This window comes from Arthrobacter sp. FW306-1B-G06A, from assembly GCF_058781765.1.
Window position 1 is genome coordinate 83,596 of the sequence record NZ_JBYSXB010000003.1, and the last position, 57,671, is coordinate 141,266.

Genomic DNA, 57,671 nt, shown 5'->3' on the forward strand with positions numbered 1-57,671 from the left:
CCGCGCCCGGGGCGCGGCACAACGCGTTTGCCCAATTACCAGGTGCCCACCGTCGTAGCGAGGCTGTTGAACCACGCGTTCAGGTTGGTGCCGAAGAGCCCGACGCCGACGACTATGACGAGGGCGATCAATCCGACTAGCAATGAATATTCTGTGGCAGTCGCTCCCTTTTCAGCGGGAAGTTCGCTGAAAAGGAGTTGAAATGCGCGGAATTTCTTCTTGAAATTGAACATGTTGAGACCTATCGAGTCCGGCAGCTCTCGCTACCAGGCCGCAACCTTTCCGGCCAGGCCATTGAAGAAGGCGTTCAGGTTGGTGCCGAACAGCCCGACGCCGACGACGATGACGAGGGCAATAAGGCCGACAAGCAGCGAATATTCCGTCGCCGTTGCGCCTTTCTCGGAAGTGAGCTTGTCTTTGATGCCGGTGATGAAAGCGAGTGTGGAGATCATGAGAGTTGACATTGGAAAAACCTTCCCAGATAAGTGAATTTGTCTACGAATTCCAGTTGCCTACATATCCCTTTGGCGGTTCGGATTTCGATAGGACAAGAATTGCCCCTGGGAGGGTTAACAAACAATGCGTAGTGGTACTCGTCTTTCCGACACTGGATGGCGCTGACTACTCGAAGTACGATTCACGGGTACTCGGTTTACCTGCCTAAGTACTACTTAGGCGCCCGCGCAGTTGGGGCTCTTGTGAACCGAGGGAACTGGGAAGAACGTCAGGACCTCACGCAACGAGAAGGGCCACTCCAATTGCCGCGGCGAACATGGCAGGTCCGTGTGCCACCTCAGATGGCTTGGTTCCGCGCTTCAGGCGCAACATCAGCACCGTCACCACCCCGCCCACCACGAAGCCCAGCAGTCCCCCGTAGAACACGTGGGTCCAGCCCAAGTAGCCCAAGTACATTCCGAGTGGTGCCGAGAGCTTCACGTCGCCCATTCCGAGGCCTCCCGGAGAAATTAATCCGAGAATGAAGTACCCCAGGAACAAGATGACGCCGCCGGCAGCCGCTCGCAGCAGCCCCGGCCAGTCCGGAACAAGCACAGCCGACATAGTTAACAGACCAAGCCCGGACGCAAGCAGCACCAGGACCAGCGGGTTTGGGAGCAAATGGTGAGCGATATCAACGCGTGACAGCTGCACGGCGAGCGCTGACAGGAGGAGATAGGCGGGGAGTGCCGGAGACAAGCCGAACCGCAGCGTCATGAGGGCAAACAACGCCGCGGTCGCAACCGCCGTCGTGAGCCTTATGGCGGGGGAAGGGGGCCTGCCAAGCCTCGGCATGGACCAAGTGATCAGAAGCTCTGCCAGAGGGCTCGTGAGCAGCCCCAGGAGCCCGAAGGCGGCCACAAGCAAAGGCTGGGCGGCAGTTGCTGTCATCGCATCTCCTAGGAGCTCAGGAAGGGTCTCAGTTGTTCACGCTGGTTGCCAGCCTATTTTGACCCTGAAGCTCCTTGCCGCTATTGTTGATAGTCGTTGTGCGTGTCCTTTCTCGATGACACATGCCCGCTTGGGGATCCAGTTGCAGGATCGTTAACTCGACAGGCATATCGGGACTTCGGGATGACTGGTACATAGAGCCCTCACCTCTGCTCCGGTAACGCATACCTAGTAGGCACACGCTTCAAGCGTGCCGCCTAAAACATGAACGCCAGAACAAGAACGAGGCAAAACCGTGCGTACGTACACCCCGAAGCCCGGCGATATCAACCGCCAGTGGCACGTCATCGATGCCACCGACGTTGTCCTTGGTCGTCTTGCCAGCCAGACCGCAACACTGCTGCGCGGAAAGCACAAGCCGACCTTTGCGTCCCACATGGACATGGGCGACTTCGTCATCATTATCAACGCTGAAAAGGTCGCCCTGACCGGCGCCAAGCTGGAGCAGAAGCGCGCATACCGCCACTCCGGCTACCCGGGCGGCTTGACCTCCGTCAACTACGCGGAACTGCTGGAATCCAACCCGGTCCGCGCCGTGGAGAAGGCCATCAAGGGCATGCTCCCGAAGAACTCCCTCGCTGCACAGCAGCTGGGCAAGCTGAAGGTGTACCGCGGTGCAGAGCACCCGCACGCCGCCCAGCAGCCCAAGACTTTCGAAATCACCCAGGTCGCCCAGTAGTCCTGGCCACCAAACAACTTTTAATCAAGGAGAATCGTGGCTCAGAACGAAGAACTGACCACCGAGGCCGTTGTGGCTGAGGAAAACCTGACCAGCTACACCTCGGAGAGCGGTCCTGCAGAAGCAGAAGCGCCGAAGAAGGAGCGCCCGGCACTTACCGTTGCCGGCGCCGCAGTTGGCCGTCGTAAAGAAGCTGTTGCACGTGTTCGCATCGTGCCCGGCACCGGCAAGTGGATCATCAACGGCCGCGAGCTGGCCAACTACTTCCCGAACAAGCTGCACCAGCAGGACGTCAACGAGCCCTTCAAGATCCTTGATCTTGACGGCGCCTACGACGTCTTCGCACGCATCCACGGTGGCGGCATTTCCGGCCAGGCCGGTGCACTGCGTCTCGGCATCGCCCGTTCGCTGAACGAGATCGACGCCGAGAACAACCGCGCCACCCTGAAGAAGGCCGGCTTCCTGCGTCGTGACGCCCGCGTCATCGAGCGTAAGAAGGCCGGTCTCAAGAAGGCACGCAAGGCACAGCAGTACTCCAAGCGCTAAACATGCTCCGGGACGCTCCCAGCGTCCCCACGAGGCCCGTTCCGCCATGTTCGTGGTGGAACGGGCCTTCTCGTGTTTAATGGCTACTTTCCAATGGATTTCGTAGGTCGTACACCGTGGTGCCATCAAGGACATCTGAGTGGAAAGTGGCCGCCACCCAATTCTGAATCGCCGTGAGCTCCTGGCTGTTTCCCGGGACCTTCAGTTGTTCAGGTTGCTCGACCAGGTAGCAAATTTGTCCCGCATCGACCCAGTCCCGGAACCTGTTCAGGGTGGGGCTGGGATCCACAGCCGCGAATCCACCCAGCGGCATGATTGGACGATTGGAAGCCAGCTGAAAACGTGCTGCCGTTTGGGCAGGGTAAGTGGCCGCGGCCCACGTACATCTCGATGGGGCGTTCTGCAGCTTCTCCAAGATGGCTTGGCCGGGAATATTGCCAATCGCAATTCCGTAGGCCCAGGCTGGTTCCTGTTTCTTGACTCCGTCTAGGAAGCGGCTAAGGGTGTTCGGGTTCCGGGAGATTCCGCCCGAGAGCGGATTGGACCCGGACTGAGGAGAACCCACAGTTAGCAGAGAGCAAAATACCGGTCCGATCAGCAGCGCTCCAATTGCCACGGCAACTGTTGAGCGCTCGAGCCAAATCCAGGGTGGGCGGACCGCTGAGGCTGCCGCCAAAAGCAAGCCGGCAGACAGTATGGCGGTTCCGAGCCACTCGGGAAACACATCACTAATTCGCCATATTGCGTTGGCGAAGATGAAGCTTGCAACCAAAGCAGCCGTAGTCCATATTCGGCTTAGGGCTGTCTTGGCGCCCGACAAGAGCAAACGGGCACCAATACCGACGCAAAGAGCCAGCGGAGGCGCCAGGGACGACGAATAGTAGGAATGAAAGCCCTGGCTCATGAAACTCAGCACGAGGTACGTTGTTACGAACCAGACAACTGCTGCCGACGATAGGATGGCCTCATTCCGTTCGAATCGGCGTGTGGCAACGGCCCAGGTGATGGCCATGCAACTGAGCAAGGCAGGCATGAGTAGCCAGCCGATTTCCTGTCCGTAGTTCAGATTGATCAGCCTGAAGAATCCTGCGTCCGAAGCCATACTCCTGAACTCTTGGGGTATCAGGGACAAGGACGGGTCATCTGGATGCTGGACTACGCGGTCGATTCCGTTGTACCCGAGTGTTAGTTCAATCATGCTGTTGCTTGTTGAGCCTCCGACGAAGGGACGGGATTGGACAGGTGTGAGGTCGACGGCGAGCGGCCAGGCCATGGAACCAGCGGCCATGACGCATCCGGCCAGGGCAAGCCCGAGGAACCTTTTGCGCCAGGACAGGCGGGCGAAAAGGAGAAAGACCATCGCGATTGCCGGGAGAACCAGAAATGCCTGAAGCTGTTTCGTCAGAAATCCGAGAGCCAACAATCCGCCCGCGAGGATCAGTGGCTTGAGTTTGCCAGTCTCTGAGGCCCGGATCCCGGCGTAGAGCGCGGCAATCATCAACAGGACCATGAGCGGATCCGGGTTGTTGTAGCGGGCTAGTAGAACGGTGATTGGGGTGAATGCGAACACCATTGCGGCGATGAGGGCAGCCACGGCCGGGAAGTATCTGCGGGTTAGGACAAAGATCAGCAGCGTACTGGACAACGTGATGATCACTTGTGGAACTAGGAGACCCCAGGAATTGAGTCCGAGTAGGCGGACCGAAAGCCCCATGACCCAAAGGCTGAGTGGGGGTTTATCCACGGTGACGGAGTTCCCCCAGTCCGAGGAACCGAAGAAGAATGCCGTGAAGCCATGTTCACCGGACTGAACCGCAGCTGAGTAGAACGCGTTGGCCCAACCATTTTGATCCAGTTTCCACAGGTAAAAAAATGCCGTGGAGAGCAAGAAGACCGCGATGGTGACCTTCTCCCAGCGCGCAACTGGGGTTGGGCTTCGGACAGCGAAGCCGGTCGGCTGACGCCGAGTACGGGAGGCGGTAGATTCGGACACCGTCAAAAGATTCCTCCTTGAAATTTCCCCCAGATGTTGTTCAAGTCTGGGACAACATGATCAAAGTAGCGACTCTTTTGGCTGATTGAGTGCAAAACCCGTGCGCCGTTCCTCCGACCGACGAACCCGGAAGACCCAGATCCGGAGCAGCACGAATCGGACAAGGGTCGCGAATATGTTTGCGCAGGTCAGGACGAAAAGCTCGGTGCTGGGCGACGCGTCCGGATGGATGGCATGTAGTAGTAGCAGGGAAGAGGAAGTGATTCCCCAGGCGGCCAGGAACACCACGAGGCCTTGAAACTGTTGGGTGAACTGCCGCTCGGGTCCATGAATCCTGAACGTGAAGCGGCGGTTGGCGGCCGTGTTCGCGATGGCCGTGAGCAACAGGGCCAGGAAGTTTCCCTGCTGTGGACCAAACGGGCCCTGGAACAGCAGATATAGCAAAGCAAAAGCAAGAGTGGAGAACGCGCCGACGATTCCGAAACGTATCACTTGGCCGAAGAAACTTGGACGCGTTGGCGCGGCGATAGGTCCTCGCCCCAGCTCCGCGTATATCGCTTGCAAAGGGATATTTCCCTTCATCATGGAACCCGCGACGCGCACGAGGCCCCTGATATCGTCGATGGCCGTTTGGCGGATATCCACCCTGCTGTCTGGATCGTCGATCCAGTCGACGGGAATCTCGTGGATTCGAAGCCCTGCCCGCTCCGCCAAGATCAACAGTTCGGTGTCGAAGAACCAGCAGTTGTCCTTCACATAAGGAAGCAGCCGATGCGCGACTTCTGCCCTGACGGCCTTAAAGCCGCACTGGGCGTCGGAAAACTGGACCTGCATGGTCCGTTTAAGAATCAGGTTGTAGCTCCGGGAGATGAATTCCCGTTTGGGACCTCTGACTACTCTCGAAGTCCGGCCGAGGCGGGTGCCGATGCTGACATCCGAGTGTCCGGAAAGCAGGGGAGCGATAAGCGGCGGCAACGCCGCCAAATCGGTCGAGAGGTCCACGTCGACATATGCCAGAACTTTCGCTTCAGACGAGGTCCAGGCGTCGCGGAGCGCGAAACCCCGCCCCTTTGTCTCAAGGCGCCGATAACTGACATTGGGAACCTCATCAGCGAGCTTCCGCGCAATTAAACCGGTCGCGTCCGTGCTCGCGTTATCGGCAATCGTGATTTTCCAGCTGTACAACAATTCCCGAGAAAGATAGTCGGCAAGCCGATAAATGCTTCGTTCGAGTATGGCGGACTCGTTGAATACGGGGACAATTATTTCGAGCGCCAAGCCCCCAGAGCTAGGTGTCATGCGGTAATCGTAGATACTTGTTAAGGGGCATTACTAGAGTGGAGCAAAAAGCGCAAGTCAAGTAGTTCCACTCTATCGATCGCGCGGTTGAAGGAGTATGCACGGCCCTTCCGGCACTCCTTCGCTCGGCCCCTGCAACCGTCGTCTAGACTGGGACGCGATGGCTAGATTATTTGGAACAGATGGCGTGCGTGGTCTCGCCAATGGATTGCTCACCGCGGAGCTTGCTCTTCAGTTGGCCCAAGCTGCCGCAGTGGTCCTTGGCCACGAGCGTGCGGCCAACGGAACGCGGCCCCGCGCCGTGGTCGCCCGGGATCCGCGCGCCAGCGGAGAGTTTATCGCCGCAGCGGTGGAAGCCGGACTTTCGAGTTCCGGCATCGACGTGTACGACGCCGGTGTGCTTCCCACGCCCGCAGCGGCCTACCTCATCGCCGATCTCGATGCCGATTTCGGCGTCATGATCTCGGCCTCGCACAACCCCGCGCCGGACAACGGCATCAAGTTCTTTGCCCGCGGCGGCCAGAAGCTCCCGGACGAGGTTGAGGACGCGATCGAGGCCCAGCTCGGCAAGGAACCCTCACGCCCCGTGGGCGGCGACGTCGGCCGGATCCAGCGCTTCTCGGACGCCGAGGACCGCTACATCGTCCACCTGCTCGGCACCCTGCCGCACCGTCTTGAGGGCCTCAAGGTTGTCCTGGACTGCGCCCACGGTGCAGCCAGCGGCTGTTCCCCGCAGGTCTTCTCCAGTGCCGGCGCCGAAGTTGTAGTGATCGGCGCTGAACCCGACGGCCTGAACATCAACGACGGCGTCGGTTCCACCCACCTGGGCCAGCTCAAGGAAGCAGTCGTCAAGCACGGCGCGGACTTCGGCATTGCCCACGACGGCGACGCCGACCGCTGCCTGGCCGTGGACCATGAAGGCAACGAGGTTGACGGTGACCAGATCATGGCGATCCTGGCCCTCGCCCTGAAGAAGTCCGGAAAACTGAAGGACGACGTCCTGGTAGCCACCGTGATGAGCAACCTCGGACTCAAGATCGCCTTGCGTGAAGCTGGAATCACCATCCGCGAGACCGCGGTGGGGGACCGGTACGTCCTGGAGGCAATGCGCGACGGCGGCTTCAGCCTTGGCGGAGAGCAGTCGGGCCACGTGATCTTCTCCGATTACGCCACCACCGGCGACGGCGTCCTGACCGGACTTCAGATCGCCGCCCAAGTGGCCGGCACCGGACGGACCCTCCAAGACCTTGCCCGCGCCATGACCAAGCTGCCGCAGCTCATGATCAACGTGAAGGGCGTGGACAAATCACGCGCCGCCACGGACGAAGGCGTCGCTGCCGCAGTGGCCGCCGCTGAGCTCGAACTTGGTGACACCGGCCGCGTGCTCCTCCGGCCGTCGGGCACCGAAGCACTGGTGCGCGTGATGGTGGAAGCCGCGGACATGGAAACGGCCACCCGCATATGCACCGAACTCGCCGGCGTCGTCGAAGACCGCCTCGCCATTCCACGCGAACTGGCGCTTTAGCCCCGAAAACAGCAAAACAACTGTGGCCCGTCTCCATAAGGAGGCGGGCCACAGCTAGTTCAAGTGCTTACCTTTGAGCCGTGCTTATCTTTGAGCCAGGCTGTCGCGGATCTCCGTGAGGAGCGTGACCGCGGGGTCCGCCGCCGGCTCGTCTTCCGTGATGCCCAACTTGGCGTTGCGGCGCTCGATGAGGTGGTTCATCGGAGCCACCACGACGAAATAGATTGCGGCTGCTACCAGGACGAAGTTGACGATCGCGGTCAGCAAAACGCCGAACTGCAGGTCATTTCCGTTGATGGTCACCTTCGCGAAACTGTCAAAGTTGGGGGATCCAACCAAGGCAGCGATCAGCGGCATGAGGACGTTCTTGACGAGTGCATCAACAACTGCACCGAAGGCGGCACCCATGACGACGGCTACGGCAAGGTCTACGACGTTGCCCTTCAGAATGAAATTCTTAAATCCACTCAACATGGCACCAAGCTAGTGCATGCTTGTAAATTCAAAGTGAGCGGCCGTTCAATTTTCGGGAGTGTCGGAAACTTTCCTGGTTAATCAACCGTTAGGGGTAGCCCGGCGCCGCTTCGAGTCCAAAGTACTCCTCGAGGGTGCCGATGCCCCGCTTGGCCATATCCGTCGCAGCCTCAACCCCGACGAATCGCAAATGCCAGGGCTCGTAGTAGTAGCCCGTGATCTCATTGAGCATCCACGGGTACCTGACAACAAATCCGTGCTTGTACGCATTCGCTTTGGCCCAGACGGCCGCCGGCTGATCAGCGAAGCAGGGTTCGAAGCTGCACGCCCCGCCGCCGTCGCCGATGTCGAAGGCCCAACCGGTCTGGTGTTCCGAGAAGCCGGGACGGGCGGAAGCCGTGTCCGCCGAGGCCTGGCCGCGCGTGCTCACGTAGCCGTTGTATGTGGCGGTTTGGGTCTGGAAGGAGCGGTAACCGGACGCCAAGGTCATGGTGGCGCCTTCCGAGGCGGCTGCTGCGAAGAGCTTTTCGGCCGCTGCGGCGGTGGTGCTGTTGAGGAGGGACGCCTCTCCGCTGACTGCGAGTTGCACGCGGGGCTGTACCAGGTCGGGAGGGACAAACTGCAAGGGGGTCAGCGGCCGGTGCTTGTTGACGATGACCCACTGGCTCGCCGGGTCGCTCAAGGAAAACTGCTGGGACAGGACCCCCGACGGCGGAGCCTTCGACGGCGGTGCGCTCGACGGCGGCTCGCTCGCCGCTGCGGTGGGAACCGCCGTCGTGGTCGCCACGGTCGGCGTCGCGGTTTGGAGACGCGAGGGGGACGGTGCCGACGTGGGCGAGGCGACCCGGGTATCCGGGCTGCAGGCCGCCAAGGCCGCCATTCCCGCCCCTGCGGCAAGAAGCGTCGCGAAGGACCTTCGGCTGGGGCCGCAGTTGTAGCACATCCGTGCTAGACCTTTCGGAGCAGCATGCGGCGGATGGAATGGTCGGCATCCTTGGTGAGGACAAGTTGCGCCCGGCCGCGGGTGGGGAGCACGTTTTCCTCCAGGTTGGGCTCGTTGATCCGCTTCCAAATGCCGCGTGCAGTGGCTTCGGCCTCGGCATCGGAGAGCGTCGCGTAACGGTGGAAGTAGGATTCCGGCTGGGCGAACGCGGTGCTTCGAAGCTTGCGGAAACGGTCCACGTACCAGTCTTCGATGTAGGAGGTCTTGGCGTCAACGTAAATGGAGAAATCAAAGAAGTCGCTCAGGGCCAAGCCTTGCCGGCCGTCCTGCCGGGGACGGGCGGGGGCCAACACGTTGAGGCCCTCGACGATCAGGACGTCGGGCCTCCGGACCACCACTTCCTTGTCCGGGACGATGTCGTAGGTGACGTGCGAATACCAAGGAGCCCGGACTTCTTCGGCGCCCCCCTTGATCGCACTCACGAAACGAAGCAAAGCCCGGCGGTCGTAGGACTCCGGAAAGCCCTTGCGTTCAAGCAAGTGCCGGCGCTTCAACTCGGCGAGGGGATACAGGAACCCGTCGGTGGTGATGAGTTCGACGTTCGGGGTGCCGGGCCAGCGGCGGAGCATCTCGCGCAGCACGCGGGCGATAGTGGACTTGCCAACTGCCACCGAACCCGCGACGCCGATCACGAAGGGCGTGCGCTGGGTCTGCTCGCCAAGAAAGGTGGTTGTGGCTGCATGAAGCTGTTGTGACGCCTGGACATAGAGGTGCAACAAGCGGGAGAGCGGGAGGTAGACCTCGCGGATTTCCTTCATGTCCAGGGGATCGCCAAGGCCGCGAAGCCGGATGATGTCCTCTTCGTTAAGCGGCTGCTCCATCTGCGCACCGAGCCGGGACCACGTCTGCCTGTCCAGTTCCACGAACGGAGAGGAGCTGTCGCCGTTCGCTTCGTTGCGTTGCAAAGTCACCATAGAGATTCTGCCCCTCCGTTGGCTGATCCGGAAATACAGCATGAACGGCGGGCAGATTTTGTGTGAGCATGCTCTCCCGGAAAAGGTGCATGTACCTGCATATTCCGCGGCCTGGGCTGATTGCGGGCCCGGATATCCTACGTCCATTTCGCGGGGCAACCGCTACTCTTGTAGGCATGTGTGGAATCGTAGGTTACGTTGGCAATTCATCCCGCCGGGCAGATGCCGGGCACTCGGCCCTCGACGTCGTACTTGAAGGACTCCGGAGGCTTGAATACCGGGGCTATGATTCAGCCGGAGTAGCAGTGGTGGCTGATGGAACCATCACAGCCCGGAAGAAGTCCGGGAAACTGAGCAATCTACTGAACGAGCTCGAGGGAAATCCGCTCCCGGACTCGCTGACCGGCATCGGCCACACCCGTTGGGCCACCCACGGCGGACCCACCGACCAGAACGCCCACCCGCATCTGGCCGATGGCGGACGCCTGGCGATGATCCACAACGGAATTATCGAAAACTTCGCCGAGCTCAAGCAGGAGCTCATCGCCAAGGGTGTCACTTTCGAATCGGAGACGGACACCGAGGTGGCGGCAGCACTGCTGGGCGATATTTTCCGCAACCAACTCAATGGCGACTCCTCCAACGGCAGGCTCACCAAGGCGATGCAGCTCGCGTGCCAGCGGCTCGAAGGCGCGTTCACGCTCCTCGCCGTGCACGCGGAACGGCCCGACGTCGTCGTCGCCGCGCGTCGCAATTCCCCCCTTGTCGTCGGACTGGGGGAAGGCGAGAACTTCCTTGGCTCCGACGTTTCCGGTTTCATCGACCACACGCGCCGCGCCGTCGAGCTTGGCCAGGACCAGATCGTCACCATCACCGCCGACACCGTGGAGATCACGGACTTCTTCGGCGCCCCCGCCCAGGGCAAGGAATACCACGTTGACTGGGACCCGGCTTCTGCGGAAAAGGGCGGCTTCAGCTCCTTCATGGAGAAGGAAATCCACGACCAGCCCGACGCGGTCACCCAAACCCTCCTCGGCCGCTCGGACATCAACGGTCAGCTGACTTTGAGCGAGCTCCGGATCGACCCCGAGTTGCTCAAGCAGGTCAACAAGATCATCGTCCTGGCCTGTGGCACGGCCGCATACGCCGGGATGGTCGCCAAGTACGCCATCGAGAACTGGTGCCGCATCCCCACCGAGGTGGAGCTTGCGCACGAATTCCGCTACCGCGACCCGATCGTTGACGCCAACACGCTGGTGGTGTCCATCAGCCAGTCCGGCGAGACCATGGACACCCTGATGGCGGTCCGTTACGCCCGCGAACAGGGCGCCAAGACGATCTCCATCTGCAACACCAACGGATCCACCATCCCGCGTGAATCAGACGCCGTTCTCTACACCCACGCCGGTCCGGAGATCGCCGTCGCTTCCACCAAGGCGTTCCTGGCCCAGATCACCGCCGCCTACCTCCTGGGCCTCTACCTCGCCCAGTTGCGCGGAAACATCTTCTCCGGCCAGATCAAGGACGTCCTGGCGGACCTTGGCAAGATCCCCGCCCACATCCAGAAGATCCTCGACAACGCGGGTCCCCTCCGCGAGCTCGCCCGCAGCATGAAGGACGAGAAGTCGGTCCTCTTCCTGGGCCGCCATGTGGGCTTCCCGGTAGCACTCGAGGGCGCGCTGAAGCTCAAGGAAATCGCGTATATCCACGCTGAAGGGTTCGCTGCCGGTGAGCTCAAGCACGGTCCGATCGCCCTGATCGACGAAGGGCAGCCCGTCTTTGTGGTGGTTCCCTCGCCTCGGGGCCGCGATTCCCTCCACGCGAAGGTTGTCAGCAACATCCAGGAGATCCGCGCCCGCGGTGCGCGCACGCTGGTGATCGCCGAGGAAGGCGACGAAGCCGTGCGGGCTTACGCCGAGCACGTTTTCTACGTCCCCCAGACACCTACCCTGCTGATGCCGCTTCTCACCACTGTTCCGCTGCAGATTTTTGCCGCAGAGCTCGCCAAGGCCAAGGGGTACGACGTGGACCAGCCGCGCAACCTCGCCAAGAGCGTGACCGTAGAATAACGGCATGATTGTTGGCATAGGCGTAGACGTCGTAGACATAGAGCGCTTCGGGCGCCAACTCGAGCGGACCCCGGGCCTCCGTGACCGTTTGTTCGTTCCCGCGGAACGCGAGCTCAACACGCGGTCCTTGGCCGCGCGCTTCGCGGCCAAGGAGGCCGTGGCCAAGGTCTTGGGAGCTCCCGCGGGCATGAACTGGCAGGACTGCTGGATCGGCCTGGACCAGAACGGCCCCACCATCAAGGTGAAGGGCACCGTCCTGGCAGTTGCCGATTCCATAGGCGTGAAGCGCTGGCACGTGTCCATGAGCCACGATGGCGGAATCGCCACTGCCATGGTCATCGCCGAAGCGTAGCAGCGCAAGAAACCATGATCAGCGCCTTCACCGGAACACAGATCAGGGCAGCGGAACAACCGCTTCTTGATGCCGGCGAAGGCGCTGTTCTCATGCAGCGCGCAGCCTACGGTCTGGCAAACGCCGTCGTTCGGGAACTACGTTCCGAGGGGCGTCGCCTGTACGGCTCGAGCGTCACGGTGCTGGCAGGCAAAGGGAACAACGGCGGGGACGGCCTCTTCGCCGCGGCAACGCTCGCGAGGCGCGGCATGCGCACGACGGCGGTACTCACCGCCGGTTCGGCCCATCCGGACGCCCTCGCGGCCTTCCGCGCCGCCGGTGGACGCGTTCACGTTTTGGATGAGGACAACGCCGAAGAACTAGCCGTGCTGATTGCCGGCGACGACGTAGTCATCGACGCGATCCTGGGCACTGGTGCCCGGGGCGGCCTCCGCGGTTCGGCCGCGGAATTGGTTGCCGCCTTGGAAGAACTCAGGCCCGACCTGGTGGTGGCCTGCGATACTCCCAGCGGCGTGGACGCCGACACAGGGGAGGTCCACTGGCCTGTATTGACGGCGCGGCTGACCGTGGCATTCGGGGGAATCAAAGCCGGGCTGATGGCCGATCCGGGTGAGGGCAGCGCCGGCCGCGTGATCCTGGTACCCATAGGCATCGAGGAAAATCTTCTGGCACCTGCCCTGCGCCGTTTCTCCGCCCCTGACCTGGCCGCCGTGCTTCCGGACCCGGGGCGCCGGGCCCAGAAGTACACCAGGGGAGTCCTGGGCATCGTGGCAGGTTCCGGGCGCTACACCGGGGCTGCGGCGCTCTGTGTCCAGGCCGCGTCGGCGGCCGGGACGGGCATGGTGCGGTACCTCGGCCCGGAAGTGGTCGCGCGGCAGGTCCTGGCGCGGACCCCCGAAGCCATCTGGGAGCCCGCCGAGCCCGGCCGGGTCCAGGCGTGGCTGCTCGGTCCTGGCCTGGACGGTGTCGAACAACTCCAGCGGGCCCGTGACGTACTGGCGTCGGCGTCCAGTGCCGGCCAACCCGCCGTCGTCGACGCAGGAGCCCTCGAGCTCCTGCCGGAACGCTGCCCGCCGAACTGGATTCTCACCCCGCACGCCGGTGAGCTCGTGGCCCTTCTTGGCCGAGGTGAAGTGCGTGTCACGCGTGAAGACGTGGAATCGAGGACCGTGCACTTCGCCCGGCTAGCGGCCGAACACACGGGCGCAGTCGTGCTGCTCAAAGGTGCCACAACAGTGGTTGCTTCGCCTTCCGGGACGGTCTTCAGCCAGTCGGACGGAAATCCGTGGATGTCAACGGCAGGCAGCGGGGACGTCCTTGGCGGGATCGTCGGCGCGTTGGCTGCAGCGTACGCGGAATCCGGGCTCGACGACGACGGACCCTTCGCCGCACTGGGAATCGCCCCTGACGAGCGCTGGGCTGCGGTAGCCGCCGTCGGCGCGAGCATCCACGGAATGGCTGGTAGCGCGGCCTCCAGGGGCGGCCCGTTGACCGCTTCCGGCATCGCCCGGGCGGTCCCCGACGTCTTCCGATTTCTCGGGGAACATCGCGCCGGATGATCCCGGATGTTCCGTGAAAGTCGCATAGTCTCGCTAGGCTGGCAGAAAGTTATCCGGCACATGAAGGAGAACACATGGACGTTTGGCCAGGATCCGCATACCCGTTGGGGGCCACCTTCGATGGCACGGGAACCAACTTCGCGCTGTTCAGCGAGAAAGCGGAAAAGGTGGAGTTGTGTCTCTTCGACGACGATGGGGAAGAGATTTCCTACACCGTCAGCGAGGTGGACGGCTATGTATGGCATTGCTACCTTCCGCACGTCCAGCCCGGACAGAAGTATGGCTACCGCGTGCACGGTCCGTACGACCCTGCTAGCGGCCAGCGCTTCAATCCCAACAAGCTCCTCCTGGACCCGTACGCCAAGGCCATCCACCGGCAGATCGACTGGGACCCGGCGCTTTTCTCGTACAACATGGGGGATCCGGACTCCCGCAATGACAAGGATTCCGCGCCCCACATGATGATGGGCGTAGTCATCAACCCGTTCTTCGACTGGGACGGGGACCACCTCCCGCGAATCCCGTACCACCGGTCCGTGATTTACGAGGCGCACGTCAAGGGCCTGACCCAGCTCCACCCCGAGGTTCCTGAGGAGCAGCGCGGCACGTACGCCGGCGTGGCCCATCCGGCGGTGATTTCCCACTTGCAAAAGCTCGGGGTGACGGCGATCGAGCTCATGCCGGTGCACCAGTTCACGAACGATGGCATCCTGCAGGACAAAGGACTGAACAACTACTGGGGTTACAACACGATCGGGTTCTTTGCCCCGCACAACAGCTACAGTTCCAAGGGCGATACCGGCCAGCAGGTCCAGGACTTCAAGGCCATGGTCCGTTCCCTCCACCGGGCCGGCATCGAGGTCATTCTCGACGTCGTGTACAACCACACAGCCGAAGGCAACCACCTCGGCCCCACGCTGTCTTTCAAGGGCATCGACAACTCCGCGTACTACCGTCTGATGGAGGGCGACGAGAAGCACTACATGGACTACACGGGCACCGGCAATTCGCTGAACGTGCGCAGTCCGCATTCGCTGCAGCTGCTCATGGATTCGCTGCGCTATTGGGTCACCGAAATGCACGTGGACGGTTTCCGCTTCGACCTCGCATCCACGCTGGCCCGTGAGTTCTACGATGTGGACAAGCTGTCCACCTTCTTCGAACTCATCCAGCAGGATCCCGTGGTTTCGCAGGTCAAGCTGATCGCCGAGCCGTGGGACGTCGGTCCCGGCGGTTACCAGGTGGGCAATTTCCCGCCGCAGTGGACGGAATGGAACGGCAAGTACCGGGACACGGTCCGCGACTTCTGGCGCGGCGAGCCCTCCACTTTGGGCGAGTTCGCCTCGCGGTTGACCGGATCGGCGGACCTTTACGAGCACTCCGGCCGGCGCCCGGTGGCCTCCATCAACTTCGTCACGGCCCACGACGGATTCACTCTGGCTGACTTGGTGTCCTACAACGAGAAGCACAACGAGGCGAACGGCGAAGGGAACAACGACGGAGAATCCCACAACCGTTCCTGGAACTGCGGCGTCGAAGGACCCACGGAGGACCCGAAGGTCCTTGGCCTTCGAGCCCGCCAGCAGCGGAACTTCATCGCCTCCATGCTCTTGTCCCAGGGTGTCCCAATGCTGCTGCACGGTGACGAGCTTGGCCGGACGCAGCGGGGCAACAACAACGGCTACTGCCAGGATTCCGAACTGACGTGGATCAACTGGGACAGCGTGGACCAGCCGCTAGTGGAGTTCACGGCAGCGGTCAGTGCCTTGCGCGCCAAGCACCCCACCTTCAGGCGCAGCCGCTTCTTCGACGGACGCCCGGTACTGCGAGGAGAAGGCGAACGGCTTCCGGACATCGTATGGCTTGACGTCGACGGAACCACCATGACGCCGTCGGACTGGGACAGCGGCTTCGGCCGCTCCGTGGGCGTGTTCCTCAACGGTGACGGGATCCGCGGCCGCGACAACCAAGGCCGGCGCATCACGGACGTCAACTTCCTGCTGTACTTCAACGCCCACGACGACGAAGTCGGTTTCAAGGTGCCCTCGGACGAATACGCACCCGCGTGGGACATCATCATCGACACCGCCGGCGGCGGAGCCGACACCGAACCCGTGCAGGCAGAAGCAGTCCTGGGTGTTGGGGCCAAATCACTCGTGGTGCTGAGGGCACACAGCGTCCCGGACACGGACCCGGACCATTCCGTGGCCGCGTCCCTCGCCGCGCTGTCGCAGACGGCCACCACCGAAACGGCTTCCTTGACTTCGCCGGCTACACCGTCGCCGTCCACCCGGAAGCTCCAGGTTGTACCGGAAGCAACCCCTGAACCGAAAAAGCACCATGCTTCGGAGCCGAAGGCTGACCCCGAAAACAAGCCCGGCGCTGCACCGAAGAAGCCCAGGAAGCCACGCGCCCACAAGAACGGGGGATCATGAGGACACCCGTCTCCACGTACAGGCTCCAGATCAGGCCGTCGTTCACGCTCCAGGACGCTGCTGCCCTCACGGGTTATCTGCGCGAGCTCGGGGTGGATTGGGTTTACCTGTCGCCCATCCTGACGGCGGAGGAGGGCTCGGACCACGGTTACGACGTCACAGACCCCTCCACCGTTGATGCTTCGCGCGGCGGCGTCGAAGGGCTTGCGGCGCTCTCCAAGGCGGCTCGGGAAGCCGGCCTCGGGGTGTTGGTAGACATTGTCCCCAATCACATGGGAGTCGCGTCGCCCCCGCAAAATGCCTGGTGGTGGTCCCTGCTCAAAGAGGGCAGGGCCTCCCGCTACGCGGAAGCGTTCGACGTCGACTGGGACTTCGGCGGCGGAAAGCTCCGCCTTCCGGTCCTAGGGAGCGATCACGACGTCGACAAGCTGGAAGTGCTCGACGGCGAATTGCGCTACTTCGATCACCGCTTCCCGCTGGCCGAAGGAAGCTATGCCGAAGGTGACAACGCCAGCGACGTCCATGCGCGCCAGCACTACGAGCTGGTCGGCTGGCGCCGGGCCGACGGCGAACTGAATTACCGCCGCTTCTTCGCGGTAAACACTCTCGCCGGGATCCGCGTCGAAATCCCTTGGGTCTTCGATGAAGCCCACGCGGAGATCGCCCGATGGTTCCAGGGCGGGCTTGTTGACGGGCTGAGGATCGATCATCCGGACGGGCTCGCGGACCCGGCCGGGTACTTGGAGCGCCTGAAGGAAACCACGGCCGGCTCCTATCTGCTCGTCGAGAAGATCCTGGAGCCAGGGGAGGAACTTCCGGAGAACTTCGACTGTGAGGGGACCACCGGGTACGACGCCCTCGCTGACGTCGACCGCCTTTTCGTGGATCCCGACGCCGAAGCGCACCTTGACGCCTTGGATGCCAGGCTCCGGGGCACCGGCTCGCCCGCCGATTACCAAGCCATGATCCACGGGACCAAGCGGCGCATCACGGACGGCATCCTGCATTCGGAAATCCTGCGGCTCGCACGGCTCGTCCCGGACTCTCCGGAGCTGCCCAATTCAGGGGTAGCCAGCCCGGAGGTGGTTGACGCGCTGGCTGAAATCATCGCTTCGTTTCACGTCTACCGGAGCTACCTCCCGTATGGCAAAGACACCTTGGTGGAGGCCGTCGAACGGGCTGCCCGCACCAGGCCGGAGTTGGAACCCATCATCAAGGCACTGCTTCCGCTGCTGCTCGAGGCCAGCCATGAACTGGGCCGCCGCTTCCAGCAGACCTCCGGCATGGTCATGGCCAAGGGCGTGGAAGACACCGCGTTTTTCCGCTACACACGCCTTGGCACGCTGACTGAGGTGGGAGCGGATCCGACGGAATTCGCCTTGTCCGCGCCCGGATTCCACGAACGGATGGTACGTCGCCAGGCGCTGCTGCCGCTGTCCATGACCACCCTCACCACGCACGACACCAAGCGCAGCGAAGACACCCGCGCCAGGATATCCGCGATCTCCGAGGCAGTCCCCGAATGGGAAGCGTTCGTGGACCGCATGCAGGAACTGGCCCCGATTCCCGACGGGCCACTCGCAGCCCTCGTATGGCAAGCCATCGCAGGTGCGTGGCCGGCCAGCCGTGAACGCCTCCAGGGTTACGTCCTCAAGGCTGCCCGCGAAGCCGGCAACTCCACCAGCTGGACCGAGCCGAACGAAGCGTTCGAAGCGACGCTCGCCTCCGCCGTCGACGCCGCCTTCGATATGCCCGAGCTGACGGCCGCCCTAGAAGAGTTCGTTGCCCTGGTGGACCCGTACGGGACGTCCAACTCACTGTCGGCGAAGATGGTCCAGCTGACCATGCCGGGCGTACCGGACGTCTACCAGGGGACCGAGTTCTGGGATCGTTCACTCACCGACCCGGACAACCGGCGCGCGGTCGACTTCGAACGGCGGAAGGCCGCCCTCGCAGCCCTCGACGCCGGTGTCCAGACTGAAGCGCGGGACGAGCTGGCCAAGTTGTTGGTGACATCCAGGGCACTGCGCTTGCGCCGGGACCGGCCGGAGCTTTTCGGCGGTTACAGCGCTGTCGATGCCCAGGGTCATGCGGCCGAACATCTGATCGCGTTCGACCGTGGCGCCCTTGCCACCGGGGGCGGTGCCATCACTTTGGCCACGAGGCTCCCGCGGAAGCTTGAGCGGAACGGAGGGTGGCAGGACACCTTCATTCGTCTTGGGAGCGCGGTCCGGGATGAACTGACAGGCAACAGCTACCCTCCGGGCGAGGTTCACGTCGCAAGGCTTCTGCAGAGATACCCGGTGGCCTTGCTCGTACCCATTGGCTAGTCGGAGCACCAACAACGGCGGGCAAACGAAGCCCGGACAAGACGATTGAGGGGGAGCGATGGCCGAGAAGACCAGCGCCGGGAAACGGTTCGATGTATGGGCCCCGTTTGCGGAATCTGTCACTCTGCTCGCGAAGGAGCAGCGCCACGATATGCGGTCGCACGACGACGACGCCGCGGGCTGGTGGACGGCGGACGTACCAAGAGAGCCCGGGACCGACTACGGCTATCTGGTGAACGGCGAGGGTCCCTTTCCCGATCCCAGGTCGCAGCGCCAGCCGGACGGGGTGCACGCTCTTTCCCGCACCTTCGACGCCTCGTCGTATGCCTGGAACGATACGGATTGGGCGGGGCGCGGGCTCGGCGGCGCGGTCATCTATGAGCTCCACCTCGGAACCTTCACGCCGGAAGGCACCCTGGACGCGGCCGCGGGAAAGCTGGATTACCTCGTTGAACTTGGAATCGACTTTGTGGAGCTCCTGCCTGTCAATGCGTTCAACGGCGCCCACAACTGGGGCTACGACGGCGTGCTGTGGTTCGCCGTCCACGAGGCCTACGGCGGACCGGAGGCCTATCAGCGATTCGTGGATGCCGCGCATGCTGCCGGACTCGGCGTGATCCAGGATGTGGTCTACAACCATCTGGGACCCAGCGGGAACTACCTGCCGAAGTTCGGCCCCTACCTGAAGTCCGGCGAAGGCAACACATGGGGCGACTCAGTGAATCTGGACGGCCCCGGTTCCGACGAAGTCCGTCAATACATCCTGGACAATGCCGCTATGTGGTTGAGCGACTTCCACGTGGACGGGCTACGCCTCGACGCCGTACACGCCCTCCGCGATGAGCGGGCCGTCCATATCCTGGAAGACCTCGCCAGCCTCGCGGACGGGATCGAAGCCGAAACTGGCGTCCCCAAGACCTTGATCGCGGAATCGGACCTGAACAACCCGCGCCTCATCTACCGCCGGGACACCAATGGCTACGGCCTGGAAGGTCAGTGGAGCGACGACTTCCACCACGCCGTGCACGTCAACCTCACAGGCGAGACTGCCGGCTACTACGCGGATTTCGATTCCTTGGGCGCACTGGCAAAGGTGCTTGAACACGGTTTCTTCCACGACGGGAGCTACTCAAGTTTCCGCGGCAGGCACCATGGCCGCCCCATCCGCCCGGGGCTGGTTCATCCTGCCGCGTTGGTGGTCTGCAACCAGAACCACGATCAAATCGGCAACCGCGCCGCCGGTGACCGCCTGAGTTCCAGCCTGTCGTACGGGAGGCTCGCGTTGGCCGCCGTGCTGACCATGACGTCGCCATTCACCCCGATGCTCTTCATGGGCGAAGAATTCGGCGCGACCACGCCCTGGCAGTTTTTCACGTCGCATCCCGAGGAATGGCTCGCAGAGGCCACGGCAAAGGGCCGGCTCAAGGAATTCGAACGGATGGGCTGGGACCCCGCGTTGGTGCCGAACCCCCAAGACCCCGAGACCTTCGAACGCTCCAAGCTCAAGTGGGAGGAAGCGCACGACGGCGATCACGCCCGATTGCTGGAACTCTACCGGGCGCTTGCGAACCTCAGGCGCTCGACGCCGGAGCTTGCGGGCGGTGGATTCACCGACACCCACGTCGACTTCAGCGAAGAGGACAAATGGCTCGTTCTCAGCAGGGGAGCCGTGAGGGTTGCTTGCAACTTCGGGGACCGGACCCTGACGAAGGCGATGGGCGGTGAAGTCTTGCTCGCCACGGACTCCGCGGCCGCCGTCGGGAACGGAGAGCTGACCCTCCCGGGGGAGAGCGCCGCCGTCGTGCGCCTTGAGTGACTGTGCCCTTAAGTGAGCGTGCCCACATGACGGACATCGCGCTTCGAGCCTCGAAGGCGGTGGCAGGATGGTAGGTATGACTCATTCGGCTGCGGAAAACCGCTATGAAACCATGCCCTACCGCCGCGTCGGACGCAGCGGCCTCAAACTTCCCGCGATCTCGCTGGGACTGTGGCACAACTTCGGCGACGACAAGCGTTTCGAAGAGCAGCGCGCCATCCTGCGCCGGGCCTTCGATCTGGGTGTCAACCACTTCGACCTTGCCAACAACTACGGTCCGCCGGACGGATCGGCTGAAACGAACTTCGGCCGCCACCTGAAGGATGACTTCAAGCCGTACCGCGACGAACTCGTCATTTCGACCAAGGCCGGTTACTACATGTGGCCCGGCCCCTACGGAGAATGGGGCTCCCGCAAGTACCTGCTCTCCAGCCTTGACCAGTCGCTGCAGCGCATGGGACTGGACTACGTGGACATCTTCTACAGCCACCGTCCCGATCCGGAAACCCCGCTGGAAGAAACCATGGGCGCCCTGGACCACGCTGTCCGCTCCGGCAAGGCGCTCTATGCCGGAATCTCCTCCTACACCCCGGAGCAGACCCTTGAGGCAGCCCGGATTCTCAAGGAAATGGGCACGCCGCTCCTCATCCACCAGCCCAGCTATTCCATGCTGAACCGCTGGACCGAGAACGGTTCGCCCAACCTTTACGAAACGCTTGACCAGGTTGGCGCGGGATCCATCGCCTTCTCCCCGCTGGCACAGGGGATGCTCACCAACCGGTACCTGAACGGAATCCCCGCGGACTCCCGCGCCGCCAAGGAACGGTTCTTGTCCGAATCGGCGCTGACTGAGGAAAAGCTGAGCCGGGTGCGTGGTTTGAACGCCATCGCCGAAGGACGCGGCCAGACCCTCGCCCAAATGGCGATCGCTTGGATCCTGCGCGATCAGCCGAAGGGTTCGCCGGTGACCTCTGCCCTGGTGGGCGCGTCAAGTGTGGCGCAGCTGGAGGACACCGTGTCTTCGATCAACAACCTCGACTTCACGTCGGAGGAACTGACAGCGATTGACGAGTTCGCCGTCGAGTCCGACATCAATCTGTGGGCGCAGAAGTAGATTCGAAAAACTTAATACACTTGCGGGGCCGGCTGGGAACAAAGCCGGCCCCGTTCAGGTTGGCTACAATGCTAAGAGCGCCGAATGGCGCTGTGCCTTTAAGACGCCGTCGTACATACAGGTACTGACGCGCTAGGCACCTGAGGTTAGTTCTCAAAGGAGTTCCGTGTCTTCACATCCGATTCGTGTCGCCATTGTCGGCGTAGGTAACTGCGCCGCTTCGCTGGTCCAAGGTGTCCACTACTATCGCGATGCCGACCCCCAGGCCACGATTCCGGGTCTGATGCATGTTGAGTTCGGCAAGTACCACGTCAACGACGTCCAGTTCGTCGCCGCCTTCGACGTCGACAGCAAGAAGGTCGGCCTCGACCTCGCGGACGCCATCGGCGCCAGCGAGAACAACACCATCAAGATCGCCGATGTCCCTTCCACTGGCGTGACCGTGCAGCGCGGCCACACCCTGGATGGTCTGGGCAAGTACTACCGCGAGACCATCGTCGAGGCTCCGGAAGAGGCAGTGGACATCGTCGCCGCACTGCGCGAAGCCAAGGCCGACGTCATGGTCTGCTACCTGCCGGTGGGTTCCGAGGATGCTGCGCACTTCTACGCCCAGTGCGCCATCGACGCCGGTGTTGCCTTCGTCAACGCCTTGCCGGTCTTCATCGCGGGCACCAAGGAATGGGCCGACAAGTTCACTGCCGCTGGTGTGCCGATCGTCGGCGATGACATCAAGAGCCAGATCGGTGCCACCATCACGCACCGCGTCATGGCCAAGCTCTTCGAAGACCGCGGCGTCACGCTGGACCGCACGTACCAGCTCAACGTCGGCGGCAACATGGACTTCAAGAACATGCTGGAGCGCGACCGCCTGGAATCCAAGAAGATCTCCAAGACCCAGGCCGTGACTTCCAACGTCGAAGCCGTCCTGCACGCCGACGACGTCCACATCGGCCCGTCCGACTACGTCGCCTGGCTCGATGACCGCAAGTGGGCGTTCGTCCGACTCGAAGGCCGCAACTTCGGCGACGCCCCGGTTTCGCTGGAATACAAGCTCGAGGTCTGGGACTCCCCGAACTCCGCCGGCGTGATCATTGACGCCATCCGCGCCGCCAAGATCGGCCTGGACCGCGGCATCGGCGGCCCGCTGCTCTCCGCTTCCAGCTACTTCATGAAGTCCCCGCCGGAGCAGTTCAACGACGACATCGCCCGCGAAAAGGTCGAGGCCTTCATCCGCGGCGACGTCGAGCGCTAAACGCTCGCTCACGTATATCGGGTTTTGGGCGGACGCTCGCTCACCCATATTGGGTTTTGGGCGGACGCTCGCTCACTTATGCCGGGTTTTGGGCGGACGCTCGCTCACTTATGCCGGGTTTTTGACGGACGCTCGCTCACCTATGCCGGGTTTTTGACGGACGCTCGCCCACCTTCGGGTGAGCGAGCGTCCGTCGTTTAACGCCCGTTCGCTACACGGCGCTTGCAAAGCCGGATGCGACGGCGGGATCGACCCACGCTGATCGGAGCGCCTTCTTGATCTTCTTGGTGGCAGACTCGAATCCATCTGCCAAATCGTCCTTGCGGAACACGAGGACGGTCCATCCGGCTGCCTCGAAGGCTTTGTTCCGGCGTCGATCACTGAGGGTCTGGGCCTCCGCGAGGTGATGGCCGCCGTCGTACTGAATGGCGACCCGCCGTCGGCGGAACCCCAAATCCGCCGACGGCGAGAACGGATCGTCACTTCGCAAGCTGAGCTGGAGTTCGGGTTCGGGGATTCCAGCGTCCAGCATGGCCAAACGAAGCAGGGACTCCGGCGCCGAGTCCGCGCCCACGCGCATCAGTTCGAGCGCCTGCCGGGCACGGACGACGCCTTGCAAATTCGGATGGCGCTCCACCAGAACACGCAGTCCTTCAAGGGTCGCGAACGGCGTGTCCCGTCCTTCCAGGGCCTGGCGGGGCACTCGAATCAGCTCGTCGCCCATACAGACGAGGTCGTTCAAAGGCAGCAGCCGGGCCATGTCCAGCCAAGTGCGTGGGCGCGTGCTGATCCGTATTCCATCAACCGATTCGACCTCGTTCTCGGCCGCGATCACCCTGTGCCCGATTACGCCTTTGCGGCGGGTTCCAGGCAACGATCGGGGCTTGCTGAGGTGCAGCTCCGTAGAATCGGCAAGCCACGGCGGAAGGCAGGAAGAGCGAAGGCGCGCTGCCGTCACGTGCGAGATCCAGGCCCCCGGGGTAGCAGCCGACAACGCACGTGCGGCGGACTCAAGTTCGAAGTCCCAGCCGATCGGACGGTAGAGGCTACGGCTGACGCGTTCGACGTCGGCGCGAAGCAGACGGCCGCGCGGGACACCTTGGGCTTGGGCCTGGGTGAGCGTGAACGGTCCTGAAAGCAGTTCGGCGGGAAGGGCGAGCTCGTTTTGCATACCCGCATTGTGCCGTAAAGGGGCGGATGCCCGCAGAAGTTATCCACAGGCCTGGGATTCGGACGACGGTACGGCCGCCTTCCGGCGCCACGGGTGAGCGAGCGTCCCGCGAAAGTGCCCTATAGGTGAGCGAGCGTTTCCCGAAAGGGGCCCATAGCTGAGCGAGGGTCAGAAGAGACCCACCGGATTGCCGTGCTCGTCGACGTCCATTCGCATCGCGGCGGGCTCCTTAGGTAAACCCGGCATCGTCATGACAGCACCCGTCAGCGCGACAATGAAGCCCGCCCCGGTCTTGGGAATCAGCTCGCGGACGTGCACCGTGAAACCCTTGGGGGCGCCCAACTGGGACGCGTCGTCAGTAAATGAATACTGCGTCTTTGCCATGCAAACGGGCATTCCGCTCCAGCCGTTTCTCCGGATGTCCGCGAGGCGCCTGAGCGCAGGGACGGAAAACTCCACACCGTCGGCACCATAGATTTCCTGCACGATCGTGCGGATCTTGTCCTCAACGGACAGGCCAAGGGGGTACAAGTGCCGGAAGCCCGACGGCGTTGCTGCCGCCACCGCCGCGGCGACCTTCGCCGCGAGCTCGTCACCGCCGTCGCCCCCTCCGCCGCGACCCCACACATCCGCCACCGCGGCCTGGACTCCTTCCTGGGCGCACCAAGCCAGCAGCCATTCGAGCTCTTCGCGTGTGTCCGTCGCGAACTTGTTGATTGCAACAACCGGTGTGACGCCAAACTTCTCGACATTGTGCACGTGCCGTTTCAAGTTCTCGACGCCGGCAGCGAGCGCCTCGACGTTGGGCTCCTTGAGCAGCTCCTTCGGGACGCCGCCCTGCATCTTGAGAGCCCTGATAGTCGCGACCACGACGACGGCGGACGGCGCCACGTCCGCGATGCGCGACTTGATGTCCATGTACTTTTCGGCACCGAGGTCGGCGCCGAATCCCGCTTCCGTGACGACAATGTCGGCGAGTTGTTGGGCCGTCCGTGTGGCGATGAGCGAGTTGCAGCCGTGCGCGATGTTGGCGAACGGGCCACCGTGCACCAGGGCCGGCGTTCCCGCAATGGTCTGCACGAGATTCGGTTTGATGGCGTCCTTCAACAGCATGGTCAGGGCACCCTGGACGCCGAGATCGGCCACCGTGACCGGCTGGCGGTCATAGCTGTATCCGAAAGTGATCCGGCCGAGGCGCTGGCGGAGGTCATCCAAGTCCGTCGCGAGGCAGAAGACGGCCATGATTTCGGAGGCGACGGTTATGTCGAATCCGTCTTGTCGCGGCACTCCTTGTGCGGGCCCGCCCAAGCCGATGATGATCTCGCGAAGCGAGCGGTCGTTCATATCGAGAACCCGTTTGAAGGTCATGCGGCGTGGATCAATGTTGAGCTCGTTGCCCTGGAAGATGTGGTTGTCCACGAGGGCCATCAGGGCATTATTTGCCGAGGTGATCGCGTGGAAGTCGCCGGTGAAATGCAGGTTGATCTGGTCCATGGGGAGAACCTGGGAATAGCCGCCCCCGGTCGCGCCTCCCTTCATGCCCAGGATCGGTCCAAGGGACGGTTCGCGTAGCGCGATCATCACGCGGTGACCGGCCCGCGCCAAAGAATCGGCGAGGCCTACCGTGGTTGTGGACTTTCCCTCACCCGCCGGCGTCGGGGACATGGCGGAGACGAGGACTACCTTGCCCGCTCGTTTGACATCCGGGAGACGGAGCTTGGCCGGATCGATTTTCGCCTTGAACCGGCCGTAGAGTTCCAACGCGTCGACGTTGATCCCGGCATGCTCCGCGATCTCCTCGATGGGACGCATCGCCGCATTCTGGGCAATTTCAAGGTCGCTCAAGATCTTGTTTTCAGACATCCTTGTCCTCAAATCCGTGCGGAACACTGTGCGCGACAATCTATCAGTCGTGTCCGCATACGTGAGCGAGCGTCGTCGGGATTGCCTTCATTGGTGAGCGGGCGTCGCCGGGAGGGCGCACATTGGTGAGCGAGCGTCGTCGGGGAGGGGCTTGTTTGTGAGCGGGGGTCTAGCTTGGGCGGACGAGGACAGCGCCGATGGCTGCGTGGTAGCTCTCGAGCGTGATGGCTGCCGTCCGGTGCCAGCCGAAGGCCTCCGCGTGCACGGCTGCGGCACGGCCCATGTCTTCGCGGGTGCGTGGATCGTCGTACAGGGCCTCGATGACGTCGGCCCAGCGAGCGGGATCGTGGCCGTCAACCAAAATACCCGTCCGGCCGTCGGCAACGGCGCGGGTCAGCCCACCCACGTTGGTGGCCACCACCGGAGTGCCGCAGGCCTGTGCTTCAAGGGCTACCAGCCCGAACGACTCGCTGAAGGAGGGCATCAACACGACGTCGGCAGATCGGAACCAGCCCGCCAGCTTGGGCGCCTTGACCGGCGCGCGGTGCGTGACGACGTCGTCGAGCCCCGAGGCGGTGATGAAGGACTGGAGGTTGAAGTCCTTCGCGCCGCTCAGGGCGCCCAGGATGGTCAGTTCGAGGTCGATGTCCGGCCGCCTCTTGCGGAGGATGCCGGCAGCCTCGACGAATACTTGCGGGCCCTTGAGCCGCTGGATGCGTCCGGCGAAGAGCAAGTGGAAACTGCCGGGGCGCACACCTAGCTCGGCGCGGGACCGGGCCCGGAACGCGGGAGTGAACACGGTCAGGTCAACACCGGGGGGAGCGATGTCGATGTGGTCGAAATCCGCGCTGTAGTGCGAAACGAGCTCCTGGGCTTCGGCGGGAGTGTTGGCCACGAGGCGCGTGGCTCCATCCACAATCCGCTGTTCGCCGTCTTCACGCAGGCGCGGTTCGGGCCGCTCGCCGGATTCGAGCACCAGGTTCTTGACCTTCGCCATCGTGTGCATCGTGTGGATCAGCGGCACGTTCCACAATGCGGAGAGTTCGAGGCCCGCCACACCGGACACCCAGTAGTGGGAATGGATGGCGTCGTAACGGCCGTGCGGTTGCCGTTGCCGGATCCGCTCGACCTCGGCAACCATGGCGTGGAGGAGTTCGGGAAGTTCCTCCTTGGGCAGTTTCCGTGGCGGGCCCGCCAGGACGTTATGGACGCAGACGCCGGGACCGGGATGTTCGACGGCGGGCTGGCTGGCGGACGTCGAACGGGTGAAGATCTCTACCTCCACACCAAGATCTGCCAACGCCATGGCCAGCGCACGGACGTACACGTTCATGCCGCCGGCGTCGCCCGAACCCGGTTGTTCCATGGGGGACGTGTGGAGTGACAGGAAGGCCACGCGACGGATCAACGACACCGCTACCTCCTGTATCCAATGCAAATTCAACAAGTCCCGCAAAGTGAAAATCTCTGCGTCCCAGCGAAAACACTACTCCTGAGCTCCCTGGCATTGCAGTCGGCCCAACGGGCCGGCACGGTAGCGACGGCTGGTACCGTAACGGACGTGAGCCACTCAAACAGCAAAGCAGGAACGCCGGCGGCCGCCGGCTACGAGATCCGGGCCGCCCGGGCAAGCGACTGGCCCGGGATCTGGGCCGTCCTGGAGCCCGTGATCCGGGCGGGGGAGACCTTCACCTGGGACCGCGACACCACCGAAGAAGCCGCACGGAGCAAGTGGTTCAAGGAAGCGCCCGGGCTGACCTTCGTGGCAGTGCGCGACGGCGACGTGCTGGGTACCGGTGAACTGCACGCCAACCAGGGTGGTGGCGGAAGCCACGTGGCCAACGCCGGCTATATGGTCCATGCCGATCACGGCGGGCAGGGAATCGCCCGGGCGCTCTGTGCCTATTCCCTGGTTGCCGCCCGGGACTCCGGGTTCAAGGCGATGCAGTTCAACGCTGTCGTCGAGAGCAACGTGCGCGCGGTAGGGCTCTGGCAGTCCATGGGCTTCCGTATCCTGGCGACCATCCCCGATGCCTTCCAGCACCCGAACCTCGGCTACGTCGGGCTGCATGTCATGTACCAGGAGCTCTAAGAGCTTTGCACAATCGTGGCCGCGGCGTAGTCTGCCGTGCATGGACGCAACGCCCAGGATTGGATTCGACCCCCTCGCCGCTATCCGGGGGGAAGCGCGTGATGACGCGGCCGATTCAGCCTGCGATCTCCTGCTGACAGGGACTGTGTTCCAGGACATTATCTTTACCGGACTGGACCGCAGCCCTGAACCGGGGACCGAAGTGTGGAGCCAAGGCATGGGGACCTGCCCTGGCGGCGTGGCCAACCAAGCCATCGCGGCCGCCCGGCTTGGGCTGCGGACCAGCCTCGCGGCGGCCTTCGGGGATGACGGATACGGGGACTTCAACTGGCGGATCCTGGAAAGCCAAGAGCATGTGGACCTTTCCCTGTCCAGGCGGTTCGAGGGCTGGCATTCCCCGGTCACGGTCTCCTTGTGCGTGGATCAGGATCGTTCCATGGTCACCCACGGACATCCCCCGCCCATGAGCGCCTCTGAACTGATCGGCGATCCGCCCAAGGCGCTCGCCGCCGTCGCGGATCTGGGCGAGGAGCCGGAGCCATGGATGCTGGCGGCGAGGAAAGCCGGCGTCAAACTCTTCGGCGACGCCGGATGGGATCCGACCGGAGCGTGGTCGTCGAAGCGGCTGGACCAGCTCAGCAATTTCCACGCCTTCATGCCGAACCAACGCGAAGCAATGGCCTTCACCGGCAAGGACAACCCATGGTCTGCGCTCTACACACTTGCCGACCGCGTTCCGGTGGCTGTGGTGACTTTGGGAGCGCAGGGAGCCATGGCCGTGGATTCCGAAACCGGTGAGGAGGAATGGGTGCCGTCCCTTCCCGTGACGGCGTACGACCCCACAGGAGCGGGCGACTGCTTCGGTGCGGCGTTTGTCGTGGGCTGCCTGGCCGGGTGGCCTTTGGGGGACCGGCTCCGTTTTGCCAATCTTTGCGCGTCGCTCGCGGTTCAGGAAGTGGGCGGCTCGCTGGCTGCGCCCGGTTGGGGAGACATCGCCGATTGGTGGCAGCGAGCCAACGCCCGGAGGGAGCGGCAGTCGAGCCAATGGCTCAAACGGTTCGCTTTCCTCGAGGACATTGTGGCGGATGTCCCGCCAGGGGCCCAACGTCGTGCAACGGCCACGATCGCCCACAACTCCGACGCCTGAGCGGGGCCCCACCAAGCCGGACAACCCGCGGGCCATGGCGGCACTAGAATCGTGAGGGTGACTTACGAAGCAGCTGCCAGTTTCGAGCCCTCGACGACATCGGGTTCGGCAACGGTCCTCGAACGATCAGCCGTCATTGACTTGGATGCCATCCGGCACAACGTACGCCAATTCGTGGCTATCGCCTCGCCCGCAAACGTTATGGCCGTGGTCAAGGCCGACGCCTATGGGCACGGCGCGGTGCAGGTGGCGCGGGCGGCCCTGGAAGCCGGCGCCCGATGGCTTGGCGTTGCCCATATTTCGGAGGCTTTGGCGCTTCGCGCTGCTGGAATCGATGCCCCCATGCTGGCCTGGTTGCACACCACCCAAAGCAACTTCCAGGCGGCGGTTGCCGCCGGCGTCGACGTCGGGATTTCGGGCTGGGAGCTGGACGCGGTGGTCGCGGCGGCACGCGAACAGGAACGGCCGGCACGTATCCACCTCAAGGTTGATACCGGCTTGGGCCGCAACGGCTCCACCATCGCCCAATGGGACAAAGTGGTGGGCCAGGCCATGGAGTACCAGGACGAGGGGCTCCTGCGCGTGGTGGGCATCTTCTCGCACTTGGCCGTGGCCGACGAACCCCACCGTCCCGAGACCGATGAGCAGTTGGCAGCATTCCGGGAAGCGATTGCCGTGGCCGAGGACGCCGGAGTGGACACCGAAGTCCGGCACCTGGCCAACACTCCCGCCACGCTTTCACGCCCGGATGCCCACTTCGACCTCGTCCGCGTGGGGCTCGGGCTTTACGGGCTGTCCCCGTTCGAAGGACAAAACTCCGCGGAACTTGGCCTGCGCCCCGCCATGACAGTGCGCACCCTCGTTTCCAACTGCAAGCGCGTGCCCGAAGGCCAAGGGGTGTCCTACGGACTCAACTACCGGACGTCCAGCGAGAGCGCCTTGGGCCTGATCCCGCTTGGTTACGCCGACGGCGTGCCGCGCGTCGCCACCGGCGGACCGGTACGGGTCAACGGCGTCAACTACCCGGTGGTGGGCCGGATCGCCATGGACCAGATGGTCATCGACCTTGGGAATGCGGTGACGGACGAAGCCGGCTGGTTGGGTGCCGAAGCCGTCATGTTCGGTGACGGCGCCGACGGCGGCCCGACGGCGGACGACTGGGCCGCCGCCGCCGGAACCAACAACTATGAGATTGTCACCCGTGTCAGCCCACGCGTGCCGCGCATCTATATCAATGAGACCCCGGGGGCGGATGCCCGGTGAGCGGGGCCTCGATTGACAAGACCCCGTTGAGCGAGGCCTTGTGGGAGCGCACGGTCAAGGTCGCGACGGCGGAGCAGACACACGCTTTGGGCTCGGCGCTCGCCGGGGTCCTTGAGCCCGGTGACCTGCTGGTCCTGACAGGCGAACTTGGTGCCGGCAAGACCACCTTCACCCAGGGACTCGGCGAAGGACTGGGCGTCCGTGCCGGCGTCATCTCGCCCACGTTTGTCCTGGTACGTATCCACCCGAACTTGCCGGACGGGCCGCGGCCGGGTGGTCCCGATCTGGTCCATGTTGATGCTTACCGGCTTGCCTCCGCCGCGGAAATCGACGACATCGACCTTGAAAACACCATGGACAACTCCGTGACAGTGGTCGAGTGGGGGCGCGAGCGCGTCGAACACCTTTCGGATAGTCGCCTGGACGTCGAGATGCACCGGACGGCGGGCGGCGCGGAAGGGGCTGCAACCCGCCCGGAGGCCGGCCAGGACGTCGTGCTGGACTTCGACCCGGAGGACGACGACGAACCGCGCACCATCGTTTTCCGCGGCTTTGGCCCTCGGTGGAGCACGGTGCCGGAAATACTGGAGGAGAACGCCTGATGCTGATTTTGGCCATTGATACTTCGGCTGTGGCGAGTGCGGCACTCATCTCGGACGATGCCATGGAAGGCGTGGTGGAGTCCTTCGCCACCGAGGACACCCGCAGCCATGCCGAGGTCCTGGCGCCCGGCATTGAGAAACTCCTGGCCGACGCCGGAGTAGGTGGCGCGGACATCGACCTCATCGTCACCGGCGTTGGCCCCGGACCATTCACCGGGCTTCGTTCAGGGATTGCAACCGCCCGCACGTTGGCATTTGCGTGGAACAAGCCGCTATTCGGACTCATGAGCCTGGACGCGATCGCTTTGGAAGTGGCCGAATCAACGGAAGCACAGGCTGAGTTCCTCGTGGCCACGGACGCCCGTCGCAAGGAGGTCTACTGGGCGCGCTACACGCTCAACGATGGCCAGCTCCCGCAACTCGTGGACGGTCCGCACGTCGGTTTCGCCTCGGAGTTGCCCGATCTCCCGGTCTTCGGTGCCGGCGGCGGCATCTACGCGGACGTCGTCAACGCGAACGAGGAATTCAGCGCCACCCAGCCCGACGCCGCGTCGCTTGGCCAGTTCGCCATGGCACTCCTGTTGGCCGGCGCGGAACTGCCCGATTCCACGCCCTTGTATTTGCGGGAATCCGACGCCCAAGTGCCGGGCCCTAGGAAGCGTGCCCTGTGAACCACCCATATCAGTTCAAGCTCGAGGGCGTGACCTTGCGCGACATGACCGCCAACGACGTCACGGCGGTCGAGGTCCTGGAGCGCCGGCTCTTCCCGGTGGACGCGTGGCCGATGCAGATGTTCTTCGACGAACTCGCCCAGATTGATACCCGCCGCTACGTAGTGGCCGAAGCCGGCGGCCAGATTGTGGCCTACGCCGGGCTCATGTGCATTGAGCCGATCGCGGACGTCCAGACGATCGCCGTCGTTCCTGAATTCGAAGGCAGGGGAATCGGCTCGGCCATCCTCACGGAACTGATCGAAGAGGCCCGACGGCGTGGCGCTGTGGAAGTGCTCCTGGAGGTCCGTGCCGACAATCCACGAGCGCAGGCACTGTACGTGCGGTTCGGCTTCGAGCAGATCCACGTCCGACGGCGGTACTACCGCGACGGCACGGACGCCCTCATCATGAGGCTCACACTGACTGAAGGAACACCGGAATGAACCGCTCCCACACTATCCAGCCGCTCGTGCTGGGGATCGAGTCTTCCTGCGACGAAACCGGCGTCGGGATTGTCCGCGGAACCACGCTGCTGACCAACACCGTGTCCTCTTCGATGGATGAGCACGTCCGTTTTGGCGGTGTCATTCCGGAGATCGCTTCCCGTGCCCACCTGGACGCTTTTGTTCCCACGCTGCAGGAAGCTTTGCACGAGGCAGGGGTAGCGCTGGACGATATCGATGCCATCGCCGTAACGTCCGGACCCGGATTGGCCGGCGCGCTCATGGTGGGTGTCTGCGCGGCCAAGGCCCTCTCTGTTGCCACGGGCAAGCCGCTCTACGCGATCAACCACTTGGTGGCGCATGTCGGCGTCGGGCTCCTTGACGGGGCCGCCGGCGGTGGCACCGGGGGACTCTCGGGCGGCCGGCTGCCCGAAAACCTCGGTGCGTTGCTGGTTTCCGGCGGGCACACGGAAATCCTGCGCATCCGCAGCATCACCGACGACGTCGAGATGCTCGGCTCCACCATCGACGACGCCGCAGGCGAGGCTTATGACAAAGTGGCCAGGCTCCTGGGCCTTGGCTACCCAGGCGGACCGGCCATCGACAAACTCGCCAAGCAAGGCAACGCCAAGACCATCCGCTTCCCGCGCGGCCTGACGCAACCCAAGTACATGGGAACCGCGGAGGAACCTGGACCGCATCGCTACGATTGGTCCTTCAGCGGGCTCAAGACCGCCGTCGCGCGCTGCGTTGAACAATTCGAAGCGCGCGGTGAGGAGGTTCCCACCGCCGACATCGCCGCTGCATTCCAGGAAGCGGTGGTGGACGTCATCACGTCCAAGGCTGTGCTGGCCTGCAAGGAGAACGGCATCACGGATCTGCTGCTCGGCGGCGGCGTCGCAGCCAACTCCCGGCTCCGTGAGCTGACAGGGCAACGTTGCAGCTCGGCCGGGATCACGCTGCATGTGCCGCCACTGCCATTGTGCACCGACAACGGCGCCATGGTGGCGGCCTTGGGCTCGCAGCTCATCATGGCGGGAATCGCGCCCAGCGGCGTCGCGTTCGCTCCGGATTCCTCCCTGCCGGTGACTACCGTTTCGGTGTAGGCGCGGGAATCCGTCTCGAGGTTAGCCGGCAACGCTAGGAGGTCGGAACGGACCGCATTTGCTCTACGAGATCCTGGACAACCGCGTGGAGATCGCCGTCGTGCTGGGCCGCGACGCGGCGCTGGCGCTGGTAGCCGGCTCCGCGGGCGATGATCTTTTCGACGTCGGCCAGTTCCGCCGAGCAACCCAGCTTTTCCGCGACAGGTGCCAGGCGCAGCAGCGTTTCCTTGAGGTGCTCGGTGACGAGCTGCTCGTTGCCTTCGGCGTCGAGGATGATGATCGCCTCCATGCCGTAGCGGGCGGCGCGCCATTTGTTTTCCTGGATATGCCATGGCGGCATGGTGGGAATGCTGCCGCCGTTGTCCAGGATCGTGGAGAACTCGTCCACCAGGCATTGGGTCAGGGCTGCAACGGCGCCGACCTCCTCGAGGGTTGCCAGGCCGTCGCAAATGCGCATCTCGATGGTGCCCAAGTTCGGCACGGGCCGGATGTCCCAGCGGATTTCAGACAGGGTGTCGATCACTCCAGTGGTGAACATGTCCTGGACGTAGGACTCGTATTCGGCCCAGCTCGGGAACTGGAAAGGCAATCCGGCCGTGGGAAGCTGCTGGAACATGAGGGCGCGCTGTGACGCATAGCCCGTGTCTTCGCCGCCCCAGAACGGGCTCGAAGCGGACAATGCCTGGAAATGGGGGAAGTAGTTGACTAAGCCATCGAGGATGGGGAGCGCCTTGTCCCTCCGGTCCAGGCCGACGTGGACGTGGACTCCGTAGATGACCATTTGCCGTCCCCACCATTGGGTGCGGTCGATCAGTTTGGCGTAGCGTTCTTTGTCCGAGACCGGCTGGAGTTGCGGCGGGCTGAATGGATGGCTTCCGGCGCAGAAGAGCTCCACGCCCATGGGGTCGGTGACTTCCCTGACGGCCCGCAGCGAGCGGGCCAGGTCTTCCTTGGCTTCCTTGACGGTGTTGCACACGCCCGTCACGAGTTCCACGGTATTCAGGAGCAGTTCCCGCTTGATGTGCGGGTGCTCGTCGTCTTCGTTCAAATCCGGATGCCGCGAAGCCACGCCTCGCAGGACCTCATTCGCCACCGAGACCAATTCGCCGGTGCGTGCGTTGACGAGCGCTAGCTCCCATTCCACCCCCAGGGTCGACTGCCTGGATGAAGCGAAATCAATCTGCACGTGGGTCCCCTCGGTATTTGCCAAAAACGCCCTGAGCAATGCCCGCCGTGGGGCCGTCAGCGGTTGGCTCAAGTCTAATGCAGGGGCGGTACGGTACCGCATGATGGGAACCGCGAGGTAAAACAGGAAACAAAGTCGTTTGCTAATGAGAATGATTGTCATCTAAGATTATTGGCATGCATCTTTCTGTTGTCAGCTCACTGGACAGCCAATGCCGCGAAGCAGCCGCCGCCAGGCTTGGGCGGACCCATCGAGATTCGGTGGTTGTCCTGCACGACCTCCTGGACGGGTCCATTGTCTTGCGAAGGATCTTCCGCAACGGCCAACTCGTGGAGCAAGCTCAAACCGCTTTGGAACACGGCTGCCTTAGCTGCACGGTCCGTCTCGATGTTGTCCCGACGGCGGAACGCCTCGCCGCGTCGGGACACGACCACATCGTCCTGGGCCTGCCACCGGGTGTCTCCGTGGAGATGGCGGTAGCCGAACTCAAGCGCGGCCTGGAGCGGCCCGCCGTCATCGACAACGCGGTGTTGGCGATTGACCCCTCCGGGCTGGAAGACCATATCTGGGACAAACACACGCTGTATGAATCCGGGTTTACGGCCATGCCCGAGGATGAGCGCACCAGCGGAGAATTTCTCATCGGGGAATTGGGCCACGCGGATACTGTCATGGTGCACGCCGGTCTTGGGGCAGAGCTCACCGGATTGCGCCCGGATTCAAGCGAGGCGTGGACCCTCGGCGTGGAACTTCTTGGGCAGCTCGCGCCGCACGCAGCCATTTCCGCGGGCGACGACGACTTCCGGCCCGGCTGCTACGACGGCGCCGAGGCTCTCGCGAGGGCCCGTCGTGGTTCCGTGAGGGTGCCGCTCGAGGAGGAGTCGGGGCGTTTCCGGACCGTGCTCCACAAAGTGGAGCGACCCCTTCATCCGAGGCGCTTCCAGGAGGCGCTGCCCAAGTTGGCCGGGGGATGCCACTGGATGCGGGGCCGCTTGTGGATTGCCTCGGCTGCCAAAGTCCGGATCGCGGTGCAGGGAATCGGGCCGCGCGTCTGGCTCGAGAGTACGGGCGAGTGGCTGGCGGACGCCGGCATCGGCCGCATCCCCAGCGGCAAAGACCTGAAGCACGGAAACGGACTCCACGACGTCGACGCCGCCCTCGACTGGCATCCGCGCTTCGGCGACCGGGGGACGGTGCTTGCCGTGACCGGAAGGGGAGACGACGTTGACGCAGCAGAAATCCGGTCCCTGCTGGATGCATGCGCGCTGAGCGAAGCCGAGATGAGGCTCGGCTTCGCCGGGCTCGAGGACCCTTTTGAACTCGAATCCACCCTGTAGCCGAGCTCCAGCCCAGGCGGAAAAAAGCCCCCATCAACCAAGCGAAAACACGAGAAGGAGAACCCCATGAAAGTCAGGAATTCGTTGCGTGCCCTCAAGAAGGTCCCCGGGGCGCAAGTGGTCCGCCGGCGCGGCCGCACCTTTGTCATCAACAAGCTGAATCCGCGCTTCAAGGCGCGCCAAGGCTAGCTCCCCGTCTAGGCTGGGCAGAGAACCCGCTACGCGAAGGAAGCCCCGTTATGCCGATCCTCAATAAAGACATGACGCTCTGTATTTCTCTCTCTGCCCGGCCCAGCAACAACGGAACGCGTTTCCACAACTTCCTCTACCAGGAGCTTGGCCTGAACTGGATCTACAAGGCCTTCGCTCCCACCGACCTCCCGAACGCGATCGCGGGCGTGCGCGGCCTGGGCATCCGCGGCTGTGCCGTCTCGATGCCGTACAAGGAAGACGTCATCGCCCTCGTCGACCGGATGGACGCTTCGGCGGCCGCAATCGATTCGGTCAACACGATCGTGAACGACGCCGGCGTACTGACGGCCTACAACACGGACTACACCGCGATCGCGCAGCTGATCGAGCGCAACGCGATCGACCCGGCGTCGTCCGTGCTGCTCCGCGGTTCCGGCGGCATGGCAAAGGCCACCGCCGCTGCCTTCCGGGACGCGGGGTTCTCCCGCGTTACCGTGGTTGCCCGGAATGAAAAACCCGGGCAAGCCCTCGCGGGGCTCTATGGCTTCGGCTGGCAAGCCGAAGTAGGGGAGTCCACGGCGGACGTCCTCGTGAACGTGACACCGATCGGCATGGCCGGCGGACCCGAGTCCAGCTCCCTGTCCTTCCCCGAAGCGGCGGTGGCGGCCGCGAAGGTAGTGTTCGACGTCGTCGCCCTCCCCGCAGAGACGCCGCTCATCAAAGCCGGCCGCGCGGCAGGAAAGACCGTGATCACCGGCGCCGAGGTGGCCACCATCCAGGCGCTTGAGCAGTTCGTTCTCTATACCGGCATCACCCCCACGCCGGAGCAAGTGGCTGCGGCCGAGGAGTTCACGCGCGCCCAATAGGGCGCCACAGCTCAGAGACCAGCTCAGGCAGCCGCGACGGGCTCCACTACAACAGCCACCTTTTCCTCGCCGATCCTGGTGAGGACCAAGGTGGCTGTTTTGTTGCCGCGGCCTTTTGCCGAGCCTTTTCCTGCCGGGAGCAGCTGCTTCCGCAGCTCCTCCGGGGTGACGGAGGTGCCGCGTTTCTTGATGTCCAGGACGCCGACGCCGTTCGCCTTCACCCAGGCTTTGAGGGCCTTGACGTTCAACGGCATGACTTCCAGGACTTTGTAGGCGCGGGCGAACGGGGTCTCCACAAGTTCCGGAGCGCAAATATAGGCGATGTGCTGGTCCACCAGGTGGCCGCCCAACCGGAGTGCGACGTCGGCCACCAGGCCCGCACGGATCACCGCCCCGTCCGGTTCGTACAGGTATCCCTCCACGGGCCCGACGTCGGGCACCGGACCGCCGTCGAAATCTTCGGCGCTGGTGATCTCGGCTGCGCCTTGCGGCCCGAGCACCAGGGCAGCGCGGCGGATGCCGGGACGGGCGACGTCGTTGAACCACAGCGTCACTTCCGTGACGTCCCCGCCCACCGAAACCCACTGTGCCTCGCAGCCGGCCGGTACCGATTCGTGCGGCATGCCCGGGCCCATTTTGACCCCGACGGACTTGCCGGTCGCCGCCAATGATTCAACGAAGGACAACGGCGGCGAGAACGCCTCCGGATCCCAGATCCGTTTGGTTCCCGACGACGACGTCGTGCGTCGCGCCGGATCGAGCCACACGCCGTCGACCCCGTCGAGGGGCACCGAGGTTGCGTCGGAGTGCACTACCGTCGCGTGCGGGAACGGAATGAGGTTGATGGTGGCGCAGGCTGCGGTGGTCTCGTCGAGCTCCACGGCGGTGACCTCGATGTCCATGGAGGCCATGGCCATGGAGTCCGCTCCGAGCCCGCAGCCCAGGTCCGCCACGTGCCGCGTGCCTGCCTTGGCGAATCGCTCGGCGTGCCTGGCTGCAACATTGAGGCGGGTGGCCTGTTCCAGGCCGGCCTGGGTGAAGAGCATCTGCCGGGCGAATTCTCCGAACTTGGCCTCGGCCCGGGTGCGGAGCCTGGATTGGGTGAGGACGGCGGCCACGAGCGCGGGGGAGTGGCCGTCTTTGCGCAGGCGCGCGTTGAGGGCGAAGGCTTCGCCGTCGCGGTATGGTCCCAAGGATGCCAGGAGTTCCCAACCTTCCGTTGTCAGCAAGGGGGCAATCTGGTCCTGGGGTGTGTCAGCCATGGGAACCAGCCTAATGCTCGCCCGTCATAGAGTGCGGACGGGGAACCGCGACCACCCGGGCGGATAGGGTTGATGCCATGGAAGACAACCCAGTACGCCAGCCTGACGACGCCAATGGTTCTCCCTTTGCCCCCGATAAACGTCCCTTCGCCGGAAATCTCTCCAAGTATGCCCGCCCCGCACTCATCGTCGGTGTTTTGATTGCCGTTGTCTGCATTGCGCTCTTGATCATTATTTTCTTCCTCGACTCCTTCAACGCGGCCACCTACTCCATGACCGGAAAGAGCGTCCAGGACGCCACCGACGAGGCCCGGGACATCCGTGACACCTACACCGGTGCCCGCATCGCAGCGATCGTCGGGCTGGTGGTGTTCGGCGTCGTCGCGCCCGCCAGCGGCGTAGTGCTCTACCTGAACCGCGGAAACGCGCCGAAGGAAGACTATGACGACGGCGAGGACGTCGACTTCGACGACCTCGCCGGTCAATGAGCTACTCGAGCCGCAAGTGGCGCTTCGGGCGTTCACCCATGACGGAATTCTGGCACTCGCCTTGACCGAGTGCTAATGCTTACATAGAGTCTTGATTAGCACTCTCCCTAGGCGGGTGCTAATCATGCCGCCAGGCACTTACCGGCACCGCGACGACGGTAAGCCCGCCACGGCACCCCTGGTTTGATAGTCCATGTACTACCTCACGTAAAGGAGAGATCCGAGTGTCGGTCTCCATTAAGCCTCTCGAGGATCGCATTGTTGTCCGCCCGCTCGAAGCAGAGCAGACCACGGCTTCCGGCCTGGTCATCCCGGACACTGCACAGGAAAAGCCGCAGGAAGGCGAAGTTGTCGCAGTTGGCCCCGGCCGCTTCGACGACAACGGCAACCGCGTCCCCGTCGACGTAACCGTCGGCGACGTCGTCATCTACTCCAAGTACGGCGGAACTGAAGTCAAGACCGGCGGCAACGAATACCTCGTTCTGTCCGCCCGCGACGTTCTGGCGATCGTCGTTAAGTAATTCCCTGGATCCCGCATCGCAGATCGAGTCGGACTTCTTCCGGTCGAATCAGCGGTGCGGGTTTTCCGTCTTGAAAGGACACAACCATGGCAAAGCAGCTTGCGTTTAACGACGCTGCCCGTCGCTCGCTCGAAGCAGGCATTGACAAGCTCGCCAATACGGTCAAGGTCACCCTTGGCCCGCGTGGCCGCAACGTCGTTCTGGACAAGAAGTGGGGAGCTCCCACCATCACCAACGACGGCGTGACGATCGCCCGCGAAGTCGAACTCGACGACCCGTATGAGAACCTTGGTGCGCAACTGGCCAAGGAAGTCGCCACCAAGACCAACGACGTCGCAGGTGACGGCACCACCACCGCCACCGTGCTGGCACAGGCACTCGTCAAGGAAGGCCTGCGCAACGTTGCCGCCGGAGCCGCACCTGGCGAAATCAAGCGCGGCATCGAGGTTTCCGTCCAGGCCGTGGCTGCCCGCCTCCTGGAGAACGCCCGCGAAGTTGAAGGCACCCAGGTTGCCAGCGTTGCCGCGATCTCTGCCCAGAGCGATGAGGTCGGCGAGCTCCTCGCCGAGGCTTTCGGCAAGGTCGGCAAGGATGGCGTCATCACCATCGAAGAGTCCTCCACCACGCAGACCGAACTGGTCCTGACCGAGGGCATGCAGTTCGACAAGGGCTACCTGTCCCCGTACTTCGTCACTGACGCGGAACGCCAGGAAGCTGTTCTGGAAGACGCGCTCATCCTCATCAACCAGGGCAAGATCTCCTCGCTGCAGGAATTCCTGCCGCTCCTCGAGAAGGCCCTGCAGGCTGCCAAGCCCCTCTTTATCATTGCTGAGGACATCGACGGCGAGGCACTGTCCACGCTGATCGTGAACCGTATCCGTGGCACCCTGAACGTCGTTGCCGTCAAGGCTCCGGGCTTCGGCGACCGCCGCAAGGCCATGCTGCAGGACATTGCCACCCTGACCGGCGCCCAGGTTGTTTCCCCGGAGCTCGGCCTGTCCTTGGACCAGGTTGGCCTCGAGGTCCTCGGCAGCGCCCGCCGGATCACCGTCACCAAGGACAACACCACCATCGTTGACGGCGCCGGTACGCCTGAGGACGTCGCAGCGCGCGTCGCCCAGATCCGTGCAGAGCTGACCCGCACCGACTCCGATTGGGACCGCGAAAAGCTGCAGGAAAGGCTTGCGAAGCTGGCAGGAGGCATCGGCGTCATCAAGGTCGGCGCAGCCACCGAGGTCGAGCTCAAGGAAAAGAAGCACCGCATCGAGGACGCAGTGTCCTCCACGCGTGCTGCCCTTGAAGAAGGCATCGTCTCCGGCGGTGGATCCGCCCTCATCCACGCCCTCAAGGCACTGGACGAGGACTCTGCCGTCAAGGCACTGGAAGGCGACGCGGCTGCCGCCGTCGGCATCGTTCGCCGTGCCCTGACCCAGCCCCTTCGCTGGATCGCCCAGAACGCCGGCTTCGACGGTTACGTCGTCGTGGCCAAGGTTGCCGAGCTGGAAGCCAACCACGGCTTCAACGCGAAGTCCGGCGTGTACGAGGACCTGATCGCCGCCGGCGTGATCGACCCCGTCAAGGTCACCCGCTCCGCACTCCAGAATGCTGCGTCCATCGCAGCCCTGGTTCTCACCACCGAGACCCTGGTTGTCGAGAAGCCGGCCGAGGAAGACGAGCACGCAGGCCACAGCCACTAGTCCCCACCGCCTCCCTAGCCTCGCTTCGCTTCGGCCCGGGAGCCCGGGCGGTGTGGGCCCATCTGTGTGAAAGAAGGCCCGGTCCCCTTGTGGGGGCCGGGCCTTTCTTTTTAAAGCAACGCGGGGTCACTTACGGCCCATTGGGTGCTGCCGGATGGGCCGTAAGTGACCCCGCGTTGCCCGGAAAACGGCATGGAGGATTGACCCAGACAACGCTCCGGAAGCTCCCAGCCCCTTGTGTCCTAATGGATCATAGGAAGTTGGTTGAACGCGGTCTCAATTGACGACGAACATTTCGAATCAGTAGGGTAGACGGTTTGAGTAGCACCCTGGAGGCAAGACTTTGACAACCACGCGCCCGATTGCGCTACGGCGAACTAGCGGCGAGACGCAGAAATCGGCCCCCAAATCAACGTTCCGTCCTGAGATCCAAGGGCTTCGATCTGTTGCCGTCCTCATGGTTGTCACGTACCACATCTGGTTCGGCCGGGTCTCCGGCGGTGTGGATATTTTCCTCCTGGTCTCTGCATTCCTCATGACGGCGCAGTTCACACGGCGGTATGCCGGTGGGCGGCAGACGGAACTGATCAAGCACTACCTTCATCACTTCCGGAGGCTCTTGCCGGCAGCCGTGACGGTGATCGTTGGAACGCTGGCCGCCACTTTCCTCTTCATGCCGGCCACCCGCTGGGTCGATACCATCAAGCAGGGCTGGGCTTCACTCTTGTACGTTGAGAACTTCCTGCTGCAGTCGCAGGCAGTCAACTACTACGCCGCGGACCACAGCCTGGCCAGCCCGCTACAGCATTTCTGGTCGCTGTCCATCCAAGGACAGGTCTTCATTGTCTGGCCGATCATCTTCGTGGGCGCTGGCTGGGTGGCGAGGAGGTTCAGGCTCGCGTACGTTCCCCTTCTGCGTTACATCTTTGGATTAGTCTTCCTGGTTTCCCTGGTGTATTCGGTCCTCTACACCGCTTCGGACCAATCGGCGGCCTACTTCTCGACGGCGGCCAGGCTGTGGGAGTTTGCCCTGGGAACTCTTCTGGCACTTTTCCTGCCTTCGGTCAAAATACCCAGGTCGGCCAGGATCGTCCTAGGCTGGCTCGGTATCCTGGCGATGCTCAGCTGCGGGCTCATCCTCGACGTCGAGGGGGACTTCCCCGGGTGGTTGGCCTTGTGGCCAACGCTGGCCGCAGCCTGTATCCTCGCGGCAGGCCAGACCCAGAGCCGGTTCGGAATCGACCGGATCCTCAGTTCCAAGCCGCTCGTGCGGATGGGAAACAATTCGTACGCCCTCTACCTCTGGCACTGGCCCATGTTGGTCATCTATCTGGCTTGGTCCGGCAAGACCCACGCCGGCTGGTTGTCCGGCACAGTGATCATTGTTGGTGCCTTCCTCCTGGCTGTTCTGACCACCAGGTTCATCGAGAAGCCGTTGCGGGAGTGGAAGTGGCCCGAGGCCAACCGGCGCAGAAGCGCGATTTCGCTGGTTGCGGTAGGGGCCGTGGCTATTTTGCCCTTGGCGGGTTGGCCCCTGCAGATCGAGCAGACAAACCGTGCCTTGGTTGCAAACATGGATGCCCGCAACCCCGGAGCGGCGGCCGTGGGCGGGGACTTCGTGTACACCCCCGATCCAGGAGTGCCCTTGGTTCCAAGCATGACCGCCGTTGATGGGGACTGGCCGGTTTTCCCGACCGCCTGCACAGGGACCGCCGACCCGCAGGAGTTCGTCAACCGATGCACCAACGGGATCAAGAACGGGACGAAGTCCGTGGTGGTCATAGGCAGTTCGCACGCCCACGTGCTGAACACGCCGCTGCTTACGATGGCCGCAAAGAACAATTGGAGCCTGACGTCCATCACGAAGGGATATTGCCCGCTTGGCGAGGACACCGCGGCAGACATTACGCAGGCATGCGTTGACTTCAACAAGGCCACGCTCGCAGAGGTCCTGAAGATGAAGCCGGATGTTGTGGTGACGACCAGTACGCGCACCAATGCTCAGAGCAACGTCCCGGAGCGGCTCGATCCTTCCTGGGTCACGGAAGTAAAGACCCTCAACGACGCCGGAATCCAAGTGGTCGCCTTCCGAGACACACCACGGGCAGCGCAGCCAGTTCCCGCTTGCCTTGAGAAGAACCCCGGCGCGTATGTTGCCTGTGGTTCCCAACGCGCCGAAATCTATTCGGAAGACTCCCCGACGGGGGCCGTCGCCGCGGCAATGCCCGACACGAAATTCCTGGACCTCTCGAAGTACTTCTGCCCTGATGCGAATTGTCCTGCAGTGATCGGCAACGTGATTGTCTACAAGGACGACAACCACGTGACCGCCACCTACATGAAGACCCTGACCCCATACTTCGAGAAGGCGTTCATGGCCGCGACCGGGTGGAGCTAGGCGGCCAGAGTTGGGTTGTCCAGCGGCTCGGCGGCGGATGCCGGGTGCTGTTGCTCACATTGCCCTCGCGGAATATGGGGATCGGCGGCGAGGTTCTACTATTTATTCAGAACCTTTCTGCACAGGCCAGTCCCGTAATGACGGGCTGGTCATCAGCTGCAACCCCTACCAGAGCAACCCCCAAGAACCAAGGTAAGAGGCGCACTCATGACCCAGCCCGAACACGATCCCTTTGGCTTTGTTGGCCTGACCTATGACGACGTCCTGCTGCTGCCGGGCCACACCAACGTCATTCCGTCCGAAGCTGACACCTCCTCCCGGATCTCCAAGCGGATTTCGGTCCAGACCCCGCTGCTGTCCGCCGCCATGGACACTGTCACCGAGTCCCGGATGGCCATTGCCATGGCCCGCCAGGGTGGCCTTGGCGTCATCCACCGCAACTTGTCCATCGAAGACCAGGCCGACCACGTCGACCGCGTCAAGCGCTCCGAGTCCGGGATGATCACCAACCCCCTGACCATCCACCCGGAGGCCACCCTTCAGGAACTGGACGAACTGTGTTCGCGTTACCGGGTTTCCGGCCTGCCCGTGATCGACACGGACGGCCGTCTGCTCGGTATCGTCACCAACCGCGACACCCGCTTCGTTCCGGAGTCCGACTTCCCGCTGAGGCTGGTCAGCGACGTCATGACCAAGATGCCGCTCATCACGGGCCACGTGGGCATCAGCCGCGAAGAGGCTTCGCACAAACTGGCCACCAACAAGATCGAGAAGCTGCCCCTCGTTGACGAGCAGGGTCGCCTCAAGGGCCTGATCACCACCAAGGACTTCACCAAGGCCGAGCAGTACCCGCTCGCGACGAAGGACGAGGAAGGCCGCCTCCGGGTCGGCGCGGCCATCGGGTTCTTCGGCGACGGCTGGGAACGGGCCATGGCCCTGATCGACGCCGGTGTCGACGCACTTTTCGTGGACACCGCCAACGGCCACTCGCAAGGTGTCCTGGACATGATCACGCGCCTGAAGTCGGATCCCATCGCTGCCCACGTTGACATCATCGGCGGCCAGGCCGCCACCCGCGAAGGCGCCCAGGCACTGATCGACGCCGGTGCCGACGGCATCAAGGTGGGCGTGGGCCCGGGCTCCATTTGCACCACGCGCGTTGTTGCCGGTGTGGGCGTTCCCCAGATCACGGCTATCTACGAGTCCTCGAAGGCGGCCATCCCTGCCGGTGTTCCGCTGATCGCCGACGGCGGCCTGCAGTACTCGGGCGATATCGGCAAGGCCCTCGTGGCCGGTGCCGACACCGTCATGCTCGGCTCATTGCTGGCTGGTTGCGACGAGTCGCCGGGTGAGCTGATCTTCGTGAACGGCAAGCAGTTCAAGAGCTACCGCGGCATGGGTTCCCTGGGTGCCATGCAGTCCCGTGGCAAGAACACGTCCTACTCGAAGGACCGCTATTTCCAGGCGGACGTTTCCGGTGATGACAAGCTCATCCCGGAAGGCATCGAAGGTCGCGTCGCCTATCGCGGCCCGCTCTCCTCGGTGGCGTACCAGCTGGTCGGCGGCCTGCGCCAGACCATGTTCTACACGGGTGCCCCGACCATCGCCGAACTCAAGGCACGCGGTAAGTTTGTGCGCATCACTGCGGCCGGACTCAAGGAGTCCCACCCGCATGACATCCAGATGACCGTCGAGGCTCCGAACTACGGTTCCCGCTAGGCGTAAATTCCTATCCCAGGCAGTTCCAAGCGAGCACGCCACCTCCACTATGGAGGCGGCGGGCTCGCTTATTTATCAGGCATTGCCTGTCGTCATGGTCTGCGTCACCCTGCCGGAACATCGCGCCGCACTGGGATAACCTAGAGCAGTGACTTACGAGATTGAGATTGGCCGTGGCAAGCGTGGGCGTCGTGCCTACTCCCTGGATGACATCGCGATCGTCCCCAACCGCCGGACGCGCGACCCCAAGGACGTTTCCGTCTCATGGCAGATTGATGCCTACAAGTTTGAGATGCCCGTGATCGCCGCACCCATGGACTCCGCGATGTCGCCTGAAACGGCCATCGCGCTTGGGCGGCTGGGCGGCCTGGGCGTTCTGGACCTCGAGGGCCTGTGGACGCGGTACGAAGATCCCCAGTCCGTGCTGGACGAGATCTCTGCCCTCGCGGATGAAACGGCCAGCCCGACGGTCACCCGGCGCATGCAGGAGCTCTACAAGGCCCCCATCCAGCCCGAACTGATCACCACCAGGCTCGCGGAAATCCGTGCATCGGGCGTGACGGTGGCCGGCTCACTGACACCGCAGCGCACCCAGGAACACTACAAGACCGTGGTGGCCGCCGGCGTCGACATTTTTGTCATCCGGGGCACCACGGTCTCGGCCGAGCACGTCTCAAAGAACCATGAGCCCCTGAACCTCAAGCAGTTCATCTATGAGCTCGACGTCCCTGTGATCGTCGGCGGGGCTGCCGGCTACACCCCGGCGTTGCACCTCATGCGTACCGGAGCGGCCGGCGTCCTGGTGGGCTTCGGCGGCGGCGCAACGACTACCACGCGGCGCGCCCTCGGCATCCATTCGCCCATGGCTTCCGCCATTTCCGACGTCGCCGCCGCCCGCCGCGACTACATGGATGAATCCGGCGGACGCTACGTGCACGTGATAGCCGACGGCGGCATGGGTACTTCGGGTGACATCGTCAAAGCCATCGCCATGGGCGCCGACGCCGTCATGCTCGGCAGCGCCTTGGCCCGTGCCGAAGAGGCCCCGGGCAAGGGCTGGCACTGGGGCCAGGAAGCCCACCACCTTGAGCTGCCCCGCGGCGACAGGGTCAACGTCGGCACCGTCGGTCCCCTCGAAGAAGTACTCTTCGGGCCGGGCCACCACACCAACGGCACGTCAAACCTGATCGGCGCGCTCCGCCGCTCCATGGCGACCACGGGCTATTCGGACCTGAAGGAGTTCCAGCGGGTCGACGTCGTCGTCTCGCCATACTCGGGCCAGTAGCTCCCGCTCGGGCCGCTTTAGCGCAGGCGAAAACCCTGCCCAAGCCGCTAGACAAGAAGTAGTGTGGGGAACTACGGGCTTGTGCGATGGGAGGCGTCCAATGAGCAGTGTTGCAGATGGTTCGCAAAGGATTGATGCATCAACCGGTGCGTTGAGTCCGGAGGCGCGGGAAAGATCCATCGAAGTCCTCAGGGGAACCACGGAGCCTGGCAAGGAACTCGACATCCTCATCGTCGGGGGAGGCGTAGTGGGGGCCGGTGCGGCGCTGGACGCGGTGACCCGCGGTTTGTCGGTGGGCATTGTCGAGGCCCGGGACTGGGCTTCCGGCACGTCGTCACGGTCTTCGAAGCTGATTCACGGCGGCTTGCGTTACCTGGAAATGCTCGACTTTGCGTTGGTCCAGGAGGCCCTCCAGGAACGTGGTTTGCTGATCCAGCAAATCGCCCCACACCTCGTGCGCCCGGTTCCGTTCCTGTATCCGCTGACCCGGCGTTTCTGGGAGCGGCCCTACGTTGGTGCCGGCATCTTCCTCTACGACACGCTTGGCCTCACCTCCGGCCACAGCCGCGGCGTACCCATGCACAAACACCTCTTCCGGCGCGGAACACTGCGGGCAGCACCCAGCCTCAAGAGCGATGCCTTCGTCGGCTCCATCCGCTACTACGATGCACAGGTCGACGACGCCAGGCTGGTGGTCAATGTCGTCCGCACGGCCGCACATTACGGAGCGCATGCCGTGAACAGGATGCGCGTGGTGTCGTTCGTGCGGGAGGGCGAACGCGTGGTCGGCGCCAAGGTGGAAAACCAGGAAGACGGCAGCATCATCGAAGTCCGCGCCAAGCAAGTGGTCAATGCCACCGGAGTCTGGACGGACGAGACCCAGGCCATGGTGACGGATCGCGGCCAGCTCAAGGTCCGTGCATCCAAAGGCATCCACCTTGTGGTCCCGCGCGACCGCTTCCAGTCCACGGTCGGATTGATCCTGAGGACTGAAAAGTCCGTGCTGTTCGTAATTCCTTGGGGGCGGCACTGGATCATCGGCACAACGGACACCGACTGGAAGCTTGACAAGGCGCATCCTGCAGCGTCTACCAAGGACATCGACTATGTTCTTGAACACGTCAATCGTGTCTTGAAGCGGCCCTTGACCCGTGAGGATGTCGAAGGTGTCTACGCCGGACTGCGTCCGCTGCTGGCGGGGGAGAGCGACTCCACGGCCAAACTTTCACGCGAACACGTGGTGGCGCACCCGGTTCCAGGCTTGGTGGTGGTTGCGGGTGGAAAGTTCACCACGTACCGGGTCATGGCGAAGGACGCGGTGGACGAAGCGACCCGGGCCATGGACGAGCGCGTGCCGGCGAGCTGCACCGATACCATCCCCCTCCTGGGCGCCGAGGGATTCAAAGCCGCGTGGAACAGGCGGGGAAGAACCGCCGACGAGGCCGGGGTCCACGTTGCCAGGGTGGAACATTTGCTCAACCGCTACGGCTCCATGACCCCGGAAGTCCTCGCCATCATCAAGGACAACCCGGCGATGGCGGAGCCGCTGCCGGGGGCAGACGACTATTTGGCGGCAGAGGTCGTCTATGCCGCGACCCATGAGGGTGCCCGGCATGTCCATGACGTCCTGACCCGGCGCACCCGCATCTCGATAGAGTCGTGGGACAGAGGTGTTTCCGCGGTCCCTGTTGTCGCTAAGCTGATGGGAGAAATTCTTGGCTGGAGCGATGCGCAGCGGGAAAGCGAAATCAAGCACTACCTGGCCCGGGTGGAAGCTGAACGGCTCAGCCAACAGCAGCCCGACGATGAATCGGCCGATGCTGCGCGCATGGGCGTCGATGACATCGTTCCCCTCCGCTGAGCGGCCCGGGTTGGCTGGCCACACTGGAGGGAAAACGACTTGGCGGAACCACTGGACCCGTATGATGCCGAACTAACCACGCCGGAGACCGTCATCCTTGAGATGGAAGCGGTAGACAAAACAGATGCCGCGGGCCAGCTCGCGGAACGGCTGTACGCAGCCGGGCGCATCACGGACCTTGAGGGCTTCCTCGAAGTCGTCAACTCGCGCGAGCACCAACTTGCTACCGGGCTGCCGGGCGGCATTGGCCTTCCGCATGCCCGCAGCGAGTATGTCTCCAGGGTCTCCATCGCTGTTGGTGTCACGAAATTCGGTCATTCGTTGGACTTCGGCGCCAGCGACGGACCGGCCACGTTGGTCCTGCTCATCGCTACGCCCGCCAGCTCATTCTCGGACCACCTGGAAGTCCTCGCGACCTTGGCCCGCTCGCTGTCCAAGGAATCGTTCAGGGAATCCCTCCGGCGCGCCCACGATCCCGAAGTCATCGCCGAACTGATCAACTCCAGCTTGGTTTTCTTCGACCACTGAGGAAGGGGCAGGCCCTCCCGTTTAGCTGTTCTACAGCTTGACGAAGTACGGTTAAGGGGTGTTGAAAACCGCTCTGAAGCCCCGCTGGATCGCAGGACTTGTCTTTGCGCTCCTGCTCTCCGGGGTGTTTGTGCTGCTCAGCCAGTGGCAGTTCGGCAGATCCACCCAGAGCGACGCCCCGGTTGACGACCCCGCTGTGGAGCAGGTCAAGCCGCTTACCGGGGAATTGCAGCCTGGAACGTTCTTCCCGGGTTCGGCGTCGGACCAAATGGTCAGTGCCAAGGGTAGTTACGATCCCACCAAGCAGGTCCTCGTGGAGGGCCGGCTGCTCGCAGGGCAAAAAGGGTACTGGGTAGTGACCGCGTTTGCGGTCGACGGAGCACCTGTCCTCCACGGCGTCGGCGCAACCGGAAAGACGTGGATCCCCGTGGCCCGCGGCTGGGTCGCCGATCCCGCCCAAGCCGGTCCGCCGCCGTCGGGCACCATTGAACTGACCGGACGGCTCCTGCCGTCCGAGGCGCCGGTGCCAAACGTCGACGCCGGAGCGGGACGCGCCTCTGCGGTCTCCGTCGCGGAACTCATCAACACGTGGGACGTCTCGAGCTATCCCGGCTTCGTCGCCGCGACGTCGGAAGTATCCGCGGGCAAGACCCTCGCACTTCCAGCGCAGCTGAAGCCCTTGAATATCCCGGCCCAACCACCCAACCAACAGATCAACTGGCTCAACCTTTTCTATTCCGTGGAATGGGTGGTCTTTGCAGGATTCGCCCTCTACATCTGGTGGCGCATGGTGGCCGATGACTACCGGCGCACCCTTGAAGACGACGAGGAAGAGCCCGACGACGAACACCCGTCAGACGATTTGCCAGCAATTACCAAGCCAGAACAGGTAAAGCCATGATTGAGCCCAAACCGGCCATCCAGCCCGAACAGTCCGGAGAATCCGCCGCGAAGCCAAGGGCGGCCAAGAAGCGCCGCTTCGGCGGAACGACGGCGCAGATCCGCTCGGCCCTGAAGTTCTACAAAGTCATGGCTTACCTCACCGGCACCATGCTGTTGCTTCTGTGCGCCGAACTCGTCGCGCGCTATGTGTTCGGCGTGTATCTCTTCGCCGGCGGTACCGATGCGATCACCGGTCAGCCTTTCGGTTTCGGATTCGCCGACGCCGAGTCCAAGGCGGTCCTGGGCGGGGTCAACGTTTCCGTGGGGGTCCTGATCGTCCACGGTTGGATGTACGTGCTGTACCTCATCTCGGATTTCCGCTTGTGGTCGCTCATGCGCTGGCCGTTCACCAAGCTCGTCCTGCTCGCCTTGGGCGGCGTCGTCCCTCTCATGTCCTTCATCGTGGAGAAGAAGTTCCACTCTGAGGTAGAGATGGAACTCGCCGCGAATCCGCAGGCCTCCAAGCGCTACTGACGGGCGTGGTGCGGCGGTCACTGTGAGATCGCTAACGTCGGACTGGTTCCGGGGCTGATTTCCGGGCTTCACGACCGGCTTCAAGGTGCACCGGGGCATCCCGGCAAAGTAGGCTGTTACGGTGACTACTCCCACCGCACCCTTCAGTTCTGAAGCTCAGACTTCCCAGAAGCCGGTGCTGGTTGTTGACTACGGTGCCCAGTACGCGCAGCTGATTGCCCGCCGCGTCCGTGAAGCGAATGTGTACTCGGAAATTGTTCCGCACACGTTCACCACCGAGCAGCTTCTGGCCAAGAACCCGGCAGCGATCATCCTCTCAGGCGGACCTTCAAGCGTTTATGCCGAGGGTGCCCCGAGGGTTGGCGCGGACCTTTTCGAGGCCGGCGTCCCGGTCTTCGGTATTTGCTACGGCTTCCAGGCCATGGCGAACGCGCTCGGCGGCAAGGTCGCTCAGACCGGTCTGCGGGAGTACGGCGCTACCGAGGCCACCACCGTCGGTGAGGCGCGCTCCATCCTTGCAGGTGTCCCGGACTCCCAGAACACCTGGATGAGCCACGGAGACTCCGTTCACGAGGCTCCTGAAGGCTTCGAGGTCCTGGCGACCACCGCCGGAGCACCTGTGGCTGCTTTCGCGAACGAAGAGAAGCATCTCTACGGCGTTCAATGGCACCCGGAAGTAAAGCACTCCGTCCACGGCCAGCAGGTTCTGGAAAACTTCCTGTTCAACGGGGCAGGCCTGAAGCCGAACTGGACCACAGGCAACATCCTGGACGAGCAGGTGGACCGGATCCGCCGGCAGATCGGCGATTCCAAGGTCATCTGCGGCCTCTCCGGCGGCGTCGACTCGGCCGTTGCCGCAGCCCTCGTGCAGCGCGCCGTTGGCGATCAGCTGACCTGCGTCTTCGTGGACCATGGCTTGCTGCGCGAAGGCGAAGCCGAACAGGTCGAGCGTGACTTCGTTGCTGCTACCGGCGTCAAACTCTACGTCGCCAACGAGCAGGAGCGTTTCCTGTCCGCCCTGGCCGGGGTCAGCGATCCCGAAACCAAGCGCAAGATCATCGGCCGCGAGTTCATTCGTGCGTTTGAGGAAGCAGAGCGGGCCATCATCGCCGAGGCTGCGTCCGAAGGCGAGAGCATCAAGTTCCTCGTCCAGGGCACCCTGTACCCGGACGTCGTCGAATCCGGCGGCGGCGAAGGTGCCGCGAATATCAAGAGCCACCACAACGTGGGCGGCCTTCCCGAGGACCTGCAGTTCGAACTCGTTGAACCGCTCCGCGCGCTGTTCAAGGACGAGGTTCGTGCCGTGGGCGCGCAGCTCGGCTTGCCGCAGGAGATCGTCGGACGCCAGCCGTTCCCCGGACCCGGCCTCGGTATCCGCATCGTCGGCGACGTGACCAAGGAACGGCTCGACCTCCTTCGCAAGGCGGACGCGATTGCGCGGGCTGAACTCACGGCGGCCGGACTCGACAATGACGTCTGGCAGATGCCTGTCGTGCTGCTGGCCGACGTCCGCAGCGTTGGCGTGCAGGGCGACGGCCGCACCTACGGACACCCGATCGTGCTGCGTCCGGTTTCGTCCGAGGACGCCATGACCGCCGACTGGTCGAGGCTTCCGTATGACCTCCTCGCCAGGATCTCCAACAGGATCACCAACGAGGTTGATGGCGTCAACCGCGTGGTACTTGATGTCACCAGCAAGCCGCCGGGAACCATCGAGTGGGAATAGCATTCTGAGTGACCGGCCTCTGTTCCAGGGGCCGGTCACTTTGTTTTTCCCCTGAAATCAGCGCCAATTTGCCTTTCCACCAGTGTTGCGGTGCGGACTGCCGGTCGATTCCCGCTACCCTCGAAAGTATGCCGATTTGGTCCAAGTCGTCTCGAGCTATAACAGAAAAGAAGGCAGCGGTGTCAGTAGGTCAAAGCCACGAAGAGAGCTCCATAGAGCTTCGGAAATGGCTGTCGGGGCTCAAGCCCGTGACTGGCGCGGACACCATGCTGCGCTTCGTCAAGACGCCGGAAGGGTCGATAGACCTAAGCAACGGCCACCCCTCAGGCCTGGCACAGCTCCTCGCCGGACGTCGGACCCGTCTTTCCACCTTGATCCGGGATCGCCAGCAGTATCTTGTTGCCGCGCGTGCAGCCAGGAACCTTCGCTCAAAGATTTTCGAACTGGGAAATGACCGGGGAATCGACGCCGGCTATCTCTCCTGCGGCACGGTCGTGTGGACGTCGGCGGTGGGAGGGAAACCCCAACGAGTCTCCGCCCCCGTCATGTTGGCAGCCATCTCACTCACGGCGCGGCCGGGCGAAGACGACTACGAGCTGCAACTGACCGAGCAAGCGGGCATCAACCCCGCGTTGGTCCGGCATTTGAAGACCGTCCATGGAATCGTCTTTGACGTCAACGCCGTGAGCCGCATGGCCTACAACACCGCGCGCCTTGACCCGCTGCCGGTCCTCGACCGTCTTGCCACACTGGTACAACCGATCCACGGTGCCGAAGTAACCCCCAATCTCCTCATCACGACGTTGGCGGATCTGTCCGGGAACTTGGACGACCCCTGGATCAACGAGAACAGCAGCGTCGTTGCCTCCCTGTTTGAAGCCGCCAACGGCGGCGATGTGGAACCCGAACCCATCAAGTCCGGACGGTTCCCGAACCTCGACGAGCGCGACCCCGCCGAAGAATCGCTGCTCCTGGACGCGGACTCGGATCAGCAGTACGTCGTGGATGCCGTCCGGGCAGGGGATTCGCTCGTGGTGAGCACCCCACCAGGCAGCGGCCAGACCCAAACCGCGATCAACGCCATCGGTGCCCTCGTCAACGAGGGGAAGTCGGTGCTTGTGGTGGGCGACCGGCGGGCGAGCCTCAACGGCCTGGCCGGCCATTTTGAAGCCCTTGGCCTTGAATCGATGCTGTTCAGGCCAGGCAACGGTGCCACGCCCCAGCAGCTCAAGGGTCAACTGGTCAGCGCGATTATCCGCAACGAGAAGTCGCTGGAGCCGCAACTCGCGAATCTCCACAAGACCCTGACCGAGCACCGCCATGCACTCATGGACCACGTCGCCTCTTTGCACAACGTACGCCAGCGCTGGGGGTGCTCGCCCTACCAGGCAATGCAGTCGCTCGCGGAGCTCACCTCGATCCACCCTGCCCCCGCCACGACGGTGCGCTTGAAGCGCAGCGTGCTGGACAATATCAAAGACCGGGCCGAGCTGGCCGAGAGACTGCGCCGCGCTGCGGAGCTTGGCAGCTTCAGCCGTGAATCGACGTCGAGCCCTTGGTACGGGGCCCGCCTGGTCACGCGCAAGGAGACCGAGGAAGCCCAGCAACTGGCCAGCAGTGCCGCCGAACAACTTCCCCGGTTGCGTGAACGGATGAACCAGGTTGCGGAGCACTCCGAAATCCGGCTTGGGGCGAACTTCGCCGAATGGGGCGCGCAGCTTGAACTCTTGATGGCGGTCCGGGAGAGCCTGGACAAGTTCACCCCGGATATTTTTGACCGGCCGGTCCACGACCTGATTTCGGCCACCGCTACCTCCGCTTGGCGCCGTGAGCGGGGAGTCGAGATGCCCTCGATGCAGCGCTCCCGCTTGCGTCGTGTGGCAAAGGAATATGTCCGCCCCGGTGTCCACATTGCGGATCTGCACAGCTCCTTGGCGCTCGTTCAGGAACAGCGGGCACTGTGGGCCCAGTACGCGACCACCCAGCGCCATCCGGCAGTGCCCTCCGGACTTGCCGACCTCGGCGCGAGCTACCGCGAACTGGACCGGGATCTCCGCCGCTTGGGCGATTGCCTCCAACACACCGCGGCCGGCGGCGACCTCCACGCGACGCGCTACGAGGATCTCATGGAGCGGCTTGAGCGCCTTGTGGCGGACACCGGCACTTTGGAGACACTCCCGGAGCGCACGCTTCTGGTCGAGAACATGCGCGAGCACGGACTCGCCGAGCTTCTTGCTGACCTGGCTGAACGCGAAGTGCCTGCCGAATCTGTTGCCGCGGAACTGGACCTCGCCTGGTGGCAGTCCGCCCTGGAAGCGATGATCAGCGGTGACGACTACCTCGCGATGTCCGACGGCGATTCCCTTCGCCGTCTCGAAGCGGAGTACCGCCTGGCGGACCACGCGCACATTGCCAGCGGGGCCGCGCGCCTGCGGTGGAAACTTGCCGAAATGTGGCGGGCTGGAATCGCCGAACACCCCCGCCAATCGGAGCTCCTGCGGAACCTGATCAAAGACGGCCGCGTTACCCTGTCCGCGCTCAGTGCCCAGGCGCCCGCCCTTGTGTCCCGCTTGGTTCCGGTGTGGTCCATCAGTCCGTACCTGCTGACGAGCCTCTTGCCCGCAGAACAAAAATTCGACGCGGTGGTGATTCTCGATGCCGAGAGCACATCGTTGCAGGCCGTCCTGCCGGCCATTGCCCGGGCCCAGCAAGTGGTTGCCTTTGGCGACGCGAAGATCGCCAATGCCCGCACTTTCAGCGTCGCCGTGGAGCCACCGATGGCCGGAGCCGCAAGCCAAGACACCGTGGACAGTGCATTCAATGCCCTGGCCCGGGTCCTGCCCACCTGGCAGTTGAACTGGGTGTATCGCGCGGTCGACGAAGATCTCGTGCTGCAGTTGAGCAAGAACTACTACAACGGTGGCCTTCGCCGGCTGCCGGACGGGCAGTCCGTAACCGGGTTGGACCGCTCGGTGGTAGTTGAGTACATCCCGGATGGTACTGGCCTTCCCGGGGCGGATCACGAAGGTGTCGAATCGGTCGCCGCGGAAGTGAACCGTGTGGTTGACCTGGTGTTTCAACACGCCAGTCTGCGGCCAAGGACCTCGCTCGCCGTGGTCACCGCAAGCCTGCGGCATGCCGCAAGGATCGGCGAGGCCATCAGGCTCCAGCTCCCCAACTATCCGCTGTTGTCGGGTTTCTTCAACGCCGGTGCGGAGTCCTTCCGCGTGGTGGATTTGGAGCGCGCACAAGGACTGGTCCGCGACCACATCATCTTCTCCCTGGGCTTTGGGCGCACCCCGCATGGCCGGGCTCTGCACAGTTTCGGACCGCTCTCCGTAGAAGGCGGGCGAAACAAGTTTGCCTTGGCAATGACCCGATCCCGGAGGTCGTTGCACGTCCTGAGCTGCTTCCGTCCGGAGGACCTCGACCTGGACAGGTTGGCTCACGGCGCCGTTGATTTCCATGAACTCCTGGACCGTGAATTGTCCGGGAATTCGGACCTGGGGACGCCCGCCACCAGGGCTGCTGCCAGCGAGCAGGCGCTCGGTGAGGATCCGTTGGTGGCGGATCTGGGCGAGCGGCTCCGTGCACGCGGAGCCCGGGTGTGGCACCACTACGATGGAGCCTTGGACATTGCCGCGGCAGCCGATCCCGTGCACACCATAGGTCGCGATGACACCGAAATGCCCACCCCGGTGGCCATTGAATCGGATGGCACGGAACGATACCGCCGCATGAGCGTCAGGGAGCGCAGCAGGCTCCGGCCCCAACTTCTGGAACGCCTGGGTTGGCGTTACATGTCCTTGTGGACCATTGAAGTATTCACGGATCCTTCGTCCTGCGCCGACCGCATCGGTTCCTATCTGGGGCTGGAGAAGCCGACGGCACCCTCGTATGGTGCCGTCCAGGATGGATTCCTGGATGTTGATGTTGAACAATTGGAACTGAACAGTCAGGCGGACCAGGCCACGGCCGGGCCTGATGGTATGCAAGGCCCCCGCGGTACGCAAGGCACTGGCTCGGGACCGGCGATCCCCTAAGGAAGCGCAATGGCGGAAAGCAAAAGCACTCAATCCAAGCGCGCTGCGGACACCAGTGCCGATGCGCTGGGCCCTGACGCGGAGTTGGACGGGCAGGAGAAAACAAAAGTGAAGCCCGCACCGGAGCGGAAGCCGGCAGGAGAGAGTATTCTGCCCAAGAAAGCCTCCGAGGATGATCCACGCCGTTGGGGCGATGAGCCTGGCTATGACCACGACGCCTGGCTGAAGGAGCAAAGGCCCCCGCACTGGGGCTGAACCCTCCATTTGCTCGTGGTTATCCGGCCGGGGCTCGGGATTGCCGGTTGTCAGAGGGATTGACGAGGACAAAGAACAGTTTCCCTCGCGTGGAAGCTCCGGCGAGGATTTCGGCCTGTTGCGGATTGGCGGCGACAACCACAAGGCCGTCCGCCTCGTTCGTGCCCAACCATTGGGTGGCCTTGCCTCCCTGCCCGGACGTCCACAAGACCGGGACCGCAGATGCCAGGAGTTCGGATTTCTTGCCGGGCCCTTCAGGCCCATCTGCTGCGGTGAGCACAACGTCGACCACCTGGCCCGGCGAGATGAGCTGGATTGAAGCGGGATCGGCCATGCGAAGTGGAACGGCCGCCGTCGCGGGTGCGGTGCCGGTGAGCAGGCCCGGTCCCAGGAGTTGGGCGTCCGTGGGGATCTGCCCCTTTCGCAGGGGCGAGGCAAGCTGCTTCCCGCCGTATCCGGTTTTGGGGGAGAGCGCCCCCGCGGGAACTCCATCTGGAAGGACTTCGAGGGGTTTGAGGTCGGAATCCATCAAAGTGGACCCGGCAGGAAGATCCCGCGCGGCGGCCAGGACCGTGACTCGCTGCTCCGAAGGGGGAGTCAGCTGGTGGACCGCGATCCCGGCGGCCACGCATAGCAGAAGGGCCACCACGAGGCGGCGGTTGTGGTTTAGCCAGCCAGCGAAGCGTCGAAGCCCGGATTGTCGCGTGGGAGCGCCGAGGCGCCCGCCCGCCCTGAAAGGAAGAACCTGAAGGCGACGCGTACGGGCCATGCTCATCGGCGACGGGATCCTATCGCGCGGGAGCGACGAAGATCCGGCAGGCACAGGGCCCGGGGATACGTTCGGGATTTTTGGCATGGTGCCACGCTAACGGGGCACGCAGGTCCCGTGGCAGGGCCCTATTGAGCTATGTGGAAACGTTGAGTTATGTGGAAACGTCGTGCTATGTGGAAAACCGGGGGCAGCCGGAAACGCTATCAGCTCGCGGCAGCCGCCGGAACCGACGCCGGAGCCGGAGACGCAGCTGGTGCGGCGGGAGCGGCCGAAACGGTGCTTCCCTTGGAATCCCGGGAGTCGGTGCGGTAGAAGCCCGATCCCTTGAAGACGACGCCCACGCTGTTGAACTTCTTACGCAACGACCCTTGGCATTCAGGGCAGTCGGACAGCGAGCTGTCCGTGAAAGCCTGAACGATGTCAAAGGCATGTCCGCAGTCTTTGCAGGCATAGGCATATGTGGGCACTGGTGATCCTCCTCCGGGACGAACTGCAGGTCCTGTGCTGCCAAGGCGGATTGTTCCGTCCATTAGCAGTCGCAGGGCCTGAGTGCCAATTCTATCATCCGGAGTCGAGGCCGCTACTACGGAATGTGGCGGAGTAGACAGACCTCAAACTCGGTCAAGCCGCCGCAACCAGGCGTACAACCCGGTAAGGGGTAAGTGCCTCGGCCACCGGCTTGTCGAATGATTGTGCGGGGATCGTCCCCGCGGGCAGCACTTCGTGGTCATATACGACGGCGACAGTCGGCGGACGCTGCCCGTCGGCGTCGAGCTTGTCGAGGAGCCGGTCGTAGTAACCGCCCCCTTGCCCGATACGGTTTCCGCTTTCATCGACCGCGGTGGCCGGAAGGAAGATTCCAGCCGCATCCTTGATGACGCCACTGTCGAATCGTTCGCCAATGGGCTCGTCA

General features: G+C 63.5%; 50 protein-coding genes (1 of these 50 running past the window's edge). 34 read left to right on the top strand and 16 right to left on the bottom strand.

Features of this window, described 5'->3' with window-relative positions:
• Positions 1-35: 35 nt before the first annotated feature.
• The 3 genes from AC3WJM_RS02355 to AC3WJM_RS02365 form a co-directional block, all read right to left on the bottom strand.
• Complete coding sequence (locus AC3WJM_RS02355; protein WP_492271108.1) at positions 36-233, bottom strand: Flp family type IVb pilin; 198 nt, start codon at positions 231-233, stop codon at positions 36-38.
• A gap of 30 nt (positions 234-263) precedes the next feature.
• Positions 264-464 carry a Flp family type IVb pilin gene (locus tag AC3WJM_RS02360; protein ID WP_307052512.1) on the bottom strand — a complete coding sequence of 67 codons (201 nt, stop codon included), beginning with the start codon at positions 462-464 and terminating at the stop codon, positions 264-266.
• Between the two features lie 268 nt (positions 465-732).
• Positions 733-1,386, bottom strand: a complete 654-nt coding sequence (locus AC3WJM_RS02365) for a prepilin peptidase (protein ID WP_492271109.1) — start codon at positions 1,384-1,386, stop codon at positions 733-735.
• Positions 1,387-1,681: 295 nt separating this feature from the next.
• Between AC3WJM_RS02365 and rplM the strand changes: the two genes are divergently transcribed.
• Positions 1,682-2,125 (top strand): 50S ribosomal protein L13, encoded by a 444-nt coding sequence (rplM, locus tag AC3WJM_RS02370; RefSeq protein WP_024817563.1) that lies wholly within the window; start codon positions 1,682-1,684, stop codon positions 2,123-2,125.
• Positions 2,126-2,161: 36 nt separating this feature from the next.
• Positions 2,162-2,671 carry a 30S ribosomal protein S9 gene (gene rpsI / locus AC3WJM_RS02375; protein WP_059387396.1) on the top strand — a complete coding sequence of 170 codons (510 nt, stop codon included), beginning with the start codon at positions 2,162-2,164 and terminating at the stop codon, positions 2,669-2,671.
• Between the two features lie 76 nt (positions 2,672-2,747).
• On the opposite strand, the gene AC3WJM_RS02380 is transcribed toward rpsI, so the two are convergent.
• The gene (locus AC3WJM_RS02380; protein WP_492271110.1) at positions 2,748-4,664 is read right to left on the bottom strand and encodes an ArnT family glycosyltransferase; all 1,917 of its coding nucleotides are present in this window, start codon (positions 4,662-4,664) and stop codon (positions 2,748-2,750) included.
• 60 nt (positions 4,665-4,724) lie between these two features.
• Positions 4,725-5,963, bottom strand: coding sequence for a bifunctional glycosyltransferase family 2/GtrA family protein (locus AC3WJM_RS02385; protein ID WP_284991846.1), 1,239 nt, complete (start codon positions 5,961-5,963; stop codon positions 4,725-4,727).
• Positions 5,964-6,123: 160 nt separating this feature from the next.
• Between AC3WJM_RS02385 and glmM the strand changes: the two genes are divergently transcribed.
• Positions 6,124-7,488: a phosphoglucosamine mutase gene (gene glmM, locus AC3WJM_RS02390; protein WP_492271111.1), complete on the top strand. Its 1,365-nt coding sequence runs from the start codon at positions 6,124-6,126 to the stop codon at positions 7,486-7,488.
• An 84-nt stretch (positions 7,489-7,572) separates the two neighbouring features.
• Here the strand turns inward: glmM and mscL are convergent, their stop codons facing one another.
• From mscL to coaA, 3 genes are all read right to left on the bottom strand, one after another.
• On the bottom strand, positions 7,573-7,962 hold the full coding sequence (gene mscL, locus AC3WJM_RS02395) for a large conductance mechanosensitive channel protein MscL (protein WP_059387399.1): 390 nt from the start codon (positions 7,960-7,962) through the stop codon (positions 7,573-7,575).
• Positions 7,963-8,050: 88 nt separating this feature from the next.
• The gene (locus AC3WJM_RS02400) at positions 8,051-8,905 is read right to left on the bottom strand and encodes a M15 family metallopeptidase (protein ID WP_492271112.1); all 855 of its coding nucleotides are present in this window, start codon (positions 8,903-8,905) and stop codon (positions 8,051-8,053) included.
• A gap of 5 nt (positions 8,906-8,910) precedes the next feature.
• Positions 8,911-9,879, bottom strand: coding sequence for a type I pantothenate kinase (gene coaA / locus AC3WJM_RS02405; protein WP_059387404.1), 969 nt, complete (start codon positions 9,877-9,879; stop codon positions 8,911-8,913).
• Between the two features lie 176 nt (positions 9,880-10,055).
• Here coaA and glmS point away from each other — a divergent pair, with 176 nt between their 5' ends.
• The 8 genes from glmS to AC3WJM_RS02445 all read left to right on the top strand — a co-directional run bounded on the left by glmS (position 10,056) and on the right by AC3WJM_RS02445 (position 22,806).
• A complete protein-coding gene (gene glmS, locus AC3WJM_RS02410; RefSeq protein ID WP_306958955.1) occupies positions 10,056-11,948 on the top strand; it encodes a glutamine--fructose-6-phosphate transaminase (isomerizing) in 1,893 nt (630 codons plus the stop codon).
• Positions 11,949-11,952: 4 nt separating this feature from the next.
• The gene (locus AC3WJM_RS02415; protein WP_059387406.1) at positions 11,953-12,300 is read left to right on the top strand and encodes a holo-ACP synthase; all 348 of its coding nucleotides are present in this window, start codon (positions 11,953-11,955) and stop codon (positions 12,298-12,300) included.
• Positions 12,301-12,314: 14 nt separating this feature from the next.
• Positions 12,315-13,859 carry an NAD(P)H-hydrate epimerase gene (locus AC3WJM_RS02420; protein WP_492271113.1) on the top strand — a complete coding sequence of 515 codons (1,545 nt, stop codon included), beginning with the start codon at positions 12,315-12,317 and terminating at the stop codon, positions 13,857-13,859.
• Positions 13,860-13,933: 74 nt separating this feature from the next.
• Positions 13,934-16,294: a glycogen debranching protein GlgX gene (gene glgX / locus AC3WJM_RS02425; protein ID WP_306958953.1), complete on the top strand. Its 2,361-nt coding sequence runs from the start codon at positions 13,934-13,936 to the stop codon at positions 16,292-16,294.
• Positions 16,291-18,624 (top strand): malto-oligosyltrehalose synthase, encoded by a 2,334-nt coding sequence (treY, locus tag AC3WJM_RS02430; protein ID WP_492271114.1) that lies wholly within the window; start codon positions 16,291-16,293, stop codon positions 18,622-18,624. Before glgX ends, treY begins: the two co-directional genes overlap by 4 nt.
• Positions 18,625-18,682: 58 nt before the next feature.
• Entirely contained in the window at positions 18,683-20,440 is a 1,758-nt protein-coding gene (gene treZ, locus AC3WJM_RS02435; RefSeq protein ID WP_492271115.1) for a malto-oligosyltrehalose trehalohydrolase, read from the top strand.
• 76 nt (positions 20,441-20,516) lie between these two features.
• Entirely contained in the window at positions 20,517-21,554 is a 1,038-nt protein-coding gene (gene mgrA / locus AC3WJM_RS02440) for an L-glyceraldehyde 3-phosphate reductase (RefSeq protein ID WP_492271116.1), read from the top strand.
• A gap of 166 nt (positions 21,555-21,720) precedes the next feature.
• A complete protein-coding gene (locus tag AC3WJM_RS02445; RefSeq protein ID WP_059387408.1) occupies positions 21,721-22,806 on the top strand; it encodes an inositol-3-phosphate synthase in 1,086 nt (361 codons plus the stop codon).
• Between the two features lie 211 nt (positions 22,807-23,017).
• Here the strand turns inward: AC3WJM_RS02445 and AC3WJM_RS02450 are convergent, their stop codons facing one another.
• The 3 genes from AC3WJM_RS02450 to mshA all read right to left on the bottom strand — a co-directional run bounded on the left by AC3WJM_RS02450 (position 23,018) and on the right by mshA (position 27,254).
• Positions 23,018-23,977, bottom strand: coding sequence for a DUF559 domain-containing protein (locus AC3WJM_RS02450; protein WP_332602021.1), 960 nt, complete (start codon positions 23,975-23,977; stop codon positions 23,018-23,020).
• Between the two features lie 168 nt (positions 23,978-24,145).
• Positions 24,146-25,840 carry a formate--tetrahydrofolate ligase gene (locus AC3WJM_RS02455; RefSeq protein WP_492271117.1) on the bottom strand — a complete coding sequence of 565 codons (1,695 nt, stop codon included), beginning with the start codon at positions 25,838-25,840 and terminating at the stop codon, positions 24,146-24,148.
• A gap of 169 nt (positions 25,841-26,009) precedes the next feature.
• On the bottom strand, positions 26,010-27,254 hold the full coding sequence (mshA, locus tag AC3WJM_RS02460; RefSeq protein WP_284991313.1) for a D-inositol-3-phosphate glycosyltransferase: 1,245 nt from the start codon (positions 27,252-27,254) through the stop codon (positions 26,010-26,012).
• A 147-nt stretch (positions 27,255-27,401) separates the two neighbouring features.
• On the opposite strand from mshA, the gene AC3WJM_RS02465 reads away from it, so the two are divergent.
• From AC3WJM_RS02465 to tsaD, 7 genes are read left to right on the top strand one after another with little or no spacing between them, the layout of a single operon-like run.
• Positions 27,402-27,932 (top strand): GNAT family N-acetyltransferase, encoded by a 531-nt coding sequence (locus AC3WJM_RS02465; protein WP_284991314.1) that lies wholly within the window; start codon positions 27,402-27,404, stop codon positions 27,930-27,932.
• A 40-nt stretch (positions 27,933-27,972) separates the two neighbouring features.
• A complete protein-coding gene (locus tag AC3WJM_RS02470) occupies positions 27,973-29,079 on the top strand; it encodes a carbohydrate kinase family protein (protein WP_284991317.1) in 1,107 nt (368 codons plus the stop codon).
• Between the two features lie 57 nt (positions 29,080-29,136).
• A complete protein-coding gene (gene alr / locus AC3WJM_RS02475; protein WP_284991319.1) occupies positions 29,137-30,342 on the top strand; it encodes an alanine racemase in 1,206 nt (401 codons plus the stop codon).
• A gap of 26 nt (positions 30,343-30,368) precedes the next feature.
• Positions 30,369-30,944: a tRNA (adenosine(37)-N6)-threonylcarbamoyltransferase complex ATPase subunit type 1 TsaE gene (gene tsaE, locus AC3WJM_RS02480; RefSeq protein ID WP_492271163.1), complete on the top strand. Its 576-nt coding sequence runs from the start codon at positions 30,369-30,371 to the stop codon at positions 30,942-30,944.
• Positions 30,944-31,615, top strand: coding sequence for a tRNA (adenosine(37)-N6)-threonylcarbamoyltransferase complex dimerization subunit type 1 TsaB (gene tsaB, locus AC3WJM_RS02485; protein WP_059387412.1), 672 nt, complete (start codon positions 30,944-30,946; stop codon positions 31,613-31,615). Before tsaE ends, tsaB begins: the two co-directional genes overlap by 1 nt.
• A 44-nt stretch (positions 31,616-31,659) precedes the next feature.
• A complete protein-coding gene (gene rimI / locus AC3WJM_RS02490) occupies positions 31,660-32,100 on the top strand; it encodes a ribosomal protein S18-alanine N-acetyltransferase (RefSeq protein ID WP_059387414.1) in 441 nt (146 codons plus the stop codon).
• A complete protein-coding gene (gene tsaD / locus AC3WJM_RS02495; protein WP_492271118.1) occupies positions 32,097-33,206 on the top strand; it encodes a tRNA (adenosine(37)-N6)-threonylcarbamoyltransferase complex transferase subunit TsaD in 1,110 nt (369 codons plus the stop codon). Before rimI ends, tsaD begins: the two co-directional genes overlap by 4 nt.
• A gap of 34 nt (positions 33,207-33,240) precedes the next feature.
• Here the strand turns inward: tsaD and AC3WJM_RS02500 are convergent, their stop codons facing one another.
• Complete coding sequence (locus AC3WJM_RS02500; RefSeq protein WP_284991323.1) at positions 33,241-34,392, bottom strand: glutamate--cysteine ligase; 1,152 nt, start codon at positions 34,390-34,392, stop codon at positions 33,241-33,243.
• 176 nt (positions 34,393-34,568) lie between these two features.
• Here AC3WJM_RS02500 and AC3WJM_RS02505 point away from each other — a divergent pair, with 176 nt between their 5' ends.
• From AC3WJM_RS02505 to AC3WJM_RS02515, 3 genes are all read left to right on the top strand, one after another.
• Complete coding sequence (locus tag AC3WJM_RS02505) at positions 34,569-35,729, top strand: GTP-binding protein (protein WP_492271119.1); 1,161 nt, start codon at positions 34,569-34,571, stop codon at positions 35,727-35,729.
• Between the two features lie 66 nt (positions 35,730-35,795).
• The gene (gene ykgO, locus AC3WJM_RS02510; protein ID WP_059387417.1) at positions 35,796-35,918 is read left to right on the top strand and encodes a type B 50S ribosomal protein L36; all 123 of its coding nucleotides are present in this window, start codon (positions 35,796-35,798) and stop codon (positions 35,916-35,918) included.
• Between the two features lie 50 nt (positions 35,919-35,968).
• On the top strand, positions 35,969-36,787 hold the full coding sequence (locus tag AC3WJM_RS02515; RefSeq protein WP_284991327.1) for a shikimate 5-dehydrogenase: 819 nt from the start codon (positions 35,969-35,971) through the stop codon (positions 36,785-36,787).
• Between the two features lie 23 nt (positions 36,788-36,810).
• On the opposite strand, the gene AC3WJM_RS02520 is transcribed toward AC3WJM_RS02515, so the two are convergent.
• Positions 36,811-38,049, bottom strand: coding sequence for a THUMP-like domain-containing protein (locus AC3WJM_RS02520; protein ID WP_284991328.1), 1,239 nt, complete (start codon positions 38,047-38,049; stop codon positions 36,811-36,813).
• A gap of 77 nt (positions 38,050-38,126) precedes the next feature.
• Between AC3WJM_RS02520 and AC3WJM_RS02525 the strand changes: the two genes are divergently transcribed.
• The 13 genes from AC3WJM_RS02525 (at position 38,127) to AC3WJM_RS02585 (ending at position 55,986) form a co-directional block, all read left to right on the top strand.
• Entirely contained in the window at positions 38,127-38,537 is a 411-nt protein-coding gene (locus AC3WJM_RS02525; RefSeq protein WP_492271120.1) for a hypothetical protein, read from the top strand.
• A 224-nt stretch (positions 38,538-38,761) separates the two neighbouring features.
• Positions 38,762-39,058: a co-chaperone GroES gene (groES, locus tag AC3WJM_RS02530; RefSeq protein WP_028265041.1), complete on the top strand. Its 297-nt coding sequence runs from the start codon at positions 38,762-38,764 to the stop codon at positions 39,056-39,058.
• A gap of 86 nt (positions 39,059-39,144) precedes the next feature.
• The gene (gene groL / locus AC3WJM_RS02535; RefSeq protein WP_284991332.1) at positions 39,145-40,755 is read left to right on the top strand and encodes a chaperonin GroEL; all 1,611 of its coding nucleotides are present in this window, start codon (positions 39,145-39,147) and stop codon (positions 40,753-40,755) included.
• Between the two features lie 343 nt (positions 40,756-41,098).
• Positions 41,099-43,153 (top strand): acyltransferase family protein, encoded by a 2,055-nt coding sequence (locus tag AC3WJM_RS02540; protein ID WP_492271121.1) that lies wholly within the window; start codon positions 41,099-41,101, stop codon positions 43,151-43,153.
• Between the two features lie 207 nt (positions 43,154-43,360).
• Positions 43,361-44,872: an IMP dehydrogenase gene (gene guaB / locus AC3WJM_RS02545; RefSeq protein WP_492271122.1), complete on the top strand. Its 1,512-nt coding sequence runs from the start codon at positions 43,361-43,363 to the stop codon at positions 44,870-44,872.
• A 148-nt stretch (positions 44,873-45,020) separates the two neighbouring features.
• The gene (locus AC3WJM_RS02550; protein WP_306958937.1) at positions 45,021-46,157 is read left to right on the top strand and encodes a GuaB3 family IMP dehydrogenase-related protein; all 1,137 of its coding nucleotides are present in this window, start codon (positions 45,021-45,023) and stop codon (positions 46,155-46,157) included.
• Between the two features lie 100 nt (positions 46,158-46,257).
• Entirely contained in the window at positions 46,258-48,018 is a 1,761-nt protein-coding gene (locus AC3WJM_RS02555; RefSeq protein WP_059387421.1) for a glycerol-3-phosphate dehydrogenase/oxidase, read from the top strand.
• A gap of 39 nt (positions 48,019-48,057) precedes the next feature.
• Entirely contained in the window at positions 48,058-48,546 is a 489-nt protein-coding gene (locus tag AC3WJM_RS02560; RefSeq protein ID WP_059387422.1) for a PTS sugar transporter subunit IIA, read from the top strand.
• 58 nt (positions 48,547-48,604) lie between these two features.
• The gene (locus tag AC3WJM_RS02565; RefSeq protein ID WP_307052524.1) at positions 48,605-49,447 is read left to right on the top strand and encodes an SURF1 family protein; all 843 of its coding nucleotides are present in this window, start codon (positions 48,605-48,607) and stop codon (positions 49,445-49,447) included.
• Positions 49,444-49,962 carry a DUF3817 domain-containing protein gene (locus tag AC3WJM_RS02570; RefSeq protein WP_492259702.1) on the top strand — a complete coding sequence of 173 codons (519 nt, stop codon included), beginning with the start codon at positions 49,444-49,446 and terminating at the stop codon, positions 49,960-49,962. Before AC3WJM_RS02565 ends, AC3WJM_RS02570 begins: the two co-directional genes overlap by 4 nt.
• 121 nt (positions 49,963-50,083) lie before the next feature.
• The gene (guaA, locus tag AC3WJM_RS02575; protein ID WP_284991339.1) at positions 50,084-51,688 is read left to right on the top strand and encodes a glutamine-hydrolyzing GMP synthase; all 1,605 of its coding nucleotides are present in this window, start codon (positions 50,084-50,086) and stop codon (positions 51,686-51,688) included.
• A 128-nt stretch (positions 51,689-51,816) separates the two neighbouring features.
• Positions 51,817-55,731: an AAA family ATPase gene (locus AC3WJM_RS02580; protein ID WP_492259703.1), complete on the top strand. Its 3,915-nt coding sequence runs from the start codon at positions 51,817-51,819 to the stop codon at positions 55,729-55,731.
• Positions 55,732-55,740: 9 nt separating this feature from the next.
• The gene (locus tag AC3WJM_RS02585; RefSeq protein ID WP_445286177.1) at positions 55,741-55,986 is read left to right on the top strand and encodes a hypothetical protein; all 246 of its coding nucleotides are present in this window, start codon (positions 55,741-55,743) and stop codon (positions 55,984-55,986) included.
• A gap of 19 nt (positions 55,987-56,005) precedes the next feature.
• On the opposite strand, the gene cpaB is transcribed toward AC3WJM_RS02585, so the two are convergent.
• The 3 genes from cpaB to AC3WJM_RS02600 form a co-directional block, all read right to left on the bottom strand.
• On the bottom strand, positions 56,006-56,761 hold the full coding sequence (gene cpaB / locus AC3WJM_RS02590; protein ID WP_492271123.1) for a Flp pilus assembly protein CpaB: 756 nt from the start codon (positions 56,759-56,761) through the stop codon (positions 56,006-56,008).
• A 200-nt stretch (positions 56,762-56,961) separates the two neighbouring features.
• A complete protein-coding gene (locus AC3WJM_RS02595) occupies positions 56,962-57,225 on the bottom strand; it encodes an FmdB family zinc ribbon protein (RefSeq protein ID WP_059387425.1) in 264 nt (87 codons plus the stop codon).
• A 154-nt stretch (positions 57,226-57,379) separates the two neighbouring features.
• Positions 57,380-57,671, bottom strand: partial view of a 5-formyltetrahydrofolate cyclo-ligase gene (locus tag AC3WJM_RS02600; protein ID WP_441437643.1) — the 3' portion only. 314 nt of this gene lie beyond the right edge of the window; the window shows 292 of its 606 coding nt (coding positions 315-606); its start codon lies off the right edge, out of view — the gene reads right to left on this strand; it ends in the stop codon at positions 57,380-57,382.

Bases quoted from the DNA above. Each gene is read 5' to 3' on its own strand.
- AC3WJM_RS02515 (WP_284991327.1), top strand. From the start codon at position 35,969: ATGCCGATCCTCAATAAAGACATGACGCTCTGTATTTCTCTCTCTGCC.
- ykgO (WP_059387417.1), top strand. From the start codon at position 35,796: ATGAAAGTCAGGAATTCGTTGCGTGCCCTCAAGAAGGTCCCCGGGGCG.
- AC3WJM_RS02455 (WP_492271117.1), bottom strand. From the start codon at position 25,840: ATGTCTGAAAACAAGATCTTGAGCGACCTTGAAATTGCCCAGAATGCG.
- mgrA (WP_492271116.1), top strand. From the start codon at position 20,517: ATGACTCATTCGGCTGCGGAAAACCGCTATGAAACCATGCCCTACCGC.
- AC3WJM_RS02505 (WP_492271119.1), top strand. From the start codon at position 34,569: ATGCATCTTTCTGTTGTCAGCTCACTGGACAGCCAATGCCGCGAAGCA.
- AC3WJM_RS02580 (WP_492259703.1), top strand. From the start codon at position 51,817: ATGCCGATTTGGTCCAAGTCGTCTCGAGCTATAACAGAAAAGAAGGCA.
- rimI (WP_059387414.1), top strand. From the start codon at position 31,660: ATGACCGCCAACGACGTCACGGCGGTCGAGGTCCTGGAGCGCCGGCTC.
- AC3WJM_RS02470 (WP_284991317.1), top strand. From the start codon at position 27,973: ATGGACGCAACGCCCAGGATTGGATTCGACCCCCTCGCCGCTATCCGG.
- mscL (WP_059387399.1), bottom strand. From the start codon at position 7,962: ATGTTGAGTGGATTTAAGAATTTCATTCTGAAGGGCAACGTCGTAGAC.
- AC3WJM_RS02385 (WP_284991846.1), bottom strand. From the start codon at position 5,963: ATGACACCTAGCTCTGGGGGCTTGGCGCTCGAAATAATTGTCCCCGTA.
- AC3WJM_RS02525 (WP_492271120.1), top strand. From the start codon at position 38,127: ATGGAAGACAACCCAGTACGCCAGCCTGACGACGCCAATGGTTCTCCC.
- glmM (WP_492271111.1), top strand. From the start codon at position 6,124: ATGGCTAGATTATTTGGAACAGATGGCGTGCGTGGTCTCGCCAATGGA.
- AC3WJM_RS02520 (WP_284991328.1), bottom strand. From the start codon at position 38,049: ATGGCTGACACACCCCAGGACCAGATTGCCCCCTTGCTGACAACGGAA.
- AC3WJM_RS02400 (WP_492271112.1), bottom strand. From the start codon at position 8,905: ATGTGCTACAACTGCGGCCCCAGCCGAAGGTCCTTCGCGACGCTTCTT.
- glmS (WP_306958955.1), top strand. From the start codon at position 10,056: ATGTGTGGAATCGTAGGTTACGTTGGCAATTCATCCCGCCGGGCAGAT.
- tsaD (WP_492271118.1), top strand. From the start codon at position 32,097: ATGAACCGCTCCCACACTATCCAGCCGCTCGTGCTGGGGATCGAGTCT.
- treZ (WP_492271115.1), top strand. From the start codon at position 18,683: ATGGCCGAGAAGACCAGCGCCGGGAAACGGTTCGATGTATGGGCCCCG.
- tsaB (WP_059387412.1), top strand. From the start codon at position 30,944: ATGCTGATTTTGGCCATTGATACTTCGGCTGTGGCGAGTGCGGCACTC.
- coaA (WP_059387404.1), bottom strand. From the start codon at position 9,879: ATGGTGACTTTGCAACGCAACGAAGCGAACGGCGACAGCTCCTCTCCG.
- AC3WJM_RS02570 (WP_492259702.1), top strand. From the start codon at position 49,444: ATGATTGAGCCCAAACCGGCCATCCAGCCCGAACAGTCCGGAGAATCC.
- AC3WJM_RS02355 (WP_492271108.1), bottom strand. From the start codon at position 233: ATGTTCAATTTCAAGAAGAAATTCCGCGCATTTCAACTCCTTTTCAGC.
- AC3WJM_RS02450 (WP_332602021.1), bottom strand. From the start codon at position 23,977: ATGCAAAACGAGCTCGCCCTTCCCGCCGAACTGCTTTCAGGACCGTTC.
- AC3WJM_RS02585 (WP_445286177.1), top strand. From the start codon at position 55,741: ATGGCGGAAAGCAAAAGCACTCAATCCAAGCGCGCTGCGGACACCAGT.
- glgX (WP_306958953.1), top strand. From the start codon at position 13,934: ATGGACGTTTGGCCAGGATCCGCATACCCGTTGGGGGCCACCTTCGAT.
- groL (WP_284991332.1), top strand. From the start codon at position 39,145: ATGGCAAAGCAGCTTGCGTTTAACGACGCTGCCCGTCGCTCGCTCGAA.
- guaB (WP_492271122.1), top strand. From the start codon at position 43,361: ATGACCCAGCCCGAACACGATCCCTTTGGCTTTGTTGGCCTGACCTAT.
- AC3WJM_RS02365 (WP_492271109.1), bottom strand. From the start codon at position 1,386: ATGACAGCAACTGCCGCCCAGCCTTTGCTTGTGGCCGCCTTCGGGCTC.
- AC3WJM_RS02555 (WP_059387421.1), top strand. From the start codon at position 46,258: ATGAGCAGTGTTGCAGATGGTTCGCAAAGGATTGATGCATCAACCGGT.
- AC3WJM_RS02415 (WP_059387406.1), top strand. From the start codon at position 11,953: ATGATTGTTGGCATAGGCGTAGACGTCGTAGACATAGAGCGCTTCGGG.
- AC3WJM_RS02360 (WP_307052512.1), bottom strand. From the start codon at position 464: ATGTCAACTCTCATGATCTCCACACTCGCTTTCATCACCGGCATCAAA.
- AC3WJM_RS02420 (WP_492271113.1), top strand. From the start codon at position 12,315: ATGATCAGCGCCTTCACCGGAACACAGATCAGGGCAGCGGAACAACCG.
- cpaB (WP_492271123.1), bottom strand. From the start codon at position 56,761: ATGAGCATGGCCCGTACGCGTCGCCTTCAGGTTCTTCCTTTCAGGGCG.
- treY (WP_492271114.1), top strand. From the start codon at position 16,291: ATGAGGACACCCGTCTCCACGTACAGGCTCCAGATCAGGCCGTCGTTC.